This window comes from Streptomyces sp. NPDC058335 (genome assembly GCF_042723915.1).
In the GTDB taxonomy this organism is placed as follows: Bacteria; Actinomycetota; Actinomycetes; order Streptomycetales; family Streptomycetaceae; genus Streptomyces.
Window position 1 is genome coordinate 1 of sequence record NZ_JBHXHX010000003.1, and the last position, 56,419, is coordinate 56,419.

The 56,419-nt window shown below is 68.9% G+C and carries 55 protein-coding genes, 1 tRNA gene and 3 pseudogenes; 37 read left to right on the forward strand and 22 right to left on the reverse strand.

The window, feature by feature from the left end:
- Positions 1–125: 125 nt before the first annotated feature.
- The 4 genes from ACFWJX_RS05810 to ACFWJX_RS05825 form a co-directional block, all read right to left on the reverse strand.
- Positions 126–1,193, reverse strand: coding sequence for an NlpC/P60 family protein (locus tag ACFWJX_RS05810; protein ID WP_383237414.1), 1,068 nt, complete (start codon positions 1,191–1,193; stop codon positions 126–128).
- Positions 1,194–1,296: 103 nt separating this feature from the next.
- Entirely contained in the window at positions 1,297–1,611 is a 315-nt protein-coding gene (locus ACFWJX_RS05815) for a hypothetical protein (protein ID WP_383237417.1), read from the reverse strand.
- A 14-nt stretch (positions 1,612–1,625) separates the two neighbouring features.
- Positions 1,626–2,276, reverse strand: coding sequence for a TetR/AcrR family transcriptional regulator (locus ACFWJX_RS05820; RefSeq protein ID WP_383237420.1), 651 nt, complete (start codon positions 2,274–2,276; stop codon positions 1,626–1,628).
- A gap of 35 nt (positions 2,277–2,311) precedes the next feature.
- On the reverse strand, positions 2,312–3,250 hold the full coding sequence (locus ACFWJX_RS05825) for a diiron oxygenase (RefSeq protein WP_383237422.1): 939 nt from the start codon (positions 3,248–3,250) through the stop codon (positions 2,312–2,314).
- Positions 3,251–3,444: 194 nt separating this feature from the next.
- Between ACFWJX_RS05825 and ACFWJX_RS05830 the strand changes: the two are divergent.
- Positions 3,445–4,370: pseudogene (locus ACFWJX_RS05830) on the forward strand (ADP-ribosylglycohydrolase family protein).
- Positions 4,367–4,663 (forward strand): hypothetical protein, encoded by a 297-nt coding sequence (locus ACFWJX_RS05835; RefSeq protein ID WP_383237425.1) that lies wholly within the window; start codon positions 4,367–4,369, stop codon positions 4,661–4,663. Before ACFWJX_RS05830 ends, ACFWJX_RS05835 begins: the two are co-directional and overlap by 4 nt.
- A gap of 4 nt (positions 4,664–4,667) precedes the next feature.
- Here ACFWJX_RS05835 and ACFWJX_RS05840 read toward each other — a convergent pair whose 3' ends face one another.
- From ACFWJX_RS05840 to ACFWJX_RS05870, 7 genes are all read right to left on the reverse strand, one after another.
- Positions 4,668–5,186 (reverse strand): DUF3291 domain-containing protein, encoded by a 519-nt coding sequence (locus ACFWJX_RS05840; protein WP_383237428.1) that lies wholly within the window; start codon positions 5,184–5,186, stop codon positions 4,668–4,670.
- Between the two features lie 45 nt (positions 5,187–5,231).
- Positions 5,232–6,689 carry a peptidoglycan D,D-transpeptidase FtsI family protein gene (locus tag ACFWJX_RS05845; RefSeq protein WP_383237431.1) on the reverse strand — a complete coding sequence of 486 codons (1,458 nt, stop codon included), beginning with the start codon at positions 6,687–6,689 and terminating at the stop codon, positions 5,232–5,234.
- A gap of 282 nt (positions 6,690–6,971) precedes the next feature.
- Positions 6,972–8,339 (reverse strand): FtsW/RodA/SpoVE family cell cycle protein, encoded by a 1,368-nt coding sequence (locus ACFWJX_RS05850; protein ID WP_383237435.1) that lies wholly within the window; start codon positions 8,337–8,339, stop codon positions 6,972–6,974.
- A gap of 53 nt (positions 8,340–8,392) precedes the next feature.
- A complete protein-coding gene (locus ACFWJX_RS05855; RefSeq protein ID WP_383237438.1) occupies positions 8,393–8,755 on the reverse strand; it encodes an SH3 domain-containing protein in 363 nt (120 codons plus the stop codon).
- 69 nt (positions 8,756–8,824) lie between these two features.
- Entirely contained in the window at positions 8,825–10,252 is a 1,428-nt protein-coding gene (locus ACFWJX_RS05860) for an ATP-binding protein (protein ID WP_383237441.1), read from the reverse strand.
- The gene (locus ACFWJX_RS05865) at positions 10,249–11,001 is read right to left on the reverse strand and encodes a hypothetical protein (RefSeq protein ID WP_383237444.1); all 753 of its coding nucleotides are present in this window, start codon (positions 10,999–11,001) and stop codon (positions 10,249–10,251) included. The genes ACFWJX_RS05860 and ACFWJX_RS05865 overlap by 4 nt, the downstream gene beginning before the upstream one ends.
- Positions 11,002–11,208: 207 nt before the next feature.
- Positions 11,209–11,715, reverse strand: coding sequence for a dual specificity protein phosphatase family protein (locus ACFWJX_RS05870; protein ID WP_383237447.1), 507 nt, complete (start codon positions 11,713–11,715; stop codon positions 11,209–11,211).
- 109 nt (positions 11,716–11,824) lie between these two features.
- On the opposite strand from ACFWJX_RS05870, the gene ACFWJX_RS05875 reads away from it, so the two are divergent.
- A complete protein-coding gene (locus ACFWJX_RS05875; RefSeq protein WP_383237449.1) occupies positions 11,825–12,631 on the forward strand; it encodes a nuclease-related domain-containing protein in 807 nt (268 codons plus the stop codon).
- Between the two features lie 552 nt (positions 12,632–13,183).
- Here the strand turns inward: ACFWJX_RS05875 and ligD are convergent.
- A complete protein-coding gene (gene ligD / locus ACFWJX_RS05880) occupies positions 13,184–14,068 on the reverse strand; it encodes a non-homologous end-joining DNA ligase (protein WP_383237452.1) in 885 nt (294 codons plus the stop codon).
- Between the two features lie 77 nt (positions 14,069–14,145).
- On the opposite strand from ligD, the gene ACFWJX_RS05885 reads away from it, so the two are divergent.
- A complete protein-coding gene (locus ACFWJX_RS05885) occupies positions 14,146–15,192 on the forward strand; it encodes a Ku protein (RefSeq protein WP_383237455.1) in 1,047 nt (348 codons plus the stop codon).
- Positions 15,193–15,289: 97 nt separating this feature from the next.
- Here ACFWJX_RS05885 and ACFWJX_RS05890 read toward each other — a convergent pair whose 3' ends face one another.
- Positions 15,290–16,630 (reverse strand): acyltransferase, encoded by a 1,341-nt coding sequence (locus tag ACFWJX_RS05890; RefSeq protein WP_383237458.1) that lies wholly within the window; start codon positions 16,628–16,630, stop codon positions 15,290–15,292.
- 377 nt (positions 16,631–17,007) lie between these two features.
- Positions 17,008–17,472: a hypothetical protein gene (locus tag ACFWJX_RS05895; protein WP_383237461.1), complete on the reverse strand. Its 465-nt coding sequence runs from the start codon at positions 17,470–17,472 to the stop codon at positions 17,008–17,010.
- A 295-nt stretch (positions 17,473–17,767) separates the two neighbouring features.
- Between ACFWJX_RS05895 and ACFWJX_RS05900 the strand changes: the two genes are divergently transcribed.
- The 3 genes from ACFWJX_RS05900 to ACFWJX_RS05910 all read left to right on the forward strand — a co-directional run bounded on the left by ACFWJX_RS05900 (position 17,768) and on the right by ACFWJX_RS05910 (position 22,636).
- Positions 17,768–18,982, forward strand: coding sequence for an MFS transporter (locus ACFWJX_RS05900; protein WP_383237464.1), 1,215 nt, complete (start codon positions 17,768–17,770; stop codon positions 18,980–18,982).
- A gap of 539 nt (positions 18,983–19,521) precedes the next feature.
- Positions 19,522–21,315 carry a glycoside hydrolase family 35 protein gene (locus ACFWJX_RS05905; RefSeq protein ID WP_383237467.1) on the forward strand — a complete coding sequence of 598 codons (1,794 nt, stop codon included), beginning with the start codon at positions 19,522–19,524 and terminating at the stop codon, positions 21,313–21,315.
- 247 nt (positions 21,316–21,562) lie between these two features.
- Complete coding sequence (locus tag ACFWJX_RS05910; RefSeq protein WP_383237470.1) at positions 21,563–22,636, forward strand: LacI family DNA-binding transcriptional regulator; 1,074 nt, start codon at positions 21,563–21,565, stop codon at positions 22,634–22,636.
- A gap of 14 nt (positions 22,637–22,650) precedes the next feature.
- On the opposite strand, the gene ACFWJX_RS05915 is transcribed toward ACFWJX_RS05910, so the two are convergent.
- Complete coding sequence (locus tag ACFWJX_RS05915; protein WP_383237473.1) at positions 22,651–23,916, reverse strand: MFS transporter; 1,266 nt, start codon at positions 23,914–23,916, stop codon at positions 22,651–22,653.
- 284 nt (positions 23,917–24,200) lie between these two features.
- Between ACFWJX_RS05915 and ACFWJX_RS05920 the strand changes: the two genes are divergently transcribed.
- The 3 genes from ACFWJX_RS05920 to ACFWJX_RS05930 all read left to right on the forward strand — a co-directional run bounded on the left by ACFWJX_RS05920 (position 24,201) and on the right by ACFWJX_RS05930 (position 26,087).
- A complete protein-coding gene (locus ACFWJX_RS05920) occupies positions 24,201–24,743 on the forward strand; it encodes a hypothetical protein (protein ID WP_383237476.1) in 543 nt (180 codons plus the stop codon).
- Between the two features lie 414 nt (positions 24,744–25,157).
- Entirely contained in the window at positions 25,158–25,394 is a 237-nt protein-coding gene (locus ACFWJX_RS05925) for a hypothetical protein (RefSeq protein ID WP_383237479.1), read from the forward strand.
- A gap of 33 nt (positions 25,395–25,427) precedes the next feature.
- On the forward strand, positions 25,428–26,087 hold the full coding sequence (locus tag ACFWJX_RS05930) for a phosphotransferase family protein (protein ID WP_383237481.1): 660 nt from the start codon (positions 25,428–25,430) through the stop codon (positions 26,085–26,087).
- Here ACFWJX_RS05930 and ACFWJX_RS05935 read toward each other — a convergent pair.
- Positions 26,084–26,347, reverse strand: coding sequence for a hypothetical protein (locus ACFWJX_RS05935; protein ID WP_383237484.1), 264 nt, complete (start codon positions 26,345–26,347; stop codon positions 26,084–26,086). The two genes, ACFWJX_RS05930 and ACFWJX_RS05935, sit on opposite strands and share 4 nt — an antisense overlap.
- Before the next feature lie 574 nt (positions 26,348–26,921).
- Entirely contained in the window at positions 26,922–27,509 is a 588-nt protein-coding gene (locus ACFWJX_RS05940) for a hypothetical protein (RefSeq protein ID WP_383237486.1), read from the reverse strand.
- 238 nt (positions 27,510–27,747) lie between these two features.
- On the opposite strand from ACFWJX_RS05940, the gene ACFWJX_RS05945 reads away from it, so the two are divergent.
- On the forward strand, positions 27,748–27,948 hold the full coding sequence (locus ACFWJX_RS05945; RefSeq protein WP_383237489.1) for a hypothetical protein: 201 nt from the start codon (positions 27,748–27,750) through the stop codon (positions 27,946–27,948).
- Positions 27,948–28,718, forward strand: coding sequence for an integrase (locus tag ACFWJX_RS05950; RefSeq protein WP_383237492.1), 771 nt, complete (start codon positions 27,948–27,950; stop codon positions 28,716–28,718). Before ACFWJX_RS05945 ends, ACFWJX_RS05950 begins: the two co-directional genes overlap by 1 nt.
- An 84-nt stretch (positions 28,719–28,802) precedes the next feature.
- Here the strand turns inward: ACFWJX_RS05950 and ACFWJX_RS05955 are convergent, their stop codons facing one another.
- Entirely contained in the window at positions 28,803–29,090 is a 288-nt protein-coding gene (locus ACFWJX_RS05955) for a DUF4190 domain-containing protein (RefSeq protein WP_073492655.1), read from the reverse strand.
- A 182-nt stretch (positions 29,091–29,272) separates the two neighbouring features.
- On the opposite strand from ACFWJX_RS05955, the pseudogene ACFWJX_RS05960 reads away from it, so the two are divergent.
- The 4 genes and pseudogenes from ACFWJX_RS05960 to ACFWJX_RS05975 form a co-directional block, all read left to right on the forward strand.
- Positions 29,273–29,452, forward strand: a pseudogene (locus ACFWJX_RS05960) (hypothetical protein); the annotation flags it as partial.
- Between the two features lie 5 nt (positions 29,453–29,457).
- Positions 29,458–30,693, forward strand: coding sequence for an FtsK/SpoIIIE domain-containing protein (locus ACFWJX_RS05965; RefSeq protein WP_383237495.1), 1,236 nt, complete (start codon positions 29,458–29,460; stop codon positions 30,691–30,693).
- Between the two features lie 980 nt (positions 30,694–31,673).
- Positions 31,674–32,066 (forward strand): hypothetical protein, encoded by a 393-nt coding sequence (locus ACFWJX_RS05970; protein ID WP_383237498.1) that lies wholly within the window; start codon positions 31,674–31,676, stop codon positions 32,064–32,066.
- Positions 32,060–32,659 (forward strand): hypothetical protein, encoded by a 600-nt coding sequence (locus ACFWJX_RS05975; protein ID WP_383237501.1) that lies wholly within the window; start codon positions 32,060–32,062, stop codon positions 32,657–32,659. Before ACFWJX_RS05970 ends, ACFWJX_RS05975 begins: the two co-directional genes overlap by 7 nt.
- 448 nt (positions 32,660–33,107) lie before the next feature.
- Here the strand turns inward: ACFWJX_RS05975 and ACFWJX_RS05980 are convergent, their stop codons facing one another.
- On the reverse strand, positions 33,108–33,623 hold the full coding sequence (locus ACFWJX_RS05980) for a hypothetical protein (protein ID WP_383237504.1): 516 nt from the start codon (positions 33,621–33,623) through the stop codon (positions 33,108–33,110).
- Between the two features lie 685 nt (positions 33,624–34,308).
- On the opposite strand from ACFWJX_RS05980, the gene ACFWJX_RS05985 reads away from it, so the two are divergent.
- Complete coding sequence (locus tag ACFWJX_RS05985) at positions 34,309–35,517, forward strand: hypothetical protein (RefSeq protein ID WP_383237507.1); 1,209 nt, start codon at positions 34,309–34,311, stop codon at positions 35,515–35,517.
- Between the two features lie 7 nt (positions 35,518–35,524).
- Entirely contained in the window at positions 35,525–36,598 is a 1,074-nt protein-coding gene (locus ACFWJX_RS05990) for a hypothetical protein (protein WP_383237510.1), read from the forward strand.
- A gap of 437 nt (positions 36,599–37,035) precedes the next feature.
- On the opposite strand, the gene ACFWJX_RS05995 is transcribed toward ACFWJX_RS05990, so the two are convergent.
- On the reverse strand, positions 37,036–38,010 hold the full coding sequence (locus ACFWJX_RS05995; protein ID WP_383237513.1) for a hypothetical protein: 975 nt from the start codon (positions 38,008–38,010) through the stop codon (positions 37,036–37,038).
- Positions 38,011–38,360: 350 nt separating this feature from the next.
- Here ACFWJX_RS05995 and ACFWJX_RS06000 point away from each other — a divergent pair, with 350 nt between their 5' ends.
- The 4 genes from ACFWJX_RS06000 to ACFWJX_RS06015 all read left to right on the forward strand — a co-directional run bounded on the left by ACFWJX_RS06000 (position 38,361) and on the right by ACFWJX_RS06015 (position 41,551).
- Entirely contained in the window at positions 38,361–39,209 is an 849-nt protein-coding gene (locus ACFWJX_RS06000) for a helix-turn-helix domain-containing protein (RefSeq protein WP_383237515.1), read from the forward strand.
- 95 nt (positions 39,210–39,304) lie between these two features.
- A complete protein-coding gene (locus tag ACFWJX_RS06005; RefSeq protein WP_383237518.1) occupies positions 39,305–39,706 on the forward strand; it encodes an ATP-binding protein in 402 nt (133 codons plus the stop codon).
- 172 nt (positions 39,707–39,878) lie between these two features.
- Positions 39,879–40,730, forward strand: coding sequence for a sigma-70 family RNA polymerase sigma factor (locus tag ACFWJX_RS06010; protein ID WP_356567637.1), 852 nt, complete (start codon positions 39,879–39,881; stop codon positions 40,728–40,730).
- On the forward strand, positions 40,727–41,551 hold the full coding sequence (locus ACFWJX_RS06015) for an integrase (RefSeq protein WP_383237521.1): 825 nt from the start codon (positions 40,727–40,729) through the stop codon (positions 41,549–41,551). The genes ACFWJX_RS06010 and ACFWJX_RS06015 overlap by 4 nt, the downstream gene beginning before the upstream one ends.
- A 49-nt stretch (positions 41,552–41,600) precedes the next feature.
- On the opposite strand, the gene ACFWJX_RS06020 is transcribed toward ACFWJX_RS06015, so the two are convergent.
- A complete protein-coding gene (locus ACFWJX_RS06020; protein WP_383237523.1) occupies positions 41,601–42,347 on the reverse strand; it encodes a hypothetical protein in 747 nt (248 codons plus the stop codon).
- A 248-nt stretch (positions 42,348–42,595) separates the two neighbouring features.
- Between ACFWJX_RS06020 and ACFWJX_RS06025 the strand changes: the two genes are divergently transcribed.
- From ACFWJX_RS06025 to ACFWJX_RS06065, 9 genes are all read left to right on the forward strand, one after another.
- A complete protein-coding gene (locus tag ACFWJX_RS06025; RefSeq protein ID WP_383237525.1) occupies positions 42,596–42,943 on the forward strand; it encodes a hypothetical protein in 348 nt (115 codons plus the stop codon).
- Between the two features lie 5 nt (positions 42,944–42,948).
- The gene (locus tag ACFWJX_RS06030; RefSeq protein WP_383237527.1) at positions 42,949–44,313 is read left to right on the forward strand and encodes an FtsK/SpoIIIE domain-containing protein; all 1,365 of its coding nucleotides are present in this window, start codon (positions 42,949–42,951) and stop codon (positions 44,311–44,313) included.
- Between the two features lie 85 nt (positions 44,314–44,398).
- A complete protein-coding gene (locus ACFWJX_RS06035; RefSeq protein ID WP_383237530.1) occupies positions 44,399–45,070 on the forward strand; it encodes a DUF2637 domain-containing protein in 672 nt (223 codons plus the stop codon).
- Between the two features lie 13 nt (positions 45,071–45,083).
- The gene (locus ACFWJX_RS06040; RefSeq protein WP_142265456.1) at positions 45,084–45,263 is read left to right on the forward strand and encodes a mobile element transfer protein; all 180 of its coding nucleotides are present in this window, start codon (positions 45,084–45,086) and stop codon (positions 45,261–45,263) included.
- Positions 45,264–45,279: 16 nt separating this feature from the next.
- On the forward strand, positions 45,280–45,435 hold the full coding sequence (locus ACFWJX_RS06045) for a hypothetical protein (protein WP_167534943.1): 156 nt from the start codon (positions 45,280–45,282) through the stop codon (positions 45,433–45,435).
- Positions 45,436–45,456: 21 nt separating this feature from the next.
- Complete coding sequence (locus ACFWJX_RS06050) at positions 45,457–45,747, forward strand: SpdD protein (RefSeq protein ID WP_383237534.1); 291 nt, start codon at positions 45,457–45,459, stop codon at positions 45,745–45,747.
- A 100-nt stretch (positions 45,748–45,847) separates the two neighbouring features.
- Positions 45,848–47,212, forward strand: coding sequence for a replication initiator (locus ACFWJX_RS06055; RefSeq protein WP_383237537.1), 1,365 nt, complete (start codon positions 45,848–45,850; stop codon positions 47,210–47,212).
- Positions 47,212–47,382, forward strand: coding sequence for an excisionase (locus ACFWJX_RS06060; protein WP_356567736.1), 171 nt, complete (start codon positions 47,212–47,214; stop codon positions 47,380–47,382). The genes ACFWJX_RS06055 and ACFWJX_RS06060 overlap by 1 nt, the downstream gene beginning before the upstream one ends.
- On the forward strand, positions 47,379–48,785 hold the full coding sequence (locus tag ACFWJX_RS06065) for a tyrosine-type recombinase/integrase (RefSeq protein ID WP_383237540.1): 1,407 nt from the start codon (positions 47,379–47,381) through the stop codon (positions 48,783–48,785). The genes ACFWJX_RS06060 and ACFWJX_RS06065 overlap by 4 nt, the downstream gene beginning before the upstream one ends.
- A 221-nt stretch (positions 48,786–49,006) precedes the next feature.
- On the opposite strand, the gene ACFWJX_RS06070 is transcribed toward ACFWJX_RS06065, so the two are convergent.
- A tRNA-Arg gene (locus tag ACFWJX_RS06070) sits at positions 49,007–49,078 on the reverse strand.
- Positions 49,079–49,190: 112 nt separating this feature from the next.
- On the opposite strand from ACFWJX_RS06070, the pseudogene ACFWJX_RS06075 reads away from it, so the two are divergent.
- From ACFWJX_RS06075 to thrB, 6 genes and pseudogenes are all read left to right on the forward strand, one after another.
- Positions 49,191–49,643 (forward strand): annotated as a pseudogene (locus ACFWJX_RS06075) (response regulator); the annotation flags it as partial.
- Positions 49,644–50,008: 365 nt separating this feature from the next.
- Positions 50,009–51,010, forward strand: a complete 1,002-nt coding sequence (gene nrtL, locus ACFWJX_RS06080) for an ArgS-related anticodon-binding protein NrtL (protein ID WP_383237542.1) — start codon at positions 50,009–50,011, stop codon at positions 51,008–51,010.
- A gap of 15 nt (positions 51,011–51,025) precedes the next feature.
- Positions 51,026–52,417 (forward strand): diaminopimelate decarboxylase, encoded by a 1,392-nt coding sequence (gene lysA / locus ACFWJX_RS06085; protein WP_383237545.1) that lies wholly within the window; start codon positions 51,026–51,028, stop codon positions 52,415–52,417.
- 143 nt (positions 52,418–52,560) lie between these two features.
- Entirely contained in the window at positions 52,561–53,853 is a 1,293-nt protein-coding gene (locus tag ACFWJX_RS06090) for a homoserine dehydrogenase (protein ID WP_383237548.1), read from the forward strand.
- Between the two features lie 6 nt (positions 53,854–53,859).
- Positions 53,860–54,918, forward strand: coding sequence for a threonine synthase (gene thrC / locus ACFWJX_RS06095; protein ID WP_383237551.1), 1,059 nt, complete (start codon positions 53,860–53,862; stop codon positions 54,916–54,918).
- A 310-nt stretch (positions 54,919–55,228) separates the two neighbouring features.
- The gene (gene thrB, locus ACFWJX_RS06100; RefSeq protein WP_383237554.1) at positions 55,229–56,158 is read left to right on the forward strand and encodes a homoserine kinase; all 930 of its coding nucleotides are present in this window, start codon (positions 55,229–55,231) and stop codon (positions 56,156–56,158) included.
- The last annotated feature ends 261 nt before the right edge of the window (positions 56,159–56,419 follow it).

Sequence of the window (56,419 nt, forward strand, 5' to 3'; positions counted from 1 at the left end):
CGGCCCACGGCCCGCAGTGAGTACCCCTGTTGAGAAGAACTTGCAGGTGACCGGCTTGCAGGGCCGTGGGCGTACTTCTCCGAGCCGGAGAAGACTGAGGCGTATCTGGGATCGGTCGCCGGAGCCTAGAGCTTCGCCGGCGGTGACGCGTCCGGGCGTACGGCTCCGAGGATCGGGTTGGCGGCGATCGGGGAGACCTTGATCTCCTCGCCGGCTCTCGGCGCCTGGACCACCTTCCCCTCGCCCAGGTAGATCGCCACGTGGGTGGCCTCGGGGAAGTAGACGACCAGGTCGCCGGGGCGCAGTTCGGCCAGGGGGATGTGTTTCAGTTCGGCCCACTGTTCCTGGCTGGTGCGGGGGATGGGGGAGCCGGCGGCTCGCCAGGCCTCGGAGGTCAGGCCCGAGCAGTCGTAGGACTTCGGGCCCTCTGCGCCCCACTCGTACGGTTTTCCGAGCTGGCGTACGGCGTAGCGCACCGCGCGGTCGCCCTCCGTCGACGGGTTGCGGTCGTCGCTCAGCGCGCCCGAGGTCATGATCTTCTTCTGGGCCTCGGCGACGCCGTCGCGTTCGAGGCGGGCGAGGGCCGTGAGCTGGTCGGCGGTGAGGGAGGCGAGGAGTTCCTCCACGTCGTCCAGCCGGCGGCGTACGGCGTCGCGTTCCTTCTTCCTGCGTTCGGTGAGGGTGAGTTGCTCGTCGAGGGCGGCGCGGGCGCGGCGGGCCAGGCCGTCGGCCTTGCGTTCGCTGCCCTCCAGCCGCCCCACCGTCTCCACGCGCTCCCGCGCCAGCCGGCCGATCACATGGCCCTGGCCGAGGGCGTGCTGCGGGTCGCGGGCGAGCAGCAGCCGTACGTAGGGGGAGATGTCGGTGCTGGTCTGGTACTGCTGGCGGGCCAGCCGGCCGGCCGCGCCCCGGCTCTCCTCGAGGGACAGGCGGGTCCTGGCCAGGGCAGCGGTCAGGCGTTCGGCCTCGGCCCGGCGTTCCTTGAGTTTCTCCTCGGTGGCGTTGTAGGTCTCGGTGGCCTGTTCGGCCTCCCGGTACAGCTTCTGAAGATCCGTCAGCAGCTCGGCGACCGACCGCTCGCCGGGCGCCGGCGGTTCCGGTACGGCCGCGGCGACCCCGGGGATCAGCAGGACCTGCGCGGCCAGCGTCGTCGTGCAGACCATACCCAGCAAGCCCAGCAGCCTTCCTGACACGTCATCACCTCCGGCGCGGGGCGGCCCCTCCGCCCCGCACGGCGAGCATCAGGTGTGCGGGCGGACTCCGCGCGCCGGGTGTGAGCGGTTCGGCCCAACGGCGTCACCCGTCGGCGTCGTCCCGCTTGCCCTCCGGCGTGCCGCCGGGCCCGGCGGCCGGCTTCGACCACGGCCACTTCAGCCGGCCGTCCTTCTTGCCCTCGGGGTCGTACTCGTACTTCCAGCCCCGTTGCAGGCCGAGCTTCCCGCCGTGCCCGCGCGGGACGCGGCGGTAGACCAGGACGGACGGCGGGCCGCCGGCCGCGTCCGGCACCGGGATGCGGTACGTCTTCGGCGGGTGGCCGGTCGGGCCCAGCAGCACGGGGAGGACACGGCCGTCCATCGGGCCGCCCTCGAAGGGGGTGTCTTCGCTCTTCACGCCACCAGTGTCGATCAGGTCTCCGCCGCGAGCGCACCACGGACCAGCTCGGCCGTCTGGGCGTCCCGTGCCGCGGTCACCGAGAGGACGGCGAGGAACTGGTCCACCAGCCAGTCCCGCAGCTCGTCGGCGGGCGGCTGCTTGTCCTCGTCGAGCCAGATCAGCGAGGCCGCCTCGACCGCGGTGATCCACATCCGGACGGTCATCCGCAGCCGGGGTCCGGGCTCGGTCACGTCCAGATGGCTGTAGATGTGCTCGGCCGCGGCCCGCCGTACGCCGTCCACGATGGCCGTCGTACGCGAGGTCTCCACGACGCTGCCGCCCTGGAGGAGGGCGCTGAAGCCGGCGTCGTGCCGGCCGACGAAGGTGAGGTAGCGGTCCAGGGCGCGGGCCAGCCGGGGGAGTGCTGGGCCCTCGTGGGGCTCGTCGAAGCAGAGCCGGAGTTCGTCGGCGGCGGTGCGCAGCGCGGCCTCGTACAGCTGCTGCTTGCCGCCGGGGAAGTACCGGTACACGAGAGGCCGGGAGACCCCGGCGGCCTCGGCCACGTCGTCCAGCGAGACGTCCTCGGGGACGCGGTGCGCGAACAGCGACAGGGCGGCCTCCAGCAGCTGGCTGCGGCGCTCCTCGACACTGAGGCGACGGTAGGCGGGGGCGGCGGGGCTCATGACGTGCAGCGTAATCGCCCGCCCCCGCACCCCGCCTACGCCAGCAGGCCGGAAGACTTCCACAGCCGCCGGCCCACCCCGCGCAGCACGCCGATGTCGTCGAGGAAGTCCGTCAGGCGCTTCGAGCCGGTCTGCATGACCTCGCGGCGGTGGCCGCTGGCCTTGACCTGGGCGAGCGCCTCCCGCTTGTCCAGGCCGACGTTGGTGTAGACGTCCGGGTTCACGAAGGCCACCGAGAACACCCGGGCGAACTCGCCGGAGGTCACCCGCGTGAACTCCTGCGACCACTTCGGCGCGGTCACCATCTGCCGGCGCAGCTCCTCGCGGGCGTACCGCACGTGCCGGGCCTCCTCCACCACGTGGATGCGGGTGACGCCCCGGATCAGGGTCTGGACCCGCTCGTCGGGGAACGTCAGCCGCTGCATCCAGTCGAGGACCTCCTCGCCGAGGAGCGTGGCCGTGAAGGAACCGGGCGTGGTGGAGATCGTCTTGAACAGACGGCCGAGGTGCTGGTGCGCGCGGCTCACCGGGTACCAGGGGGTGCCGCCCTGCGCGATCAGCCGGGCGAACATCTTCGAGTGCCGGCACTCGTCCTCGATCTCGGTGAGCGCGTACCGCACGTGCGCGCTCGTCGCCGCCTTGTCGTAGATGTGCCGGCACAGGAGCTGCATCAGGATGATCTCGAACCAGATGCCGAGCGAGGCGAGCGCGGCGGCCTCGTGCTGGGACAGCAGGATCCGCTGGTCCTCGCCCATCTTCTTCCACAGCGGGGTGTCGTACAGCGACACCAGCTCCGGCGGCCAGAACCACTTGCCCTCCTCGAAGGGCGCGTCCCAGTCGAGTTCCTCGTCCGGGTCGAAGGAGTGCTTGGCGGAAGAGGCGAGCAGCCGCTCGGCCACCTGCTCCCGGTCCTTGAGCAGCCCGAGCGCGTCGCGCAGGCCGTCCAGCGCGTCGGCTTCCGTCAGGGTCGTCATGACTGATCCACCTCGTCGTACGGGGGCGTGTACGGGGTCGTGCGGGTGTTACCGGCGGTTCACTCGTCCAGTGCCTCTTATGAGACTGCTTGTCAGCAAGCTCGTCAATCCCTCGTGCGGGACTTGTTGGCCCCGCCTGCGCCCCGCACCCGCGTGGGACACTCGCCGGGTCGTGAACCGCAGGGGGCAACCACGTGGACACCGCACCGCACACCGAGCCGGACACCGACCCGGGCAGCGCCGCCGCGCGCCGCAGTCTGGAGGGCCTGGCACTCGGGGACGCCTTCGGCGAGCGCTGGTTCCCGCTGTTCAGGGACCGGCGACAGGCCTACGTCGAGGTCCGCGCCCGCCGGATGCCCGAGGAGCCCGACTGGCACTGGACCGACGACACCGCGATGGCCCTCGGCCTGCTCCGGGTGCTCGACCGGTACGGCGAGGTCCGGCAGCGCGAGCTGGCCCTCGCCTTCGCCCTCGGCTACGACGCCGACCCGGCCCGCGGGTACGGCTACGGGATGCACGAGCTGCTGCCCCGCGTGCTTCAGGAGCCCGACCGCTGGCCCGAGTTCGTCCGCGACCTCTTCGACGGCGAGGGCAGCCTCGGCAACGGCGCGGCGATGCGGGTGGCACCCCTGGGCGCCTGGTTCCACGCCGACCTCGCACAGGTCGTCGAGCAGGCCACCCGCTCGGCCGAGGTCACCCATGCCCACCTCGAGGGCATCGCGGGCGCGGTCGCCGTGGCGGTGGCGGCGGCCCTGTCGGCCCGGGCCGACTGAGCATCGCCGAGGTGGCGGCACTCACCCCGGACAGCGCCACCCGCGACGGACTCACCCGCGCCGCCGCCCTGCACTTCGCCACCGAGCCGTGGCGGGCCGCGGACCTCCTCGGCAACGGTCAGCGCATCCGCGCCGACGACACCGTCCCCTTCGCCGTCTGGACCGCCGCCCGCCATCCCGACGATCTCGTCTCCGCCCTGTGGGCCACGGCCGAGGGCTTTGGTGACGTGGACACGACCTGTGCGATCACCGGCGGCATCGTGGCCGCCCGCACCGGCGTCGACGCCGTACCGGAGCGGTGGCTCCGGCGGCGGGAGGCCCTGCCCGGGGGAGCGGGGCGCCGGTGACGGCCGACGGGACGCCGGTGCCGGTGCTGCGTGTGCCCAACACCGGCGGGGAACCGCTGGAGCTGACCCTCGAGCCGTACGGCAGCGACCACTGGCTGCGGCCCGGCGAGACCTTCGTGATCTGGACGCTCGGCCGGGCCGACGAGACCTTCCAGGTCGACCACGGGCCGGGCACGATCACCGTGCACGCGGAGAGCCTCCCGGCCTACGTCGGGGACGCCGAGGGCAACGAGATCGACTGCGGCCACCGGCGCCCCGCCCCACCCGGCCCGTTCCGGCTGGAGCTGCCGTAGCGCTCTAGACCGAGCACCCCAGATCATCGGGCACCTCGAAGGCGACCGGCTCCGCGCCCTGCGCGGGGAAGGATGTCCGCAGGGTGAAGGCGTACGGCGTCGGGCCGTGCGCGCGCAGGTGCAGCAGCCGGGCCTCGGCCTCCGCGACCGTCGGGCGGTGGCCCGCAGGAACCCACCACAGGGCCGTCATCGCCTCCTGGACCCGGTCGAACCACTCCCGCCGGCGGGCGAGCATCTCGCGGTGCCGGCCCTGGTACATGTACGCGGTCAGGGCGTTCGCGTCCCGCCACATCGTCAGGTTGATGATCAGCCACTCGTCGCCGAAGACCGGGACGTCGGTGGCGTTGCCCTCCTCGGACTGGAGCCGCCACACATAGCCGTCCGCGGCCTCCGCGTCGGCGTTGACGGGATCGAGGGCGTCCACGAAGTCCTTCAACTCCGGTGAGTCCAACGGGAACTTGAGGCGGGCGAGATTGACCTGGGCGAGTTCGAAGGCGGGCGGTGCGGCGGCTGCGTCAGTCATGGGCGCACGGTAGGACGCACCTGTCCGGTCCGGGAAGCCCCCGTCTCACGGGCTGAGCACCGCCTGCATCACCGACCGCGCGATCGGCGCCGCCAGCCCGCCCCCGGTGATGTCCCGCCGTTTCGCCGCCGAGTCCTCCACCACCACCGCGACCGCCACCTTCGGCTCCATGTCCCGGTCGCCCTGCGCCCAGGAGACGAACCAGGCGTACGGCGTCCCGGCGTTGCCGATGCCGTGCTGGGCGGTGCCCGTCTTGCCGCCGACGGTCGCGCCCGGGATCGCGGCGTTCCTGCCGGTCCCCTCGCGCACCACGTCCGCCATCAGCTCCCGCAGCCGCCGCGCGGTCGACGGCCGTACGACCTGCCGCACCGTACGCGCACCGGCCGAGGCGACGGTCGCCCCGCCGCTCCGCGTCGTCCGCTCCACCAGGTACGGCGTGCGCAACTGCCCGCCGTTGGCGACGGCCGCCGAGACCATCGCCATCTGGAGCGGCGTGGCCCGCGTGTTGTACTGCCCGATCGAGGAGAGGGCCAGCTGCGCCCGGTCCAGCGAGGTGTCGAAGGTGCTCTGCGCGACGGCGAACGGGATCCGTACGTCCGTCGCGTTGAACCCGAACGCCTCCGCCGTGCCCACCATGTCGGTGAGTCCCACATCGACGCCGAGCTTCGCGAACACCGTGTTGCACGACCACACGAACGCCTCCCGCAGCGGAGCGTCCTCACAACCCTCGCCCCCGTTCGTCAGAAGCGTCGTCGTGCCGGGCAGCCGGTACGGCGCGGGCGAGCCGGTCGGCGCGTCCAGATCCCTGACGACGCCCGCGTCCAGCGCCGCCGCCGCGGTGACCACCTTGAACGTCGACCCCGGCGGATACGTCTGCCGCACCGCCCGGTTCAGCATCGGCCGGTCCGGATCCGAGTTCAGCCGCGCCCACTCCCGCCCGACCCCCGGCCCGTTCCCCGACAGCGCGGCGGGGTCGTACGACGGTGCCGACACCAGCGCCAGGATCCGTCCCGTCGACGGCTCCACCGCCGCCACCGCGCCCTTGCGGCCGGCCAGCCCCTCGTACGCCGCCCGCTGGGCCCGCGGATTCAGGGTCGTCACCACGTTCCCGCCGGCGGGCAGGGACTGGGTGACGTCGTTCCACAGCGGCAGCGGCGACAGACGGGGATCCGTGCCCGAGAGGACGCCGTCGTGCGTGTGCTCCAGGAGCGTCGTCCCGTACACCTGCGAGGCGAAACCGGTCACCGGCGCGTACAACGGGCCGTTGAGGTACGTCCGTTCGTAGCGCAGCTGCTCCCTGGTGTCCCGGGAGCCGGTGACCGGCACGTCCTCGACCAGGATGTCCCCGCGGGGCTGGCCGTAGCGGGCGATGGCGGCGCGCCGGTTGGCCGGGTTGTCGTCGTAGGCCTCGGACCGGACGACCTGGACGCGGGCGGCGTTGACGAGCAGGGCCACCAGGAGCAGGGCGCAGAAGACGGCGGCTTGGCGGATGTGCCGGGTCATCACAGGGTCGTCACCTCGGGTCGCGGGGGTCGGCCGGCTCGCGCGCCGGTGCGGCCGGTGCGGGAGTCCCCGCGGAGCCGGGGCGTTCGTCCGCGTCGGGACTGCTCGCTGGGCGGGGACATGTGGCTGCTGCGTGGGGGCTCCGGGCCGCGCGAGGCCTCGGGCCGGGGCGGGGCTCCGTGCCGGGCCCGCACGGCTCGCCGCGCCGCGACTCCCTGCCGTGCCGGGGAACTCCGCCGCACCGGCAGTCCTCGCGCCCCGCGTCCGTCTCCTCGGGGTCGTTCACGGCGCCGCCTTCCCGTCGTACTGGCGTCGGGCCGAATTGCTGATCCGGATCAGCAGCGCCACGATCGCCCAGTTGGTGACGACCGACGAGCCGCCCTGCGCCAGGAACGGCATCGCCATGCCCGTCAGCGGGATCAGGCCGGTCACCCCGCCGGCGATCACGAACACCTGGAGCGCCCAGATGGAGGCGAGCCCGACCGCCAGCAGCCGGCCGAAGGGGTCGCGCAGGGCCAGCCCGGCCCGGTAGCCGCGCTCGACCAGAAGCCCGTACAGCAGGAACAGCGCGGACAGTCCCGCCAGGCCGAGTTCCTCGCCGGCCGTCGCCAGGATGAAGTCGGACTTGACGGCGAAGCCGATCAGGACGGAGTGGCCCAGCCCGAGACCGGTGCCGAAGGTGCCGCCGGCCGCGAAGGAGAACAGGGACTGCGCGAGCTGGTTGGGCCCCTCGCCCGCGTCGATCGACGCGAACGGGTGCAGCCAGGCCTCGACCCGGCTGTGGACGTGCGGCTCCAGCCGGCCGACGGCGACCGCGCCCAGCGAGGCCAGCAGCAGCCCGACCGCGGTCCAGCCGATGCGGCCGGTCGCCACGTACAGCATCACCACGAAGAGGCCGAAGAAGAGCAGCGAGGTGCCGAGGTCGCGTTCCAGGACCAGGACGCCGACGCTCAGCAGCCAGATCGCGACGACCGGCCCGAGGACCCGGCCGGTCGGCAGCTGCATGAACCAGATGCGGCGGCCCGCATGGGCGAGAGCGGTCCGGTTGGCCGCGAGGTACGCCGCGAAGAACACCGCGAGCAGCACCTTCGCGAACTCGCCCGGCTGGATGGAGAATCCGGCGACCCGGATCCAGATCCGGGCGCCGTTGACCGCCGGGAAGAAGATCGGCAGCGTCAGCAGGACCAGCGCGGCGGCCACGCTCACGTACGCGTACCGCTGGAGCACCCGGTGGTCGCGCAGCGCGGCCACCACGAAGACGAACATGGCCACGCCCAGCGTCGACCACACCAGTTGCGTGGGCGCCGCCCGGTCGCCGGGGGTCTCCAGGTCCAGCCGGTAGATCAGCACCAGCCCGATCCCGTTGAGCAGCACCCCGATGGGCAGCAGCAGCGGATCGGCGTACGGCGCGCGCAGCCGGACCGTCAGATGCGCCAGCAGCGCGAGCACGCCGAGCCCGGCACCGTAACCGGCGGCGCCGGGCGGGACGCTGCCGTTCCTGGCGAGCCCGACGGCGCAGTAGCCGAACACGGACAGCAGGACGGCCAGGACGATCAGGGAGAGCTCGACGCCACGGCGCCTGGGCAGGCGCGCCACGGGGGCCGGCGCGTCCGCCGTCGGTGCGATGACTTCGGCTCCGGCTTGCGTCATGTCCGGAACTTACCCAAATGGGGCTCCTTGTGAGCCTTGGTGGATCTTCGGTGTCAGCAGCGGCGTGGCGTGGGGCCGAGGTCGCGGATGTAGCGCGCCGAGCCGTAGGCCCACGCGCCGTCCGTGAGGAGGTGCCACTGCGCGTTGCCGTCGATCTGCTGGCCGGTGGTCCGGCAGTGGACGGTGACGACGTCGTCGCGGAAGGCGACGCGGACCACCTTGCTGTCGCGGTTCGGTGCGCTGCGCAGCAGCAGTTGGCTTGCCATGACGACGCCCTTGTACAGGCGCGGGGCCTGGTGGTCGGTGCCGCCCCGGCCGCTCTCGCTCGCGGTGGCGGGGGTGACGGCGGCCGCGGCGGCGAGGGTGCCGGCGGCGCCGGCTATGGCGAACCGGGTGAGGGCGGAGCACAGGGGCATGGGAGACCTCCGAGAAGGGGGCCGAACCGGCTTACCGCCACATTAGGAGGGCTCGCGGTCGGTCGCCCGTCACGCTGCGCCATCGGGGAGACCGTCCCCGGCGGAAGGCGTGGTCCCGTCGGGGGGAGCCATCCCGGCCGGCGGTGTGTGAGGGAGCGTCAGCGTGGCCACCGCGCCGCCGTCCGGCGCGTTGGTGAACGTCAGACGGGCGCCCAGCACCTCCGCCTGACCGGCCGCGATCGTCAGCCCGAGGCCGTGCCCCTTCGCGCCCCCCTCGGTACGGAACCGCTGCGGCCCGTGCGCCATCAGGTACTCCGGATAGCCGTCCCCGTGGTCCCGCACGGTCACCACCGGCCCGTTCACCGTCAGCACCACCGGCGCCCGCCCGTGCAGATGCGCGTTGGCGACGAGATTCCCGAGCACCCGCTCGAGCCGCCGCCGATCGGTCTCGACACGGGCGTCCCGTACGACCTTGACCTCGGTGTGGGCGCCGACTCCGGCACCTACTCCGGTACCCGTGGCGGCACCGACTCCGGCACCTACTCCGGTACCCGTGGCGGCACCGACTCCGACTCCGGCACCCGTGGCGGCACCCGACGGGGCCGCCGCCCCCCGCACCACCCGGCGGGCCACCGTCTCCAGGCCCTCGGTGTCCAGCTCCAGCCGCTCGCGGCCGGTGTCGAGGCGGGAGATCTCCAGCAGGTCCTCGGTGAGCGTGCGCAGGGCGGCCACCCGGTCGCGCACCAGCTCCGTCGGCCGGCCCGGCGGCAACAGCTCGGCCGCCGCGTGCAGCCCGGTCAGCGGGGTGCGCAGTTCGTGCGCCACGTCGGCGGTGAAGCGCTGCTCGCTCAGCAGCTTGCCCTGGAGCGAGGACGCCATCGAGTCCAGCGCGACGGCGACCGCGGCCACCTCGTCCTGCGGACGGCTCGGATCCTTGGTCCGCGGATCGTCCACGCGTGCGTCCAGATCGCCCGCGCTGATCCGCCGGGCCACCCGTGCGGTGGCGTGCAGCCGCCGGGTCACCCGGGTCACCGCGAACGCCCCGACCAGCAGGGTCGCCCCGATCGCCAGGACCGACGACCACAGGATCGCGTTGTCCAGGGCCTCGATGGTGCGGGCGCTCTGCTGGTAGTCGACGGCCACCGCCAGGGCCCTCTCGCCGTCGGCGGGACCGGCCGCCCACATCGTCGGCCGCCCCCGGTGCTCGGCGACCATCGTGCCGCGCTCCCCGGCCACCGCGAGCGTCCGCAGCGCGGCGGGCAGCCCCGGCGGGTCCACGCTCGCGCCGAAGCCGAGCGTGTCCCCCGCCTCGAACGCGGTCGTCGCGTCCTCCAGCCGGGACAGCGCGAGATCGCGGGCCTCGCCGACGGTCTGGCGCGTGACCGAGACGTGCACGAGGACGCCGAGCAGCGCGGCGAGCGCGCAGCACATCACCGCGATGAAGACGGCGGCCTTCACGGCGAGCGTGCCGGACCACCGAGGGCGCGCGAGCCTCATCGGCCGCTCGCGGAGGAGGAAGGAGTCGGCGTGGGCGAGGCGGTGGACGTGGGCCGGGGCGGGTGGATCCGCCCCCCGGTCCGCACCATCTCGTCGTGGGTGAGCAGCATCGCCTTCTGGTCCCCGTCCCAGGTCCACTGGAGGCGGTACTCGTACCCGGCGACCTCGGAGGGCGAGCGGATGATCACCGACCGCCCGGCCAGCTCGACCGCACTCACGGCGTCCTCCCACCCCATGACCTGCACCAGCCGGTGCTTCTGCACCGTGTAGACGCGGACGGCCGTCAGATCGCCGGGCAGCTGCCGGAAGCCCAGGGTCAGCTCGTCCCGCCCGTCACCGGTCAGATCGCGGTAGTACGACCGCAGGACTGGGCACGCTTTCCGTGCGGCGCCGCTCTCGTCACAGTCGGCCATCCGGCGGGACGTCTCGCGGTACGGCGCCTCGGAACCGTCGTAGTCGTCCGGATGCGCGGCGATCTCCCGGCGTACGACCTCGACCGGGTCCACCCGGTGAATGTCGTCGCCGGGAACGGCGACACCCTTGACGACCTGGATGTTCACCTCGTCGATGTCGAACGCCGGACTCGACGCCGCGGGCAGGTCCGGCCACAGTTTCTCCGGGCTCACCGCGGTCGGGGTCGCCCCGGCACCCTTCAGCCCGCCGGCGTCGCCGCAGGCCGCGGTCGCCGACGCCAGCAGGGCGACGGCGGCCAGCGCGAGGGCGGTACGGGTCGGGCGGGGGTGCGGCACGGGGCTCCTGTGATCACGGTGACGGTCGGCCCCGTACACCTTATTCGTAGGGAAGTCCTTTTTGCGTACCGGGCGGGCGCCGGTCAGGGCCGGTCCGGGGGTTGGCCCGGGGGTTGGTCAGGCCGGCTCGAGGGCCCGGTCAGGCCGGTTCGAGGGTGCTTCAGGGGCGGTCGGGGGCGGCGGCCGGGGGAGCGGCGGGGGAAACGATTACTCGGCCAGTTCCTCCAGCAGCCGGGCCGTCGACAGGCCCGCCCGCAGGTACTCGACGAACAGCTCGTTGTGCAGGGCCCAGGGCGAGCGCCGCGACCGTATCAGCCCGATCGCCTCGTCGGGCGAGTGGCCCCGGCGCACCAGGGCGTGGGCGACGACCAGGCCCGAGCGGTTGTATCCGTGCCAGCAGCGGACCAGCACCGAACGTCCCTCGTCCAGCGCCTCACCGACCGCCTGCGCCAGCCGCATCACCCCGGCGAGCTGGGTGCCGTCCAGCGGCCCGTCGGGGATCGGCCACACATGGTGCTGGACACCCCGGTCCGGCCCGTGTCCGGGCAGCCGCAGCAAGGTCTGGACGAGATCGAACTCGCCCCGCACCACCGCGAACTCCCGCTGCCCGCTCCGCCCACGGAATTCGTGCCCGCCCATCCACAGGCCGGGCACGATCTCGCTCCACGGACTGTCCGGAGCCGGTACGTCGGGTTGCTTCCTGCGGGTCCGCAACGGCGCCTCCCCAACCGCGTCCCTGGGGCATGCCCAACTCCCTCCGAAGGTAACCGCCTTCTTGCCCCTGGAGCACCCGCCTGTTCCCATGGTCATGGGGTGATGGTGCATGAACGGACTGCGCGTCGTACCGACCTGGCGCCACGGTCAGGAGCGGCTGTACGTCTGCCTGAAGGACGGCAGGAACATTGCCTGGTACGACAGGGAGACCGGCCGGGTCAACATCCTCAGGGACGACCGCCGAGCCGACGTCCTGGAGACGCTCGGTCCCTTCCTGACCGGCCCCGTCACCGTCGGCCCGCCCCCTGTCCCCACCCCCGCCGAGCTGGCCCGCCTCACCCTCCACCCCGACGACGACCTCGCCCCCAACCGCCCCGGCGAGGCCCTGCTCATCGCCCTGGAACGCGACCCCGGCCCCGCCCGCCGGCTGCGGCCCGACCCGCGCCGCCGCGCCCTCGAAGCGGAGCAGACGACCGGCGAGATCCTGGACCGGCTGGACGGCGCCGGCTGGCACACCCTGCACTCCCTCCCGCTGCCCGGCGGCGACCGCGTCCACCACCTGGCGATCGGCCCGGCCGGACTGTTCGCCGTGCACACCCTGTACGCCCGTAAGCGGCGGGTCCTCGTCGCCGACCCGACGGTCACCGTGGGCCGTCGCGACCCCCACCCCCTCCTGCGCCGCGTCCGCGCCGACGCCGACCGCGCCTCCCACGCGCTGACCGCCGAGGTCCGCCCGGTCCTCGCCCTGGTCGGCCCGGCCGACGTGCGCTTCACCGCCACCCCGCGCGAGGTACGGGTCCTGCGGGACACGGAACTGGCGGGGCTGGCCCGGCAGGGCGGCGTACTGAAGCCGGCGGACGTGGAGGCACTGCACGCGATGGCGCGGGACAGGAGAACGTGGGCCTCCGGCGGTTGAGCCGGATCGCGTCGCGCTGGGTGGGATCGGATTGCGTCGGTGCAGGTCGGTGCAGGTCGGTGCAGGTCGGTGCGGGTCGGATCGGTGCGGGTCGGATCGGTGCGGGTCGGCTTCGGTGACCGTGACTGGGGGCGGTGCCCCCAGACCCCCCTTCGGCCTGAACGGCCTCGTCCTCAATCGCCGGAGGGGCTGTGGGGGTGGGCGTCGGCTGGGGAGGTGGCCGGTACTGGGGGTGTTTCCGGAGGGGCTGTGGGGGTGGGCGTCGGCTGGGGAGGTGGCCGGTACTGGGGGTGTTTCCGGAGGGGCTGTGGGGGTCGGCGTCGGCTGGGGAGGTGGCCGGTACTGGGGGTGTTTTCGGAGGGGCTGTGGGGGTGGGCGTCGAGCCGGGGAGGTGGCCGGTGCTGCGGGTGTTGCCGGAAGGGCTGTGGGGCGGACGTCGGCCCGGCGGGTGACCCGGTGCTGCCGCTGTCGCCGGACGGGCTGTGGAGGGGCGTCAGCCGGGAGGCCGCCCGGCGGTGCGCGGGGGCGTCGAGCGGGCTGTGGAGCCGGGCGTCAGTCGGGAAGCGGCCCGGCGCTGCCCGGCTCGCACAGTGCGGCGAGCAGATCGCCGTGCTCCTGTACCCGCCCCGCGACGGTCTCCGCCCCGAACGCCAGCTCCTCCGGTGCGGCGCACGCCTCCACCTCCTCCCAGGTGACGGGCGCGGACACGGTCGGTTCGGGGCGGGCCCGAAGGGTGTAGGGCGTGGCGGTGGTCTTGCGGGCGGCGTTCTGGCTCCAGTCGACGAACACCTTGCCCGGCCGCAGGCTCCGGGTCATCCGGTGCAGGGCCAGCTTCGGCATGGTCCGCTCCACCTCCACGGCGAGCCGCTTGGCGTACTCGGTGACCCGTTCGGAGGACGATCCGCGCACCGCCGCCAGCAGATGCAGCCCCTTCGAGCCTGAGGTCTTCGCGTACGCCTCGATCCCGTCCGCCGCCAGCCGCTCCCGTAGCCAGAGCGCGACCTCGCAGCACTCGACGACGGTCGCGGGCGCGCCGGGATCGAGGTCGAAGACGAGCCGGTCGGCCTCCTCGGGGTCCTGGATCACCCACTGGGGCGTATGGAACTCGGTGACGAGGTTCGCCGCCCACATCAGGCTCGGCAGGTCCTGCACGAGCACCATCCGGGCCGGCCCCTCCGCGCGCGGCACCTCGGCGGTGGTGACCCAGTCGGGGGTGCCCGGCGGCACGTTCTTGGCGAAGAAGACCTGTCCGCCGGGTCCGTCCGGGTAGCGCAGGAAGGAGAGCGGCCGGTCACGCAGATGCGGCAGCAGGGCCCCGGCGACGGTCGCGTAGTAGTGCAGCACCTCGCCTTTCGTGAAGCCGGTGGCCGGATACAGCACCTTCTCCAGATTGCTGAGCGCGAGCCGCCGCCCCTCCACCTCGGTGATGGGCGTCATACGATGAGAATCACACGATTAGTACGTGTATGTCCGCTATATAACTTTTCTCGGCAGAGTCAGGAGGGTGGCTGCACGTGCGATCCATCTGGAACGGCGCCATCTCGTTCGGCCTCGTCAGCATCCCGATCAAGCTGGTGAACGCCACCGAGAACCACTCGATCTCCTTCCGCCAGATCCACACCGAGGACGGCGGCCGCATCCGCTACCGCAAGGTGTGCGAGCTGGAGGACCGCGAGGTGAGCCAGTCGGAGATCGGCAAGGGCTACGAGGACGCCGACGGCACGATCATCCCGATCACCGACGAGGACCTGTCCCACCTGCCGCTCCCCACGGCGAAGACGATCGAGATCGTGGCCTTCGTGCCGGCCGACCGGATCGACCCGCTCCAGATGGACGCCGCGTACTACCTCCAGGCGGGGGGCGCCCCCGCGGCCAAGCCGTACACGCTGCTGCGGGAGGCGCTGAAGCGCAGCAACAAGGTCGCCATCACCAAGTACGCGCTGCGCGGCCGCGAGCGCCTGGGCATGCTCCGCGTGGTCGGCGAGGCGATCGCCATGCACGGCCTGCTCTGGCCCGACGAGGTCCGCGCCCCCGAGGGCGTGGCCCCCGACACCGACGTCACGGTCCGCGACAAGGAACTCGACCTCGCGGACGCCCTGATGGACACCCTCGGCGAGGTCGACCTGGAGGACCTCCACGACGAGTACCGCGAGGCCGTCGAGGAGGTCGTCGCAGCGAAGGCGGCCGGCGAGACACCCCCCGAGGCGCCCAGCGCCGCCCCCAGCGGCAAGGTCCTGGACCTGATGGCCGCCCTGGAGAACAGCGTCCGCGCCGCGAAGGAGTCCCGCGGCGAGCCGACCGGGCAGGATGAGGCCGAGGTCAGACAGCTTCCCGACCGCAAGACGGCCCGCACGGCCCCGAAACAGACCGGCGGCAAGAAGTCCACGTCGACGGCGAAGAAGACGGCGGCGTCGGCGAAGAAGGCGACGAAGTCCGTTCAGCCGACGAAGAAGACGGCATCGACGAGCAAGAGCACGACGAAGAAGACGGCGGCGACGTCCAAGAGCACGGCGAAGAAGACGCCGGCGAAGAAGACGGCGGCAAGGAAACGGTCGGCGTGAGGGGCCCGACGGTTTCCTCGGTGCTCGGTGCTCGGTGCTCGGTGCTCGGTGCTCGGTGCTCGGTGCTCGATGCTGGGCCGGGATGGCGGGCGTGGCCTCAAGCGGCTTCTTCCAGCGTCCGTCGGTCCGTGGGCGCGCTGCCCCCACCCTCGCCCCTCCCGCCGGCCCCGCGGTTGAGGACGACGAGCACGGTGCCCACCCCGAGCCCCGCCGAGGGCCACACCGGGACGGTCCCTCCGTGCGCGAATCCGTGACCCGCGAAATACGTCAACGCCCAGACGCTCAGGCCGAGTCCGGCCCACATCCGCCAGGCCCATCGCACCTCGGGGTCGGGCCGCAGCCGTACGGACAGCGAGGCGAGCCCCCGCTCCAGCGGCCGTAGCGCCCACACGACGCCCGCGAGGACGAGCCCCAACACCACCAGCCAGGGCACCCGCAGGACCCACCAGCCGACAGAGCCGTAGCCGGGCTGGGGAGCGAGCCCGGTCAGATAGAAGGCGGCGGCGACGACCAGGACGGGCAGCATGTGCCACAGATAGAGAGCCATGCTGCCGCTGCCCACCACGCGCACGGCGGCCCACACCCTGACCCCCGCCAACAGCCGCCGCACACCGGGTGCGAGCAGCAGAGCCGCCCCCACCTGAGCCACCGCCCACGCGAGCATGGCGGCGGAAGGCGGATCGGTGTTGCTGAGCTCCGGCCCCGTCACCAGAATCAGGCTGACGGGAAACGGTCCGGGTACCACGAGCCCCGCGAAGGCCACCACGCCCCCCACCGCCATGCCGCCTGGCAGGACCCGCCGCCGACTCAGCAGCCCGTCCCTCCAGCAGAACCCCAGCTGGTAGGCGACACCCCACACGAGCAGGTAGTTGACCGACCCGACAGCCCCGGCCATCGACGAGTCGCCGATCACACCCAGCATCCCGACACCGCCTCCGACCAGGCCCATCCCCAGCGGGACGTAGAGCCCCCACCGCAGGTGAAGGCCGTACAGCACAGGAGTCAGAGCGGTGATCGCCAGGTAGACGGGCAGGAACCAGAACTGCATGGCCATCGCCCACCCCACCAGCGCAAGGGTGTCCCGGTCGACACCGAGTGCGCCGCACACCCCGACGGCCAGCAGCACCAGCCCGCTGTACGCCACCGTCGGCAGCAACAGCCGCAACGCCCGCTGCCCCACCCACCCGCCGACGGTCCCACCGGCGTCACGCGCCCGAACCCAGGACCCGCCGGCCGCGTACCCGCCCGCCAGGAAGAACAGCGGCATGACCTGAAAACCGAGGGTCAGCCACCGGGTCCATGGCACGGTCGCCAACAACTCCGGCGCCCCGATCCCCCCATCGGGATGCCGCTCCAGCCCGGTGATCAGCCAGTGCCCGAGCACCACCAGCACAATCGCCCAAGCCCGCAGAAAATCGACGTACCGATCTCGCCCCATGCCCCGCATGCTCCCCGGCCCTCACCCCCCACACCCGGAAAACACCATGTCGCGACCAACCCGTGCCCGCCCCGACACCGAGGCCCGCACTCAACCGGCCGTAAGGCCGCGCATGTCCGCCCCCCGTCCTTCCCCTCACCCCCTCCCCGTCCGCCGCTCCCACCAGACCAGGCAACCCCACCGCGCCAGGACCCCCACCACGAGGGAAACGACGACCGCGCCCGCGTCGATGACATGCGGCAGTCCGGGAAAGAAGGCGAAGAAGGCGAGCGACGCCAGGAGTCCGCAGAGAAATCCGACGACCCCGATCCGCCTCCGACGCGCTTCCTGAGACGCACCAGGCCCTCGCTGATGCTGCTGCTCGACCATGGAGGAACTCACTTCGTGATGTGGTGACACTGGCTGGCGCGCTGGACCCCGCTGACGAAGAGCCGGGCACACGCCTTGCCATAACGCGGCAGTGTCTGCGGAGAGTTGTTCCGCATCGGGTCGATCTTGCACTCGCTGTGCGTCCTGCCGCGTGAGGTGCGGTAGGTCCGGTTGCCCGTGTCGGCGTAGGTGAAGTCGATGCGCCAGTTGCAGAACCCGCTGCTGAGAGCACCCACGAAGGCACAGTCGACACCGGCGTTCTGGTAACTGATCTTCTTGCCGCTGCCACGGATGATGTGCGTGAACATGCAGCCCGTAGGAATCTTCATCGTCATGCCGCCCACGCTGTACTCGAAGGTCTGGACGGGCGTGGAACCTGCTGCTCCGGCATGAGCGGTCGGAGAACCGGATAAGAGCAGGGCGGCGACCGTCGCGAGAGCCGTGGCAAGGCGCACTGCAAACCTGATGGTCAAGGTGAACTCCTCCTGCTGATCTTCGGATGACTCCGGATCAACAGGTAGGCCTGTAATCGGGTTTGCCTGATTCGCCGGTCTTCACCGCCACGAGTGATCAAGCAGTGCCGTGATGACCAGCAGAAACGTTCACGGTTGCGGCCGGAGTCATACAAGAGGTCTGCACCGGCCGGTATCTCGCTTCCCGACCCACCCCCACAAACACCTTGACCACTCCACTTATGTTACCGGTAACATCCACGCTCGTAGGAGCCACATCACACCGCACCAAGCCACCGCCGCCCCGGGAGTCCGCGTGACCGATCAGCCCACGGTGCGTCACCCGCCCCGGCCGACCCCCGCGCCCGGCCCGGTCTTCACGCCCGCGGCCACAGTCGCCTCCTGCGTCGGCTTCGTCCTGATCGGCGCCCTCCAGGCCCTCTACGGCCCCGCGATCCCGGCCCTCCGCCAGGACTTCGGGCTGTCGCCCTCCGCCGCCGGACTGGCACTGAGCGCCCACTTCGTAGGCGGCGTAGCAGGGGTACTCCTCTTCGACCGCCTCTACGGCAGGATCGGCAACAGGCGGATCCTGGCAGCCTCGTACCTCCTCATGGCCACCGGCGCCGCAGGCTTCGCGCTGGCGCCGAACTGGCCGACGGCCCTCACCGCCGCCCTCCTGGCAGGACTCGGCTTCGGCGGCATCGACTACGGCCTCAACCAACTCTTCGCCGTCGGCTTCGGCCACCGCTCCGCCGCGATGCTGAACATCCTCAACGCCCACTTCGGCATCGGCGCGATCCTCGGCCCGGCCCTGATCGGCGCGGCAGGCGCCGACCGCTACCCCACGATCTTCCTGGCCTTCGCCCTGGCCAACCTCCCCCTCCTCCTCTGCCTGAAGGGCGTAAGGGACAAGGCGGCAAGCCCCACCGACGCCACCGCCACGGTCACCGCAACCGGCCCGACCCCCCTCACCCGCAGCCTGACCTCCATCCTCACCGTCTTCGTGGCCCTCTACGTCCTGCACGTCGGCATCGAGGCGGGCGTAGGCGGCTGGGAACCCACCCACCTGGAGACCGTCGGCTACGGCGCGGGGATCGCCGCAACGGCCACCTCCGTCTACTGGCTGATGATGACGATCGGCCGCTTCCTGGTGGCCCCCCTCGCCCTGCGCTTCTCGGCCCCGGCCATCATCACCGTCTCCTGCGCCGGCATGACCGCCTGCCTGCTCCTGGCAGCCGTACCGAACCTGGCACCGTACGCCTACGCCGGCGTGGGCCTCTTCATCGCGCCGATCTTCCCCACCGGCCTGCCCTGGCTGCACCGGGCCGCCCCGGGCGCCGCCCGAGCGGGCGCCCTCGTCATCGCCGCCTCCATGGTCGGCGGAGTGGCAGCCGGCCCCTCCCTGGGCAAGGTCATCGAGTGGTCCGGCATCAGAGCCGTCCCCCTCCTCCTGGCCGCAATCTCCGCAGCCTGCCTGACAGCAACCCTCTGGCTGATCCGGGCAACCCGCACACCGAACACCACCCCATGACAACCCCGGACGCGCCCGCAGCCGCCGTACCGGGGGAGCGGGTGGTGCCAGCACGGCGCCGACCGATCGAGCCGACGGCCGCCGTACCGGGGGAGTGGGCCGCGGCGGTACGGCGCCGACCGATCGAGCCGACGGCCGCCGTACCAGGGGAGCGGGTCGTGGCGGTGCGGCGCAGCCCGTCGCGTAGCCCGTCACTGCCACGTCCGACTGTGGCAGCGGGCAGCAGTACGCCCAACTTGCGACGGGCTGGCCGCACCGCCACGACCCCGACCCACCCACGGCCCCCAGGCGCACGACGGACACCCACAACCACCTGCACCTGAACCACCGGCACCCACAAACACCGGCACCCACAAACACCGGCACCCACAAACACCGGCACCCACAACCACCGGCACCCACAACCACCGGCACCCACAACCACCCGCACCCACAACCACCGGCACCCACAACCACCGGCACCCACAACCACCCGCACCCGCAACACCCGCACAGGCACCCATAACCCGCCCCACCCCATCCCCTCGAAGGGACCCCGCATGTCCGCCCTGACCACCACCCCCGACGGCTTCCTCCTCAACGGCGCCCCCCTGAGGATCATCTCCGGCGCCCTCCACTACTTCCGGGTCCACCCCGACCACTGGCCCGACCGCCTCCACAAGGCCCGCCTGATGGGCCTGAACACGGTGGAGACGTACATCCCCTGGAACCTCCACCAGCCCGAACCAGGCACCCTCGTCCTGGACGGCCTCCTCGACCTCCCCCGCTTCCTGCGCCTAGCCGCCGCAGAGGGCCTGCACGTCCTGCTCCGCCCAGGCCCGTACATCTGCGCGGAGTGGGACGGCGGCGGCCTGCCCCACTGGCTCACCGCGGACCCCGACATCCGCCTCCGCAGCAGCGACCCCCGCTTCACGGACGCCGTGGACCGCTACCTCGACCTCCTCCTCCCCCCACTCCTCCCGCACATGGCCGCGTCCGGCGGCCCGGTCATCGCCGTACAGGTGGAGAACGAGTACGGCGCCTACGGCGACGACACGGCGTACCTCAAGCACCTGGAAGCCGCCCTGCGCACCCGCGGTGTGGAGGAACTCCTCTTCACCTGCGACCAGGCCGATCCCGAACACCTCGCCAAGGGCAGCCTCCCCGGCGTCCTCGCGACGGGCACGTTCGGCGGCCGCATCGACCGCTCGCTGGAGCGCCTGCGCGAGCACCAGCCCCAAGGCCCGCTGATGTGCGCGGAGTTCTGGATCGGCTGGTTCGACCACTGGGGCGGCCCGCACCACGGCAGGGACGCGGAGGACGCCGCCGCCGACCTGGACCGCCTGCTCTCGGCGGGCGCCTCCGTCAACATCTACATGTTCCACGGCGGCACCAACTTCGGCTTCACCAACGGCGCCAACCATCACCACACGTACGCCCCCACCGTCACCTCGTACGACTACGACGCCCCCCTCACCGAGCACGGTGACCCCGGCCCGAAGTACCACGCCTTCCGCGAGGTCATCGCCCGCCACGCCCCGGTCCCCGACGAACCGATCCCGTCCCCGGCACGCAAACTCATCCCCACCACAGTCGAGTTGACGCACCGCACGCCACTCCTGCCCCTGGCTACCACCAAGGCCATCCCCGCCCCCACGGACCCGCTCTCCGCAGACACCCTCGGCCACCGGGCCGGATACGTCCTGTACCGCACCACGCTCCCCACCGAGGGCCTGGGCCTCCTCCACTTCACCGGCGGAGTGGGCGACCGCGCCCAGATCTTCGTGGACGGCGCCCCCGTCGGCGTACTGGAACGAGAGCGCCACGACGAAACCCTGGCCGTCCGGGTGCCGCGCCCCGGCGCCGAGCTCCACGTCCTGGTGGAGAACATGGGGCGGGTCAACTACGGCCCCCGCATCGGCACGCCCAAGGGCCTCCTGGGACCGGTCACCTACGACGGCACACCCCTGCGCGCCTGGGACTGCCAGCCCCTCCCGCTGGACGCCCCACCCCCGCTGCCTTTCGAACAGACCGCCGCCTCCACACCCGCCTCCACAACGGCATCCACATCCGCCTCCGGCTCCGCCGAACCGGCCTTCCACCACGGCACGTTCGAGGTGAGGACCCCGGCGGACACGTTCCTCTCGCTGCCCGGCTGGACCAAGGGCCAGGCGTGGATCAACGGCTTCCACCTCGGCCGCTACTGGAACCGAGGCCCGCAGCGGACCCTGTACGTCCCGGCCCCCGTCCTGCGCCCCGGCACCAACGACCTGATCCTCCTGGAACTCCAGGCCACCACCGCGACGCGAGCCCACCTCACCGACACACCGGACCTCGGCCCGGCGGCCCACTGACGCACCGGACCCGCTCCCGCCTCTCCCCACCCCCACCCTCGCCCCACAGCCCTCACCCCCCGCACCACAGCCCTCCACCACGGACCGGCCTATCCTGTGGACCCGGCGGGAGCGGCACCGGATTCACCACCACCGTCACCACCGTCACCACCGTCTCCACCACCACCGTCTCCACCACCCCCACCACGGTCGGGGTCCCCCCGGACCCCCCGACCACCCGGCCGAAGGACAGAAGAGGGCACCCAAGATGACCCCAAGCGCCGCCGACGGCCCGGCGACCAAGGGAGGCCGCAGCCGCCGCAACTTCGCGGGCGCGCGCCCCGTGATGGCCGACGTGGCGCAACTGGCCGGCGTCTCCAAGCAGACGGTCTCGCGGGTGCTGAACGACCACCCGGCGGTACGCCCGGAGACCCGCGAGGCGGTCCTCGCGGCCATGCGCACGCTCGGCTACCGCCCCAGCCGCAGCGCCCGCTCGCTGGCCAGCGGCCGGACCAGGATGCTCGGGGTGATCTCGTTCGACGCGGCGCGCTACGGCCCGGCCTCCACCCTGACCGCGATCAACACGGCGGCGCAGGAGGCCGGTTACCTGGTCAGCTCGATCGCCCTGGACATCGCCGACCGCGACACGGTGGTCCGGGCTGCGGACCGTCTGTCGGCGGAGGGCGCGGACGGTGTGATCGCGATCGCCCCGCAGCTGCGGGTGGCGAAGGCGCTGGCGGAGGCCCACCTGGAAACCCCGCTGGTGGTCCTGGACAACGACCTCGGCGACGGCACCCCGGTGGTCACCTCGGACGCCCGCACCGGCGCCCGTACGGCCACGGAGCACCTCCTGTCCCTCGGCCACGCCACGGTCTGGCATGTGGCGGGCCCGAGGGGCTGGGCGTCGGCGGACCGCAGGTCGGACAGCTGGCGGGCCACTTTGAAGACGGCCGGCATCCCGGTCCCGGCCCCCCTCCTGGGCGACTGGAGCGCCGACTCCGGCTACGACCTCGGCCGCGAGCTGGCACGAAACCCGGAGATCACGGCGGTTTTCGTGTCCAACGACCAGATGGCCCTGGGCGTCCTGCGCGCCCTGCACGAGGCGGGCCGCCGGGTCCCGGACGACGTCAGCGTGGTCGGCTACGACGACATCCCGGAGGCGGCCCACTTCCTCCCCCCGCTGACCACGATCCGGACGGACTTCACGGACATCGGCACCCGAGCCCTCCACGTCCTCCTGGACCGAATCGACGCCCCCACGACCCCCCCGCCGCCCCTGACGGTCGTACCCGTGGACCTGAGGATCCGCGACAGCACGTCGCCACCCGCACGGAACCGCTGACCTGACGGCAGCGGTCACCACCGACTCCCCGCTCCCGTCTCCCCGCCCGCACCCTCCCCCTCCACGGCGGTCAGCTCCGGCCGCCGCTGCCGTACGGGCGTGAAGGCGGCGAGGCCGACCACGGCGAGGAAGACGACGGCGACCCCGGTCAGCGGCCCCCGCGTGCCCAGCCGGCCGACCAGGGCCGTCAGCAGGGCGGCGCCGAGGGGAGCCAGGCTCCCGTGGATGGTCCAGAAGGCGGAGGTCACCCGGCCGAGCAGATGGTCCGGCGTGACCTGCTGCCGCAGGGACATGGAGAGGACGCCCGCGAGCGCCATGCCGAAGGAGTACAGGCAGATCGTCACGGCCGCCACGGACACCCGCCCGGTACCGCCGAGCACGAGCAACGAGACCGAGGACAGGCTCATGGCGGCGAACCAACAGGGCCCGAAGCCCCAGGAGTTGCGCAACCCAGCGGTGGCGGCAGCGGCCAAGAAGGTTCCGATCCCGGCCAGCGCGAGGACGTATCCGACGGTGCGTTCGTCCTGCCCCAGCCCGTGGCGCAGCTGGTAGATGAACACGTCGGTCATGCCCAGGCTGAGAAAGGTGGTGAGGGTCAGCAGCAGGGTCAGCGCCCGCAGCACGGGCGTACGCCACAGGAACGCGGCCCCGACCCGGAACCCGGACCGCAGATCCTGCCCCGCTGCGGCCGGCGGCCGGGCGGCGGGCCGAAGCCGGACGAAGGCCAGCCCGACCAGCGAGATTCCGAAGCTGCTCGCGTTGATCGCGACTGCGGCGGTCGGCCCGAAGAACCCGGACACCACACCGGCCAAGGCCGGACCCGCGATGTAGGCGATGGCGTTGGTCGCCTCCAGCCGCCCGTTCGCCGCGACGATCTGATCCTTGTCGACAAGATTCGCCACAGCGGTGACGTAGGTGATCTGGAAGAGCATCTCGAACACCGAGGCCACCGCCATGACCACGTACAACACCCACACCTGAGGGCTGACCGCCCAGCAAACCGGAACGAGGCCGTACACCACCAGCCGGACGGCGTCGCACAACATCATCAACCGCCGCCGGTCGAACCGATCGACCCACCCCCCACCCACCAGCCCGGTAAGCAACGAGGCACCACCCGCCACAGCCGTCAGCAACCCCATCTGCGCCGCGGACCCGGTCGTATGCAGCACCAACAACGGAAGCGCCACCAACGAAAACGCGTTCCCGACCTCGGACAAGGCCTGAACAGCCCAGAACACAGAAAAATCCCGATTGCCCCGCAACGAACGCCCACCCATACGAGGCCCTTCCGACGCGAACCCGAGGCACACAGACCAGGCCAGCCCCTCCGTGACAGCGAAACGGCCCAGCCGCGCACCACACGGAGACCATCACGCCCAACGCTAGGCCCCGACTCCCCACTGACCGCAGCGAGTTGCCGACCGACCACGCCCACTCGGAGCCGCCACCGGCGACGTGGCCGGCCATTCCTCGGGGAGCGACGTGCCTGCCATCTGGACCGAAGACCCCGGATACGACACCGTGTCCACTACTGAAGCGCCAGGCATAGGGGGAATTGGCGTTGTGGGAGCAGTTGCCAGCTCTGCTGGGTGTTGTGGTGGGAGCAGCGAGTTCCTACGTAGCGACGAACATCGCGGAGCGGAACCGTTGGCGACGAGGCAGAGCCGAGCGGTGGGACGAAAAGAGACTGGACGCGTATGCGTCCTACGCCAACACCTTTAAACAGCAGCTGAGCGTTGCGCAGCGCATGGGTGCTGCACGAGGGTTTCCGCACGCAGTGGACCCGCTGGATCCCGAACTGGGCATGACGCAGCTCGCGGAGAACGAAGTGCGGCGTGCAGCCGAGTGGGAATCCGTGCTGCTGATCGGAGACGCGGAAACGATCGGGGCGGCTCGTAAGTGGCACGAAGCGGTCTGGAACGTTGAGCTGTACGCACGCGGCATGAAGGACGATCACGCGGGCTGGACCAGAGCCGTGCAGCAGGTGAGCCGAGCGCGTGACGCCTTCTATGCCCTGGCGCGACGTGACCTGGACATTGCGGGGCCGCCTCCTCCGTCGGGCAACTGGCCCCGTGCCTGGCAGCAGGAGGACGAGCCGAACTGAGTGAGGATGGTCGACGCGCTCTGAGGTCCGTGGTGGACCTCCGACATGCAGGTGCAAGCGTCGGCGCCAGGACGCTGGTGAGAGGCCGACCTGCGAATCCCTGCCCCGCGGCCAGTCCACAGAGTCCACAACACCCGACCGACAGCCACTCCGAGCGGCCCCCGCCCGCACATACGCGAAGACCCCACCCTCAGCGTTTCCGCTGATGACGGGGTCTTTGGGTACCTAATCCAAGGTGCCCCCGGCAGGATTCGAACCTGCGCACACGGCTCCGGAGGCCAGGTGAGAGCGAAGGCTGCCGGGGCTCTGACCTGCGGGGGAGCGGTGCCGAAGGTGGGACCCAGCCAAGATCATCACGCCCCTATTACGTGGGTGCCCTGTCCGGGCCTGGGGCCGCGCCGTATCGTCGAAGGCATGATCTCGGGCACCGGCGGCGAAGCGCACGACGGCGGCACGGAGTTCACGGCGGAGGGCGTGGAAGCCGTCATGCGTGAGGCGTGCGAGGCGGCCGGCCTCGACTCCACCGGGGCGGAACTGCTGCGACTGGGCTCCAACGCGGTGTACCGGCTGGCTTCCTTACCGATCATCGTCCGCATCGCACCTGATCCTGCGGTCCTGACGGAGATGGAACGCGCCGTGGGTGTCGCCTGATGGCTGGGGACGATCGACTTCCCGGCCACACGAGTGCCGACCGCCATCACACAACCCGGCCTCGTCCGCGGCCTGGTGGTGACCTTCTGGGAGAGCGTCCAGGAGCGGGAAGAGTACGCGACGGTCGGCGAGCTGGCCGACCTGCTCCGTCGCCTGCATTGGCAAGAAGAACCCGAGTCGCTGGGATTGCCCTACTTCGATCCCCTGGCCAAGCTGTCGGCCTCGCTGGACGGCTTGCACGCTGTCTCTCCGGAGGACCGGTCCTTCCTTGAGGAACGAGCGGCCAAGCTCGCCAAGGAGTACGACCGGCTGGACTTGGTGTTGCCCTTCGGCCTGATCCACGGTGACGCCGACATCGGGAACATCCTCCGCCACCGCGATGGTCATGCGGTCCTCATCGACCTCGACGGATTCGCCCTCGCCCCGCGCGAGCGGGACCTGATCCTGACCGCGCTCTACTACGACCGGTACGGCTGGCACACCAAGGCGGAGTACGCGGAGTTCGTCCACCGGTACGGCTTCGACCTCATGAACTGGCCCGGATACGAGCCCTTGGCCGACCTGCGGGAACTGATGATGGTGGCGTGGCTCGGTCACCAAGTCGACGTGAGTGAGCGCTCTGCGACCGAGTTCGCCCGGCGGGTCCGGTCTCTGCGCACAGGTGAGGGACGCGACCTATGGAGTCCGTTCTAGCGCTGCCCCGCCTCGACGGTCAGCGCATAGTCGACGCTGACCCGGAAACTGTCAGACCCACCGCGAATTTTCAGAACGTGTGGGCCCGTCTCCAGAGGCGGCAACTGGATCCACAATCCGCACCCAATGGTATGGAAACCACTGTCCCCACCGGTGGCACGACTGCCGGCGAAACGGCCGATCTGAATCGGCTCCCCGCGATAGGTATCCGCATCCAGGCGCTTGCCGTCGAGGGCGGCCGACCCGGTGGCACTCGCCATGAAGTCCGAGCATTCTTGAGAAGTGCCGTACCTGTTCACGAGGGGGAAGGCGACAGGCCGGCCGTAAGGAATGGTGCAGGTTCGTCGGACGGATTCCCCGTACGTGCCGGCAAGGAACCACACGTCGTCCGGTTGTGACCGAGCACATGAGCTTCCGTCCTGGTCCGCGACGGGATCGGATTCGTCAGGCCCGGCGGACACCCATGACCACCATCGACCCTGCAGCTCCGCGGATGAGAGGACGGGTGCCTCGCTGCTTCCCCTTCCGCACCCCACCGCGGCTGTCAACACCGCGACGGCAAGCACTATCCAGCCTGACCGCATTCTCATCCGCTCCCCCGTGTCACGCAGGCACCGCCGTTTCACGACGGCGCGACATCCAGCGGCACACTATCCGTGCTTCCTGGGCCGGGAGAAACAGTTTGATCGCGGATCAATCTGCCTGGCCGACAGCTAGTGCAGCACGGCCATACTGGTGGTCTACCAATCGGTAGCAAATCGCCAGGGGGAACCGCATACCTCGATCACGACGCGAGGCAGCCCGAGGGTCGGCGGCGCACGTTCAGCGTCATACCTAGACCGCAGAAGCGATCCACAGCCTGTGCTCACGTGCTTCTTCGGCAAGGTCACGTGTTGCGACACCGTGGCCAGAGGCGCTGAGGTTCCGGCGGAACTCGGCGAGGTAGCTGACGCACCGCGCTGACTTGTGCTGTTCGCCGAGATCCAGAGCATCGAGGGCTACGCGGCATGCCTCCTCGACGTCGCCCGCGCGCAAGTGGGCGTGGGCCAGGACCATCGTCGCGAAGAAGTCGCTTCGTACATGGCTGCCGCTCATGGCGTTCTCGGCGTGGGATACGGCCCGGCGGGCGCTGTTGACGTCACGGAAGCAGTGGGCGGCTTCCGCGGCAAGCTCGGCCTCGTCGAAGTAGCTGATCCATTCCGGCTCGTCGTCGCTGTTTCGACCTTCGAGCGCCTTGGTCGCCGCGCTGAGAGCCGCCTCGCAGGCGGCGACGTCTCCCGTGCGAGCAAGTGCACGTGCCTCCATCGCATGGGACTGAGCGCGCAGCGTCGGCGTGGCCACCGGGGAGATACGCATGAGCGCCGCACGGGCAAGAGTCGCGGCCTGGGCGTACCGCCCCAAGAAGGTCGCCTGATGGCTCATCGCTGACAGGACGCTGTCCGCGAGCCGGCGGTCGTTGGCGTCCTGGGCGAGGCGGAGGGGCCTGGAGGAAGTACCTCTGGGCGAGTCCGTGGTGGCAGGCGTCGTAGGACATCCAACCGGCAAGGAGCGTCGCTTCCGCCACGGTCGAAAACAGGGCCCGGCCTACCTGCTCGGTGTACCGGCCTTGCAGGAGTGGAGTCACATCGTTGTTGAGGTACTGGATGACGGAGTGGCGTGCGTGGTCACCGCCGAACTGATCGTCAAGCTGGGCGAACATGTCTGCTGCGGTCTTGATCGCTGCCACGTCGCCGAGACCGACTCGCACCCCGTCGACACGCGGCCGGGGAATGCCCGGCTCGGGGGCGACGCGACCAGCCACCGGAGTGACGCTTCGTTCCACGCCGGCTCGGACGCCTCCGCGGTGACTAGCGGGTCGTAGTGGTTGAGATCCGCGCGCCACAACTGGCTGACTGTCTGAATGGCGTCATCAGGGCTGGAGGGATAGGAGACGTCGAGGACAGGAGCGTCGTTTGCCTCTCCGTGGTCCAGGGGCTGCTGCTGAGCACCATCACCGCGCATCCCGCCCGGCCGCTGGCCGAATGCCTGGCCGACGCGATCGGCGTCGTCAGGTCGCTGCACGAGGACGTTTGCGACCTGGTCCATCGAGCCAGTCCGAGCAGTACGGTCGTCGCCGTCAGGGCCGGTGTGGATGTGCTGGAATACCTAGTCCTCGGTGATTCCTCGCTCCTCCTCGCAGGCAAGGACGCCGGGGCCACCGTCGTTAGCGACCGGCGCCTGGACGACGTCGGCAAGCGGCTGCGCGGACCGGTCGACGCGCTGCCCACCGGCTCGCCTCAGCATGCCGCCGCCCTGGCCGAGTACCGGGACGCGCTTACGGGGCTGCGTAACCGGCCGGGCGGCTTCTGGATCGCCGGACCCGATCCTCACGCGGCCGAACACGCTCTTACGGGAGCGGTCCCGCTGGGTTCCCTGTCCTTCGTGACGCTGCTGAGCGACGGTGCGACACGCCTCGTCGACCGCTTCGAACTCGCCACGTGGGAAGAGGCTTTGGCGTTCATTTCATCGACCGATGCCGATGAGCTGATCCGTCGAGTGCGTCAAGCCGAAGCCGACGACCTCGAAGGCCGGCGCTGGCCACGGGGAAAGGTTCATGACGACGCCACCGTCCTCCACTGGGTGCTGACGTAGCGCGTGCTCGTCTCGGTGGACATACGGGTGGGCACCCAACGCCCGGTCAGGTGCCCACCCGTAAGTTGCGCTTGACTGTGGCGGTCAGCCACCTACGTACCAGCTGAACCCGCCATTGCTGGCGGCGACGGCCAGGAGCACGAGCCACAGCACCACGTCGACGATGCCGAGGATGATTCCGGCCTTTGCCATGCCGGCCCCGTTCTTGACCGCTGCCTGGCGTCGGGCCACGGCGCCGAAGATGATGGCCAGGGGTCCCAGAACGATGTTCAAGATGAACAGGCCGATGATGCCGCAGGAAAGACTTGCGATCGCCAGACCGTTGGTGCGCGAGCTGGAGGACGCGGCAGAAGAGCTGCCATAACTCGACATTGCACACTCCCTGTTGTCGGTTGCACGGACCGAAGGGGCCTCGCACTCGTTGCATTTGGCTTGACTGTTCGAATGCCCCTCCCTGCTGTTCCCATGTCGACGGTCCCTCAGATCGACTGAACTCGAGCCGACTTCTCGTATACCCTCCTAGACAGTCAGGGTGCGTTGCTCCCCGCGCTGAGCTCAAGGTCACCGTCCCCGAGCAGGGCCTCGGTGAGGGCCTGATGATGGGTGCTCCGGTCGTCCTGTCCGGACTCTTCGCCCGGCCCTGGGAGAGGGAGTTCGGCGGCCGGATGCGCCACGGCATCGCCTACCGGGCGGACGCCGTCATGGTCAATGCACCGGCGCCGGTCAAGGGCTGACCGGCATGACTGACTCCGTGTGCGTGGTCGGGCTGCTGGTGCTGCGTCGTCATGTGCCGGCCGTGTTCTGGTGGCTCGTGGGGTATCCGTTCGTCGCGTTGCGGGTGCTCACCACGTACCGGGCCACGATGGACGCCTGCGGCCTGACGGTCCCGGCTTCGGCTGTCCGTCGGGCCACGGCCCGGATGATCGGCCGGGAGGCGGCGCCCGTACCGCCTCGCCGGTCGTTCCCGCGGCCGACCGGGTCCGGGCTCGTGATGCGGCTGCGCATGGCGACCGGGCAGGTGCCGGAAGACTTCATGGCCTCCGCAGACCGCCTGCGGCATGCCTGGGCCGCGCACGCCGTGCACATCCGCCCGACCAAGCCGGGCTGGCTCGAACTGCGGCTGATCGGCTGGGACGTCCTCGCGAACGTGCGGCGCCCTCGGCAGCAGAGCGGCGGCCTTCTCTCCCTGCCGCTGGCGCTGCGCGATGACGGGCGCTGGCACGTACGGCACTTCCGTGCCGTGCCGCACGGACTCATCCTCGGAGCCACGCAGTCCGGCAAGTCCGTCTACCTGCGCAACCTGCTGTGCGGTCTGGCCCGGCAACCGGTCGTCCTCGTCGGGATCGACTGCAAGTGGGGCGTCGAACTCGCGCCGTTCGCACCGCGGTTGTCGGCCCTCCCCGATACCCCGGACCGGGCGAACGAACTCCTCGATGCCCTGCTGGAAGAGATGGAGGCACGGTTCCGCCTGATCGGTCTGGCCTCCGTCGGTCCGGACACCGTCCTCACCTCGGACGTGTGGGGGCTGCCGGACAAGGTGCGGCCGGTGCCGGTCGTGGTCGTCGTCGACGAGGTCGCGGAACTCTTCCTCGCTGCAAGCCGTGACGACGAGAAGCGCCGCGACGCGATGGTCACCAAGCTCATCCGCATCGCCCAGCTCGGCCGCGCGGCCGGCATCTACCTGGAGGTGTGCGGGCAGCGCTTCGGCTCCGAACTCGGCAAAGCTGCCACCATGCTCCGGGCCCAGCTCACCGGCCGCGTCTGCCACCGTGTCAACGACGAATCGTCGGCGAAACATGGCGCTGGCAGCGTGGACCCCACCGAGGTTGCGGAGCGAGCGGGCAACAGCGTTGAGGTGCTCCTGAGCCGGTACGCGAAGTGCCTCGACGGCCGCCAAGACGTCGCCAATCGCCGGATCGCCGAACTCCTCGGCGAGGGCGACGGCCAGGAGGACGAGCCCGGCAACGGGCTCTGATCGCGACACACCTCCGACACCCGCACTGCGGCATGATGGCCCCTGGACCACGGTCCGGGGGCCTCGTCGTTTTGGCGGGGTTGACCTGCTGATTCCTGGGCGGCGGCCAGTCCACGCATAGTCCACAGCACCCGACATAGGCCGCTCCGAGCGGCACATGGCTGCACATACGCCAAGACCCCGTCCTCAGCGAAAGCGCTGGTGGCGGGGCCTTTGGGCACCTGATCCAAGGTGCCCCCGGCAGGATTCGAACCTGCGCACACGGCTCCGGAGGCCCCTTGCGTCCTGGGAAAAGCAGCAGGTCACGCCCCTGCGCGTGGCACATCAAGCGGGCCGAGTCCGCGGATAGGCCGCGGCTGGCTGAGCACCGCTTCAGGAGTTCGATCTACGCCCGCCCTTGGTGCCTTCGTCGGCCGGTCCGACAGTCGTCCAAGGCTGCTGTTGTATGCCGTCGTCCGGCCTCGTTGATGTCAGCGTTGGATGTCAACGGAACAGATGGGGAGCTGGACAGACTTCCAACGGTTCCTCTGGCCGATCCACCCACCGCCACCAGGTGTGCCGACCAGCGCAGCGCCATAGAGAGCGGCAGGTCCTCCGGCCGTCGTCGGTAATGCGGCGCACTTTAGCGGAGCGACCTCTTCGTCCCGAACTCTCGGCTGAGGGGTCATTGAGGCCGTGTGAGCTGTTCAGATGGCCGTTGAAGGGCGCTGGCGGCCAGCTCCGGCCGCGGTGGTTTCGGTACTTCCGTGCTGTACAGCAGAAGGTGTCGGGCCCGGTTGCAGAGCAGTAGGTTGTGGCCGGCGGGCGAGAGGCGATACGCCCAGCACACCGGGCAGCCCTCCCACGCCGACCGTTCTACACAGGACATGCGGCATGCGAGTGAACCACGCGAGGTCCGCCCACCGTGTGCTTGACTCCTAAAGCTCAGAGGTGATCTTTGAATTGGCAGGGCATCGCCAGATCAGATCGGGGATTGCAGGGTGGACAACGCCGCAGAAGAACTCGGACGATTGCGCGAAAAGCTTCAGAGTGCGTTTGAACTCTTCAGTGCCGATGATGTTAAATCAGCTTCTGAAACGCTGGAGAGCGTAGTACGTCATGCAGATGAGGTTATCGCTGCCCTTAGAGAAGCGGGTGCAACCGACGCAGTTACCCTTCCCTGGGACCTTGATAGGGCCTTTGCTTTGATCTCTCAGGCATCCCTGGAATTTAGTGAGGGAAATTCAAGAGGTGTGGCCTCCTCGCTGAGATCCGTTACTGAGGCTATCTCTCAAATCGATTTGGATGCAGTTGCGGATATGGCCTTCGGTCGCTGCGTACATAACCGGATTACGTCGGACGACAGTAGATGCCAAGCGTCTCCGCCATGCTGAACGATATTTCTCAGCGTTTACACGTTTCGTTAGGCTTCGACCTAATGGACGTGTGGCTGCTATTCGCGTTGGCCGCCGTCGTCGTTTGCCGACTTACGTGGCTGATCGCCTACTTTCGCAAAATGGGCAAGCGATCCTTTAAGGCCTTGCATGTTGAAGTGTTCCCCCGTGCCGGGGAGACGGCGGAGCAAAAAGCCAGACGTAACGAAGACTTCTTCGCGGTTACTGTCCGTCAGGAAAGCACGCTGCTGGTCGTCGGCTCTATTGTGCTAGCAACATGGGCAGTATTGTTTACGACGCTCAAATCAGCTCCAAGCAGCGATGTTTCTTCACTTAGCCGAAATCTTCTTCTCGCCAGCTCGGTCACTTTTATGATTGCGCGCACATTTTTCCGTTCGGCGGGAAGAGAAATGTCTTTTATTGGCACAGAGGGGGCCACAGCCATCGGCTACAGTGCGTTCGCCCTAGCGCTCGCTTCGATTCTTGCAGATCTATTCAATATCGGCGGCGCTATCTTGGCGTTGATCATTGCGACCTGCCTTGTGGTCCGTGAGCTTATGGAGGTCAGGGAACTGGTTCGCTCCTACCAGTAAGCCATTAAGGCGCTCTTGTGCCCCGCTTGTGCCCCACGTCGGCGATCCAAACCCGGTGGGTGACGAGTCACGTATGCCCGTGCCTTGTGCACGGTTTCTCTTGTCTTACCGTGCAACCGCGAGGTCCCGTTCAACTTCACTCCCTGCTCACGCGTGACTTGTGCCGAGCAACGACAAAGTGTGGGTGCCAATAAGTATGGTTCCCGCGCTTCCTGCGCGGCTTCTGCGCTCGTCGGGCGCATCATCGTGCTGGCTCAGGTGATGTGCCGCAGCAAGATTCAAACCTGCGCACACGGCCCCGGAGGCTCCTTGGGGTCTTGGCACCACAAGGGGCCACGGCCCTGCACATGACAGACCCGGCGGGACGCGTCCACAGATAGTCCACGCCTGGCTGAGCGCCGTGTCATGAGGCGCGCGCTGCCTGCCACTGGAGTTCCTGGCCTGTACCTCAGCTCTCCACCCCGCGGGCCGTTCGCCGCTTCCGGAACAGGCTTTCCCGTCGCTTGGCGAGCATGGAATACCACTTCGGGTCATAGTCGAGATCGTGGCGGGCGGCCTCCAAAAACGCCGCTTGGGTCCGGACGAACTCCTTGTTTGCTTTGCCGAAATCCTGCTTGTCCAAGGCCAGATCAGGGATGGCTTCTGCGACTGCCTCTGCCGCTTCGATCACGAAGGCCGGCGCGCACAGCCGCACTCCTTGAACAGCGCATGCGAGCTCGTTTCCAGACTGCGTAAGACGCGGTAGCAAGTCGAGCAGGAAGGGCTCGGCCGACTTTCCCCCATCGTTCTTTATTCCATGGAACCATGTCGCGTTCAGGCCCACTTGTGTTGTGGCATCGAGGAACCGACGGTATGACTGAGCGCGGTCTTCTGCACTTCCCGTCCTGACCACGCCCACGGGACGGTACCGGTTGACGACCGCACTGGTGACGTTGCCCGTAGCTCGAATGAGGGAGGAGCTCACTGTTGGATCCATGCCGTGGTCCTACCACGCGTGGGGCCATTCGTCAGCGCTTTAAGGCTCTCCAGTGGCAGGTGCACTTGGGCGCCCCCGAGCTAGCTTCAGTGGAGCGAGACTTGAAGCCCGGACCTCTTCGTCCGAAGCAACTTGGGCGGGGGCGCTGCCGTGAGGTGGTGTGGCTCTCGCCTGCGCGGATCGTCCGTGCTTGTTCGCCGCTGTTGTCGCGCAGCTAGACACTCACCCACTGCCGCTCCTCTGCGTGGGATCGCCGGCGCAGGGACGCTGACCGCTGTCCTTCGCTCATCTTGCCTGGGTCGGCCGGCCCGCTGTAGACGAGCAGCACCAGCCCGTTGCGGGGTTCGTCTATGCCTGAGCCGACGACAGCCAGTCACGGTGGTCGGTGCCCCGACCGACCAAGCTCGCGTGTGCCTCGCTGCACCCTCGCCGAACCTTGGTCACGCTGTCCCGGTAGTCGCCCAGAGCAAGCTGTGCCAGCGGGACCGCCAAGATACTTCAGCGCCCTTCGGTTGGGATCTTGCAGGTCACCTGGTCAAGCAGGTAGAAGCAACCTCTACCTCCCGCAGATGCAGGGTGGGAAAGGATCATGGAGAGCACGGGATGGGGCCCCTCACACGTGGTATAGATCTGTTGGCGTTGGTTTACAACGGGTATGGTTGAGTGTTGGCATATGGCGAAGGCGGGACTAGGGGGGAAAATGAAAGTACCGCAGAACGCCCTGTTGCCGAAATTCGATCGAAAATCTGATTACTTTGACTATTTCTCTGGCGACGGTTCGGCGGTTCAACAGCTCGAAGACAAAAAGCTTACTGCGGGGCTCCAGAAGAGCTACATCTTGGAAACCGTCGATGGCGGCAATCCGAGTGCGCGCCTCTCTGTTGAAGATTTGTTTTCACGAAGCAGCTTGAGGGCAACACCTCTTTCACGGGAAAATACGGCTTTCGATATTTCTACCGAGAGCGGTGAACGTGTCGCTCTGGTCGAACAGGTTGACTCAAGGTATCTAACGCTTTATACCCTCTTGCCGTCAAACCAGTCGGACAAGCTTGTGCGTTCTGCTGTCGCGACCAACCCATTTCTTGATCATCTCTGGCTATCGTCGCAAAGTTTCATGGCATTGTGGTCGAACGTATTGGCAGGAAACAGCGGCCGTCGCTATGGGAAAATCACCTTCGAGCATGAATCGATCTACGAAGTCTCCGAGGAAGATGCCGGGGAGTACCTTCCAGACGAGCGACGTACCTCACGTTTCACCATGGTCGACAAGCTTGAAGTAATGGCGCAAAAGATGAATCCGCTGCAGCAGGAGTATGCGCCACTGGCCTCGATTACGCAGATGCGTCTACCTGCCCAGGGCCGCGGTGGCCACGACCTTTACTATGACGGCAAGGTCACTAATCGGAGCGGCTCCTTTGTAGACCACCGCACTACGCTGCACGGGGTGGTGGACATGTATAGGTCATTGACGCGAAGTGTAGAGCGGCAACTCTGGACTTCCGTAGAAACTCCCAGCTCTCTCGGCGGTACCAGCATCGGTTCTGTGGCTGAAATCGTATTCAGCAAGCCTCTCACAGAAGACTTGTTCCGGCGCTGGGTTATGAGCATGTTTAACAATAGGCGCAATAGGTTCAGGCTTACTGGCTACGCCAAGTGGCTGAATGAAACTAAGGTGCATGCAAACGCCATTGACCAACACCTTTGGCAGCCGCTAGTGATGGAGTTTACGCCTGCGCGCGTCGTGGCCGTCCTGCCGTACGGTACGTGTGGAAATTCGGTTAACCGTCTAGTGTCGAACATTCAGCGGTTCATTGATCCGAAGGTGACGGCTTACATTGGCGATAGGGAATACGGCACCCTGATTCCAACTGTTGCCGCGTAGTGCCTCTGTGCTGAAAAAAGGGGGGGAATTGCTCACTCGTGATCCTGTTTTTCAGGTCAATTCCTGTTTGTGGCTGGTCTCGGATCAGGCGAAGGGTGTAAGCCCGACACGCCCTTACTTTGAGGCCGGTTATCGACTACGGGCGCTGGGCCCCCGCTTTCCTTTCTCTGCGTCCATTAAGCCCAAGTTGATATCCATTGGATGGAACCCGGCGCCGCCGGAGCCGGATATTGTGGTTCATCACCACGAATCTGGCGATCATTTGGTCTTGGAGTGTAAGGCATCGGGGTTCGGCTCCGAGTCCAGTACGGCTGGCCAGGCGCGCAAGTTGCTGGTAGCCGGTGCGGATGCTGAATCGGCGCTCAGTGTGTCGGGCGACGCTTTTATTCTCTACACGCTTCCGGTTGAAGACGCTGAATTGCAGATGCAGTGTCTGGAGGAGATCCGTGCTGAGCTTGAAGAAGCGGGGTTCGACGCGGCGGCGCATGGGACGCTCGGTCTCGAAATAGACGAGAGTGGCCTATGGGTAGAGTTGAGACTTAGTCAGCCCTGCAATAAGTCCCACATCGTAAAGGTGTTGGGACGAGTACTCGTATCACCTGCTGTGGGTGGAGACTCGCGCCCTCTTTACCTGATCCCCTACGACCCCACTACAGCAGAGAATCAGGACGCCGCTGAGAAAGCCTACTGCTATCGGCAATTGTTGGAGCGTGTCTATCTCGCTGCCATACGTGTGCTTGGTACAGCGCAGGTTCCGGATTCTGTGGTTCTCCTCGGCGACGACTTGTTGCGCGAAGCTACTTTCGGCATATCGAATAAATGGCAAGCCAAAGAGTTGAATTCCTTGAAGATCACCCTTCTTCGAGGAATGGCTACGCTTCTCGGGAAGAGGGAACTTAAAGGGAAGGTCCACTTCCATACCTCTCGATTGGAAGTGATTTTGAATGGAGATGTAGACAGGCAAGCTGCAATAAATATGCTTCTCAAGGCTAATTCGGAGCAGCTAGCCGTGGAGGGCCTGACTGGTCAGCTTGATGTAGAAGATGGGCTCGACGAGTCCTCGTCTGCTAGTGAGACGTGAGAGCTGATACGGCGGGTTCTGTCATTTCTTTGGTGCCGTAGGACCCCGGTAGCGACGATCGCCTTTAGCAGCGAAGAATACCTAGCCTCTGGTATTAACGGCGTTCGTTTGCACCTCAACCGACGACAGTCAGCCACGATGGCGGGTGCGTCGACCGATTAGGCGCGCGTGTGCCTCGCTGCACCCCTACTGGCCTCAGCCACGCTGTCACGCCGTCGACCAGAGCAAGCTGCGCCGGCCGGGCCGTGGCACGTGCAGATCCACCTCCGCGAGGCCCGTAGCTTGGGGTACTCAGGGGCAGCACTGCTGACTTACGGCGTATCAGTGCCGACGCGCGCTCAGGTGTCGTGGCGACACGGGCAGGCCTGCTCTTGACGACAGAGCAACCAGTCCGGGCCTTGAAGCCCCACTCGCTGCCTCCGGCGTAGCGGCACTTCTCAGATACCTAGGCGAAAGTCTTCGATCTTCTGACGAATCAACTCACTTGGGTCGTTTCCGAATGATTTATCGACCAGCATTTGCTCTACCTCTCGATCATTCAACGTCACAATCAATTTGCCGTGCTGTATCCATTGATCTCGAATGGTGTACAAGCCCGATTCTCGCGGATCCGCTCGTGTCATTATTAGGGCGAATAGGCCAGTCCCGTGCCGTGACAGGTAGTTAGCTATCTGTAGTACCTCCTTCTTCTCGATGCCATTCTGGTAGTTTTTTGCGTCGACAACAACATAGTCGGCATAGTATTTCTCGCGGAGAAATCGCCAGAATCCGTCGGTCGCATAGTTCGGAAGGATGAAATCCCTCTTGTTTACTTCCGCTTCATTCGAACTTTCCCAAATCGGGGAACGCAATGGTGGACAGAAGAGGAACTCGGCTATGTCTCGGCAAAGCTTCTGGTAAGGTGACCAGCTTCCCTTTCCTCTAGGGAGCTGAAGGAGTCTCTCTGCGAATGCGGGAGGAGTCGCCGGTCCAAAGGCCTGCTCGCCGAGGAAGCGGGAGGCTTCTTCCTTAGCCCCGGCACTTATGGCCATCTGGGCAATTCTGGAGCCATCCCAGACTTCAACGCCCTCTCTTTCTAGATGGGCGATCTTTTCGCCTGACAGGCTATTCGGGATGGCGAGTATTAGTCGCAGAGTTCGGCCGGCAAAGGGCCCGTCGGTCGCAGCGGTCAAGTAACCCTTGAGTTGCCCAATGGCATCGTCGATTCGGAGACGCGTCTGTGGTGAATTTCGCTTCGTCTCAATGATGGACACCTGGTGCCCTGAATCGACGACCAAATCGACGACTTTCCCAGGGGCCAAACGAACTTCGGATAGTACGGTGTGGCCGCCTGTCTTTCGGAGAAGTGTTGCCAAGAATTCGACGAATTCGACTTCACGGAACGAGAACGGGTTCGAATGGGCACTGGCCACTGCAGTCTCCAGTTTCATCTCGTGCCTGGGCTGGGATTGTCGCACTCGTCGGCGGAGACCGCTTCCTGTTCAAGCAAAGTGGGCTCACGGTGCATGAGGCAGGCGAGACTGCCCGACTCGTCATCTGCTCTGGCATCAGGTGGCCGTCGCGTTGAGCGCGGCACGGGCGCCGGCCGGGCTGGAGCGGGACGGAGGCAGGAGCGCAGGCCCGGCCGGGGGCCGGGCCGCGCGCGGGGAGCGGAGCGAGCCGCCTTGAACCAGTAGAGAAAGTTTGAATCATGGTTGGGCTGCTGGTGATGGTCCGGCTTCCCCGGCCGAGTGCTGGCCTCCCCGTGGTGTAGAACCCTGGCATGGGGAGTGAGCGGCGAGAGCTGATGAATGCGCTTGGGGCCCGTCTTCGTGGGCTGCGTACCGGGGCCGGCCTGACGGGTGCCGTCTTGGCGGAGCGGGCCGGTGTGGGTCAACCGACCGTGTCCAAGGTCGAGAACGGGCGGATGGTCCCGAGCGCGGACGTCCTGGATCGTCTGTCGAACGCTCTCGGCCTGGACGAGTCGACGGCTCGGGAGGTGCGTGACCTCCTGGTCGCGGTGATGGCCGCACCGGAGACCGTCAAGGCTCCCGGCGAGGTTCCTGCCGGAGCGACCCTTGATGAAGCGGTGCGATCCGCTCGGCTGGTCCGTTCGTTCCAATGTGTCGTCCTGCCGGCCATGCTCCAGAGTGCCGAGTACGCCCGGCAGGTCTTCGACAGTGCGCCCCACGCGACTCCGGAAGCTGTGGGCCGCACTGTGGCCGCACGTGTGGAGCGGCAGAGCCTCTTGTACGAGCCGGGGCGGGAGTCGGTGTTCGTGCTGACGGAAGGCGTGTTGAGGACGTGGCCGGGGAGTCCCGCGCTGATGCTCGCCCAGTTCGACCGGCTGTTGGCAGTCGAGAGTCTGAGTACGGTCCGCCTCGGTGTCATCCCGTGGCGTCGGCCTGTGCCGGTGATGCCTCGGCACGGCTTCACCTTGTGCGACTCGCATGCCGTGGTGGTCGAGACCTTCCGCAGTGAACGGGTCGTGGACGACTCCGCTGAAGTGACCGCATACGAGGAGACGTTCCGCCGCTTCGAGGGAGCAGCGATCTTCGGGGCTGACGTGCGGGAACTGCTGCTCGGAGTGATGAAGGACTTCCGGGACTTGGAGACCTCCACCACCCGTTAGAGGAATAATTCCTCAAGATGCCTAGCTACACGCTGGAGCGTGGGAATACTCTGCCGCTGTGCCGTCTAGCCCCCTAGACGAAGAGGAGTGTCCCCATGCCCAAAAAGTGGTCCCGCATGTTCCCCGGCCAAGCCTGGCAGGTGGCCGAAGCGCGTCACTTCGTCGCCGCCCTGCTTGAGGGCGAGGACACAAGACTCGTCGACGACGCCGTTCTGATCGTCGGCGAGCTGGCCGCCAACGCCGTCCGGCACACCCGAAGCGGCTGGTACCGCGGATGGTTCCTCGTGGTTATCGGCTTCACCGACGACCTGTTGCGCATCCAGGTGACCGACCAGGGCAGCGACGGCGAGCCGATGGTGCGCAGCGTGAACACCCCGGTGAATGAAGGCGGCCGAGGGCTCCTGCTCGTCGACGCGTGCGCCAAGGGCTGGGGTGTGAAGGATCGACCCGACGGTGCGCGCTGCATCTGGGTCGACCTGGCACGGGTGAGCGGCTGATGGCTCCCTGTGTGACGGTGGCCCGCCGCTCGTCCGGTATTGGAGGGTGAGCCCTCGCGGGGTACCACGCCGCAGAGCCGGGTTCTACGTGATCGGCGTTCCTTCCGGACGGCGGCTCGCGCCCTTTCTGTCTAGGGCCCTAGACTCCTGGGTAGTCATAGGAGGTGAAGCCATGTCGGACGAGTTGCGGCGCATTATGGCGATCGATGACCCGTATCTACTTCTGCGAGAGGTCACGACCCGTTTGGCCGACGCGCAGCAGGAGGTGACCGAACTCGCCCGGCTTCGCCGCCGCGTGGTCCAGGACCTCCATGCGCAAGGACTGTCGTACGCGCAGATCGCCACGAAAGCCGGCCTGAGCCGTGGCCGCATCCATCAGATTCGCCATACTGGCCCGGCGCCGGAAGGCGCCTTCCTCGGACGCGGTTCCGTCATCGTCGCTACCCCCCTGCGGCGCGACGACGAACGCGGGCGCACGGTTGTCGCGGTGGACGACGTCAGCTCGGGCAAGCGTCTCGAAGACCTCGCGCGGTCGTACGGCCTCGACGTCACCTCCGAACACGTGCCGGTGACCGGTGAGATCGATCTCAACCGTGACGGCCTGGTCGTCGTCTGCGGCCCTCGAATGTCTCAGCAGATGTGGGACACGTACGCCCAGGATCCGGTACTGCACTGGGAGCGCGCGGAAGACGGACCCTGGACGCTCGTCGACCGGCAGACCGGCTCGGCGCACCGGTCCGGACAGGACAGTGATCCGGCTCGCCCGTACGACGTCGGATACGTCGGTCGGCTGTCACGCCCCGACGGCAAGGGCTCGCTGCTCGCGATCGCCGGCATCCACACGCAAGGCTCCCTCGGCGTCGTCCAGCTGCTCGCCTCCGACCTGAACACGGTATGGGGGCAGGTGGGTGAGCATCGCTTCTCCACCCTGGTCGGCGTCGAGTACGACCCCGAGACCAGCGAACCGCGATCCGTCGAGCTGCTCACGCCCCTCTACCGGCACGACGAGGAGACCTCGACGTGAGGGCCACCCTCGCCTCGCAGCCCGCTGAACCGGGCCGGGAGAACGAGGACTTCGCCGCCGCCGCTCCCGGAGCCGCTGTGCTCCTGGATGGTGCAGGCGTCGCCAAGGCGGAGACCGGGTGCACGCATGGCGTCGCCTGGTTCTCCGCGACGCTGGGCGGGCTGCTGCTGAGTACCATCACCGCGCATCCCGCCCGGCCGCTGGCTGAATGCTTGGCCGACGCGATTAGCGCCGTCAGGACCCTGCACGAGGACGTCTGCGACTTGGTCCACCGAGCGAGTCCGACCAGTACGGTCGTCGCCGTCAGGGCCGGCGCGGGAACTCTGGAATACCTCGTGCTCGGCGACTCGACGCTCCTCCTCGCCGATCGGGACGGAAAAGCGACCGCCATCACCGACAAACGGCTGGACGAGGTCGGTCGGCGACTTCGCGGGCCGGTCGACGAACTGCCCACCGGCTCACACGAACACGCTGCCGCCCTGGCCGAATACCGCGACACTCTGGCGGGGTACCGCAACCGGTCAGGCGGCTTCTGGATTGCCGGGCCGGATGCGCACGCGGCCGAACACGCCCTTACTGGGGTGGTACCGCTGGAGCTGCTGGCATCCGTGACATTGCTGAGCGACGGCGCTACGCGACTCGTCGAGCGCTTCGAAATTGCCACCTGGCAAGAGACGTTGGCCGTACTCAGCTCGTCCGGACCCGGTGAGTTGATCCGACGTGTGCGGGATGCCGAGGCGGGCGACCCCGAGGGCCGGCGCTGGCCGAGGGGCAAGGCGTGTGACGACGCAACTGCCCTGCACTGGGTGCTGCCGTTGTGACCGCTCTTGGGAGCTGACCTGCCTGCATTGTGCGTCTGTCCTTGGACCGTCAGGAAAACTGGACCAGAGCGCACGTCGGGCCGTGCGGCGATCGACTCTCACAGTCCTCGTTCCCGCCGGCGGTCGAGGCATAGATCTCGACCCCCCAGGCATTCTGCGGAGCTGAGAGCGACATGCTGGCCCGATGGTCGATATCGCCCTTGTCGTCGGGTCTGAGGCTGACGTTGTAGAAGTCGGGCATGTTGGGGAGATCAACCATCTTTGCGTCTATGACGGTCACGTACACGTTGACACTCGCCCACCGGTCAACACCGTCCGCGTGGACATCGAAGCTCAGTCTTCGATCGGATGCAGGACCTTCGAGCTTGACGTTGAGCAGCGTCGGACGACCGTTCCCACTCGCTGCCTGGGCTGCGCCGACGACGGCCACGCTCAAGGCCGTCATGTAGAAGATGACGCCGAGCCCTAGGACAACCGTCTCCCACACGTTGCCTCGCCGTGTCGGGTGGATGAGCAAGGCGACGATGCTGCAAACGATGGCGAGGATGGCGCTGAGCGCAGCCACAAAGATGGGCCATGAATCGTTGTTGAGTGCGACAAACACGACATCGCTCGTCAACCCCAGTGCAGTCATGACGCCAGCCACTGTGACCAGGGCGCCAGCAAGGATCTTGGCGACATCATCGAGACGCTTGCCGACTTTGGCCTGGACGTCGTCGAGGGTGCGAGGTTCCTGGTCACCACCTGGCGGCATCATCCGTTCATAGTGGTGAAGGTCGAGCGCATTCCGGTGCATCCACGCAGGCGGTTGGTCCCAATAGCGGACTTGACTCCCGGTGGGCTCGCGACCGAAGCGCTGTCTTGAGCGACTGTGCACATCGAGTCCCGCACGTATACCCCCCTAGACAGTTGACGGGTCGTCGGTCTACTGTTGTCGTCAACCCCCCTAGACAGTTAGGGCGGTTGCTCCCTGTGCTGTCTAGGGGGGTATCCAGTCGGAGCGGTGCCGGCCAACGGACGCCGTCAACCAGTGAGGTTCAAGAAATGCGTGTCATCCCCGTAGATGTCTCGGCCGCGACGCTGCTCGTCACCAAGCTGCCCGAGGTCAAGGTGAAGGACCGTCAGACCGGTGAGATCGCCGTGGACGCGGTCACCAACCAGCGGCTCATGGTGCTGGAGCTGGTGTTCATCGCGCAGGGCGGTTCGGACATGATCAAGGTCACCGTCCCCGAGCAGGGCATCGGCGAGGGCCTGGTGATGGGCGCTCCGGTCATCCTGTCCGGACTCATCGCCCGCCCCTGGGAGAGCGAGTTCGGCGGCCGGATGCGCCACGGCATCGCCTACCGGGCGGATGCCGTCATGGTCAACGCCCCGGCGCCGGTCAAGGGCTGATCGCCATGACCGATTCCGTGTGGATGCTGGCGCTGTGCCTGCTGGCCGTGGTCGCGCTGGTGGTGCTGCGTCGTCGTATGCCGGCCGTGTTCTGGTGGCTGGTGGGTTATCCGTTCGTCGCGTTGCGGGTGCTCACCACGTACCGGGCCACGATGGACGCCTGCGGCCTGACGGTCCCGGCTTCGGCCGTCCGTCGGGCCACGGCCCGGATGATCGGCCGGGAGGCGGCACCCGTACCGCCTCGCCGTTCGTTCCCGAGGCCGACCGGGTCCGGGCTCGTGATGCGGCTTCGCATGGCGACCGGGCAGGCGCCGGAAGACTTCATGGCCTCCGCAGACCGCCTGCGGCATGCCTGGGCCGCGCACGCCGTGCACATCCGCCCGACCAAGCCGGGCTGGCTCGAACTGCGGCTGATCGGCTGGGACGTGCTTGAGGACGTGCAGCCTGCCCGGCGACGGCAGAAGAGTGGTCCGCTCTGCGTGCCGCTGGCGCTGCGCGATGACGGGCGCTGGCACGTACGGCACTTCCGCGCCGTGCCGCACGAACTCATCCTCGGCGCCACGCAGTCCGGCAAGTCCGTCTACCTGCGCAACCTGCTGTGCGGCCTGGCCCGGCAACCGGTCGTCCTCGTCGGGATCGACTGCAAGTGGGGCGTTGAACTCGCACCGTTCGCACCGCGGTTGTCGGCCCTCGCCGACACCCCGGACCGGGCGAACGAACTCCTCGATGCCCTGCTGGAAGAGATGGAGGCACGGTTCCGCCTGATCGGTCTGGCCTCCGTCGGTCCGGACACCGTCCTGACGTCGGACGTGTGGGGGCTGCCGGACAAGGTGCGGCCGGTGCCGGTCGTGGTCGTCGTCGACGAGGTGGCGGAACTCTTCCTCGCGGCAAGCCGGGACGACGAGAAGCGACGCGACGCGATGGTCACGAAGCTCATCCGTATCGCCCAGCTCGGCCGGGCGGCCGGCATCTACCTGGAGGTGTGCGGGCAGCGCTTCGGCTCCGAACTCGGCAAGGGCGCCACCATGCTCCGGGCCCACCTCACCGGCCGTGTCTGCCACCGGGTCAACGACGAGTCGTCGGCGAACATGGCGCTGGCCGACATCTCCCCTGAGGCGGCGCTGGCCGCCACCTCCATCCCGGCCGAACGGCCCGGCGTCGTGATCCTCGGCGACTCCTCCGGCGGCTGGTCCCGCGCCCGCTCCCCGCACCTCACCCTCGACGAAGCAGCGGCCGTATGCCGCGCAACCACCGCCCTCGTGCCGGAACTGCCCCGCCTCGACTCCTTCCGGCCGGTCGTCGCCGTCGAGCCCGCCGGGGTGGCCACTCCCGCCGCTCCCGTGCCCACCGCTCGCCCGGTGACCGAGTAACCACACCCCTCCCCACGGTCGGCGTGACCGCTGCGCGCCAAGTCCCTACCCCTCCCATGCCTCGAACCGGAAGGAAGACGAGCCGATGCGTGCCCACCTCGCCCGCGTGGACGCGGTGATCATCCAAGCCGTCATCGCGGGCGCCCTGTCCTTCTCCCACCTGCACGACCTGGCCGAGGCGGCCGGACAGGGCGGCTGGAAGGCATGGGCCTACCCGATCAGCGTCGACCTGCTCCTGGTCGCCGCCTGGCGCCGTATGCGCGAAGCACAGCGCGCCGGACTCCCGGCCGGGGGACCGCGGCTGTGGTTCCTGGTCGCCCTGGCCGCCTCCCTCGGCGCCAACATCGCCACCGCCGGACTCCTCGACCTGGACGACGTACCCGCATCACTCCGAGTCGTCGTGGCCGGCTGGCCCGCCGTCGCCTTCTTCGGCGGAACCCTCCTGGCGCACACACCTCGCACCCCGAAGGAACCTGCGGTCTCGGCGCCCGCGGAGACGGTCGTCACGGTCGACGCACCCGACCGTGACGTGCTCCCACCGTCCACGGAACCGGTCACCGAGGAGTCGGCTACCGGCCTCGTCGCCGCACCTACGCCCGTTCCCACCGTCGCCCTGCCGCCCGCCCTCGTCGACCGCGCCCAGGCACTCGCCGAGGAACACCGCGCCGCCACCGGACAGGCGGCTGACCCCGACGCCGTACGCGCCCGGCTCGGCCTCCCCGCCTCCATGACGCCGTCCGTCGCCGCTCACCTCTGAGAAAGGACCGCCCGTGAACCCGCGCTTCCGCAACGTCCGCCGCATCGGCCCCGTCCAGGTCGCCTCGTACCTCGCCCGCGGCCGTAACCGCCACCTCGCCGCCTGCACGGCGCCGAACTGCGACTTCTCCGCCGAGTACGACAGCCGCGCCGCCGCCGAACTCGCCGCCCGCACCCACCGCTGCAAGGCCTGAGAAGGAGATCACCGCCATGGACGTCCCGCTCTGGTTCGCCGTCCTCGTCGTCGCCGTCCTCGGCATCCAGCTCGCCCGCCCGCCGTGGTGGCTGGTCGCCCTGCTCCTCCTCGGCGGCTACCTGGTCGCCAACAGCTTCCTCGCCCCCACCGTCGCCACACTCCTCGACTGACCCGCAGAAGGGATCACCCACGTGTTCACCCCCAAGTACCCGCCGCAGGACACCGCACCGATCCCCACCGCCCCGGCGCCGACCACCTACAGCCCGGCGGCGTACTTCCCCGCCCCGGCCCCGGTGTCCAACCGGCCGACGGTCCGGCTCACGGCGGGCAGCACACTCGCCCTCGTCGCCGGTGGCACCGCCGCTGTCCTGATCGTCGGCACGGTGCTCGTCTCCATGTTCCTCGCGGTCGCGATCACCGCCGCCTCCGTCGCCGTCTGCGCGGTCACCGTCCGCTCGATCCTCAAGAGCGACCGCCGCTGACCTCATCTCCGCAGTGCCCCGGCTTACCCACACTGTCTAGCCCCCTGGACAAGCCGGGGCGTGCCATCCCAGCTCCGTCACTCCCTGGAGGAACCCCCACATGCGCCCCGAGGCTCCGACCAGAGTCATCCGTCAGGTGGCGGCCCTCGCCCAGTTCGGCGACCTCAGCAGCTACGCCCGGCAGATCCAGCGTCTCGGCGGCTGCGAGCGGCCCGTGCGGATGGAGGGTCACCGCCTGGACGTCCACGCCGCAACCGGCGAGATCGTCCGCGAAGTCGTCGACCGCGACCTTCCCGCCGGACAGCTCCTCATCCGCTGCAACAACCGCCGCGCCACCAGGTGCGCCGCCTGCGCCGAGGTCTACCGAAAGGACACCTTCCACCTCGTCACGGCCGGCCTGAGCGGCGGCAAGGGCATCGGCCCGGCAGTCGCCCAACACCCCCGCGTCTTCGCCACCTTCACCGCCCCCTCCTTCGGCCCCGTCCACAACCGCCCCGGCGGCGAACGCTGCCGCTGCGGCCGCACCCACACCGACGACGACCCGGCCCTCGGCACACCCCTGGACCCGGAGCGCTACGACTACCGCGCCGCCGTTCTGTGGAACGCACACGCCGGTGCCCTCTGGGCCCGCTTCACCACCTACCTCCGCCAACAACTGGCCTCCCGCGCAGGCATCGCACGCTCCGAACTGCGCCACTGCCTCAAGGTGTCCTATGCCAAGGTCGCCGAGTACCAGCGACGCGGCGCAGTCCACTTCCACGCCGTGATCCGCCTCGACGGCCCCGAAGGTGCCGAAGACACCCCGCCGCACTGGGCCACCACAGAACTCCTCACCGACGCGATCCGCTCAGCCGCCCGGCTCGCCGAGACACCCGGTCCACTCCTCGACGGCCGCGCCTACACCTTCCGCTTCGGCACACAGCTCGACATCCGCCCCATCCGCTCAGCCGACTTCACGGGCACCTCCGACCTGTCCAGCCGTGCCGTCGCCGCGTACATCGCCAAGTACGCCACCAAGGGCGCCGAGACCGCGGGCACCCTCGACCACCCGATCCGCAACCCGATCACCGACCTCATCGGCACCGACGTCACCGACCACCCCCGCCAGATGATCCTCACCTGCTGGCACCTCGGTGCACGGCCCGAACTCGAAGACCTCCGCCTGCGCAAGTGGGCCCACATGCTCGGCTTCCGCGGCCACTTCTCCACCAAGTCCCGTGCCTACTCCGTCACCCTCGGCGCCCTCCGCCAGGAACGCGCCGACCACAACGAAGCCCTCACCCGCGAACGCGCGGCCGAGGCGGGCCACCCGTTGCCCGACCCGGACACCGTCCTCGTCATCTCCCACTGGCGCTTCGCCGGCACCGGCCTGACCGCCGCAGAAACCTGGCTCGCCACCTCGCGGCGACCCGACATCCCAGACACGGAAGGAGACTCGGCGTGGACCGCCGACGAGACGAACTGATGACTGTCCCGCAGATCCTCACCGAGCTGGGCGGGGTCTCCCGCCGCACCTTCTATCGCTGGCGGGAGCTGGGGCAGGCGCCCGAGGCGATCAAGCTTCCGAATGGCGAACTCCGCGTCTGGCGCAGCGACTTCACTTCCTGGCTGCACGGCCTTGGGGAGGCGGCGTGAAGTCCTACGACGTGCGGATCTGGAGCATTCGCAAGAGGCCGACAAAGAAGGCCTCGTATGAGGTGCGCTGGAGGGTGGCCAGCACGCTGCCGTTCTCCGAGACCTTCCGGACCAAGGCACTCGCCGACAACTTCCGGGCGCAATTACTCAGGGCCGTTCAGAACGGGGAGGCATTCGATTCGGAAACCGGTCTTCCGGACTCGATGGCAACGGTTAAACCGTCACTCACCTGGTACGACTTCGCGCGGGCGTACATCGCCATGAAGTGGCCGCACGCCGCGCCGAACTCCCGAGACAGCGCCAACGAGACGATGACGCTCGTCACGACACAGCTCCTCGACGACAGGCCGGGTCGGCCGGCTGATGATGTGCTCCGACGTGCCCTGCGTGGCTGGGCCTTCGTCGTCCAGGGCGTGACCGAGGAGCCGCCGCCCGTCGACATCGCGAATGCCCTGCACTGGGTGGCCAAGGCGTCGCTGCCGCTGGTGACGCTCAAGAATCCGGCGGACATCCGGCGTGTCCTCGATTCCCTCAAGCTCACGCTGTCCGGGGCTACGGCTGCGGCCGAAACGGTACGACGCAAGCGGGCCGTCCTCTTCAACGCCCTCGCCTACGCGGTAGAGCTGGGGGAACTCCCCGAGAACCCGGTCACGCTCGTGAAGTGGAAACCGCCCACGGTGACCAAGGAAGTGGACCGCCGTGTCGTCGTGAACCCTCGGCAGGCCGGGGAACTCCTGGCCGCGGTCTCGTACGTCGGCGGGTACCGCAGGGCTCGCGGGCGTCGGCTTGTCGCGCTGTTCGCGTGCATGTACTTCGGTGGTCTCCGCCCAGCTGAAGCGGTGGCACTGCGCCGTCAGGACTGCACGCTGCCAGACAGCGGGTGGGGCTCGCTGATCCTGGAGAAGAGCCGTCCGACCGTCGGTAAGCGCTGGACCGGCACCGGCGCCGTGCACGACGACCGAGGCTTGAAGAACCGACCCGCGAACCAGACACGCGTCGTCCCGATCCCGCCTCGCCTGGTGCAGATGCTCCGTGCGCACATCGAGAAGTTCGGCACAGCCAAGGACGGCCGGCTGTTCGCCAACGAGCGCGGGGGAGTGGTCGCCTCGACGACGTACTGGCGCGTCTGGGACGAGGCGCGGCATCTGGCGCTCACGCCGGAGCAGGCGGCATCACCGTTGGCCGCTCGCCCGTACGACCTGCGGCACGCTGCGCTGTCGTCGTGGCTCAACGCAGGCGTGGACCCCACCGAGGTCGCGGAGCGCGCGGGCAACAGTGTTGAAGTCCTCCTGAGCCGGTACGCCAAGTGCCTCGACGGCCGGCAGGACGTCGCCAATCGACGGATCGCCCAACTCCTCGAAGGGCATGGCGACCAGGAGGACGGGCACGGCGACGGGCCCTGATTCCGACGCACGCCCTGCGGCATGATGGCCCCCGGACTTCGGTCCGGGGGCCTCGTCGTTTCCGGGGGTCTACCTGCGGTTTTACGTCCTGCGGCTTGGCCGCGAATAGGCCGCGGACTCCGACATACGGCCGCTCTCAGCGGCATCTGCCTGCACATACGCCAAGACCCCGTCCTCAGCCAAAGCGCTGGTGGCGGGGTCTTTGGGCACCTAATCCAAGGTGCCCCCGGCAGGATTCGAACCTGCGCACACGGCTCCGGAGGCCGTTGCTCTATCCCCTGAGCTACGGGGGCGTGTCGGTCGCGTTGCTCGCGGCGACGGACAGAACACTACCAGCTCGCTCGGGGTGATCAGGAACGGGTTTCCGGGGGCCACGGAGGGGCGGGTTCCCCGCAGGGGGTGGAAGTGGGGAAAACCCGGACGCGGTGGCCGGTCCGGACCTACTCTCGAGTTGTGTCAGGCGCTTCGGGCCGGGTGCTTGTTGTGGACGACAACAAGGTCATCAGGCAGTTGATCAGGGTCAATCTCGAGCTGGAGGGCCTCGAGGTCGTGACCGCGTCCGATGGTGCCGAGTGTCTGGAAGTCGTGCATCAGGTGCGGCCCGATCTCGTGACCCTCGATGTCGTCATGCCTCGTCTGGACGGCCTCCGGACCGCCGCGCGGTTGCGTGCCGACCCTCGCACCCATGACCTTCCCCTCGCCATCATCAGCGCCTGTACGCGGTACGAGGTCGAAGCCGGCCTCGAAGCGGGCGTCGACGCCTTCCTTTCCAAGCCCTTCGATCCCGCCGAGCTCGTCAGTCTCGTACGCAGGCTGATCGAGGGCAGGCGGGGGGAGGGGAGTGAGGGCCCGGCGAGCCCTGACGGGCCAACCGGGCCAATCGGGCTCAAGGCTCCCCTCAGTGTCAGCCCCGGTCGCGCTCCCGCCGCCACCGCCGGCCACGACCTCGCCCTCAGCAGCTGCGGCTGTGGCTGCGGCTGCGGCTGCGGAGACGATGTCGTCAGCTTGCGCGACGAATGCGGGAGCGGACATGGGCCCGGCGGCAACGGTCAGGGACACGGGCACGGACACCCGAGTGGATCCAGTCCCGCGCACGGGACCGCCGGCGGTTCCCTCGTCGAGCCCATCGCCGACTGAGGCGTCGACCGTCCCGCCCCGTCCACATCGCGGACAGCCCCAAACCGGCTCGCATACCCACCCCCCTCCTCCCCTACGCTTGTCCCGTGACCCCCGTCGAGTTGTCCCGCACCGTGCTGCATGCAGTGCGGTGTGCTGTCGACGACGGGGAGCTGAGTGTGGTCGTTCCCTCGCGGGTGGTTGTCGGGCCCCCCGGGCCGGGTGGTTGTGGGGACTACGCCACCAACGTCGCCCTTCAGCTGGCCCGGCCCGCCGGGCAGCCCCCGTTGCGCGTCGCCGCGCTGCTCCGGACGTACCTCGCGCGCGAGGCCGGCGTCACCGATGTCGAGATCACCGGTCCGGGGTTCCTCAATATCAGTCTCGACCGGGCCGCCACGTCCGCCGCCCTGGTCCGGCGGATCCTGCGCGAGGGGCCGCGCTACGGCCATACCGACGCCCTCGCCGGTCAGGTCTTCGTGCTGTGCGTGCCGTACGAGGTCCGTGCCGAGGTTCTCGCCGACGCGCTCGCGCGGATCGTCCGCTCGCAGGGCGGGCGCGTCGAGATCGAGCACGGTGGGGCGGTGAATCTGCGGCCCGTTCCGGCGCCGGAGGACCCCGCTCCGCTCGGGCCGGACGCCGCCCGCTGGGCCCTGCTGCACGCCGCCCCGCACGACCGGCCCCGCATCACCGCCGATCATCTGGTCCAGCGCGAGAGCAACCCCCTCTTCCGGATCCGCTACGCCCACGCCCGCACCCGCGCCGTCAGCCGCAATGCCGCGCACCTGGGGTTCACCAGCACCGGGCCCGAGACAGACGTAGAGCCGGCGGACGCCCCGGACCTCTCGGCCCTTCTCGCGGACCACCCCCGCATCCTCACCACGGCCGCCGCCCTCCCTCACGCCGATGGCCAGGCCGCGCCCTCCCGCCTCACCCGGCACCTCCTCGCGCTCGCCGATGCCACCCTCACTCACCTGCCCGCCGTTCTCCCCCGCGGGGACGAGAAACCCTCGGCCGCCCACCGGTCCCGGCTGGCGCTCGCCGAAGCCGCCGGGACGGTGCTGGCCGGTGGCCTGTCCCTGCTCGGCATCGACGCACCCGATCACCTCTGAGAGAGCACGCCCAAGATGAGCCGTTCCGCACACCCCGCCGGGCCCCGTCACGCCGATGTCCTGCCGGAGGGGCACTATTCGGCGCCACCCGCCGACCTCAACTCCCTCGACCCCAAGGTGTGGTCGCGGACCGTCACCCGGGACGCCCTCGGGGTCGTCACCGTCGGCGGAATCGATGTGAAGACGCTTGCCGAGGACTACGGCACCCCGGCCTACGTCCTCGACGAGGCCGACTTCCGGGACCGGGCCCGCGCCTGGCGTACCGCCTTCGGTGCCGACGCCGACGTCTTCTATGCCGGAAAGGCGTTTCTGTCGCGCGCGGTCGTGCGGTGGCTGCACGAGGAGGGGCTCAACCTCGACGTCTGCTCCGGCGGCGAGCTGGCCACCGCGCTCTCCGCCGGCATGCCCGCCGACCGCATCGCCTTCCACGGAAACAACAAGTCGGTGGAGGAGATCGAGAGGGCCGTCCGCGCCGGTGTCGGGCGGATCGTCCTCGACTCCTTCCAGGAGATCGTCCGCGTCGCGCACATCGCGCAGTCCCTCGGCAAGCGGCAGCGCGTGCAGATCCGTATCACCGTCGGCGTCGAGGCGCACACGCACGAGTTCATCGCCACCGCCCACGAGGACCAGAAGTTCGGGATTCCGCTGGCCGGGGGACAGGCGGCGGAGGCCGTGCGGCGGGCCCTCCAGCTCGACGGTCTGGAGCTGATCGGGATCCACTCGCACATCGGATCGCAGATCTTCGACATGTCCGGCTTCGAGGTCGCCGCCCACCGGGTCGTCGGGCTGCTCAAGGACATCCGTGACGAGCACGGCGTCGAGCTGCCCGAGATCGACCTCGGCGGCGGACTCGGCATCGCGTACACGAGCGACGACGATCCCCGCGAGCCGCACGAGATCGCCAAGTCGTTGACCGAGATCGTCACCCGCGAGTGCGAGTCCGCCAGGCTCCGCACGCCCCGCATCTCGGTCGAGCCCGGCCGTGCCATCGTCGGTCCGACCGCCTTCACGCTGTACGAGGTCGGCACCGTCAAGCCGCTCGACGGGCTGCGGACGTACGTCTCCGTCGACGGCGGCATGTCGGACAACATCCGCACCGCGCTGTACGACGCCGAGTACAGCGTGGCGCTCGTCTCCCGCGTCTCCGACGCCGAGCCGATGCTGGCGCGCGTCGTGGGCAAGCACTGCGAGAGTGGGGACATCGTGGTCAAGGACGCGTTCCTGCCGTCCGACCTGGCACCGGGTGACCTGATCGCCGTCCCCGCGACGGGGGCGTACTGCCGGTCCATGGCCAGCAACTACAACCACGTGCTGCGGCCGCCGGTCGTCGCCGTGCACGAGGGCGAGGCCCGCGTCATCGTCCGACGCGAGACGGAGGAGGACCTTCTTCGGCTCGACGTCGGATAGGCGCAGCTCAGCGGGGTGGAAGATCTCCTGTCCGCCACCCCGTGAAAATGAAATAGATGTCTCACGATCCGGACCAGGGATAGAAACTACGGTCCGGTGAGTGAGACTGGTGCAACCGTGACGGTATGAGGAAACGAGGTCGGATGATGCGTACGCGTCCGCTGAAGGTGGCGCTGCTGGGCTGTGGAGTGGTCGGCTCAGAGGTGGCGCGCATCATGACGACGCACGCCGACGACCTCGCCGCCAGGATCGGGGCCCCGGTGGAGCTGGCGGGGGTGGCCGTCCGGCGGCCCTCCAAGGTGCGCGAGGGCATCGACCCCGCGCTCGTCACCACCGACGCCACCGCGCTGGTCAAACGGGGTGACATCGACGTGGTCGTCGAGGTCATCGGCGGTATCGAGCCGGCCCGCACCCTCATCACCACCGCCTTCGAGTACGGCGCGTCCGTCGTCTCGGCGAACAAGGCGCTGCTCGCCCAGGACGGCGCCGCCCTGCACGCCGTCGCGAACGAACACGGTGAGGACCTCTACTACGAGGCCGCCGTCGCCGGCGCCATCCCGCTGATCCGCCCGCTGCGCGAGTCCCTCGCCGGCGACAAGATCAACCGGGTCATGGGCATCGTCAACGGGACGACCAACTTCATCCTCGACAAGATGGACTCCACCGGGGCCGGCTACCAGGAGGCCCTCGACGAGGCCACCGCCCTGGGGTACGCCGAGGCCGACCCGACCGCCGACGTGGAGGGCTTCGACGCCGCCGCCAAGGCCGCCATCCTCGCCGGGATCGCCTTCCACACGCGCGTGCGCCTCGACGACGTCTACCGCGAGGGCATGGCCGAGGTGACCGCGTCCGACTTCGCCTCCGCCAAGGCGATGGGCTGCACCATCAAGCTGCTCGCCATCTGTGAGCGGGCCGCCGACGGGGGATCCGTCACCGCGCGCGTCCACCCCGCCATGATCCCGCTGACCCACCCGCTCGCCTCCGTGCGCGGCGCCTACAACGCCGTGTTCGTCGAGTCGGACGCGTCCGGTCAGCTCATGTTCTACGGCCCCGGCGCCGGCGGTGCTCCCACCGCCTCCGCCGTGCTCGGCGACCTCGTCGCCGTCTGCCGCAACCGGCTCAGCGGGGCGACGGGGCCCGGCGAGTCGGCGTACGCCGCCCTGCCGGTGTCGCCGATGGGCGACGTCGTCACGCGGTACCACATCAGCCTGGACGTCGCCGACAAACCGGGCGTTCTGGCGCAGGTAGCCACCGTGTTCGCCGAGCACGGGGTGTCCATCGATACGGTGCGGCAGCAGGGTAAGGACGGCGAGGCCTCCCTCGTCGTCGTCACCCACCGCGCGTCCGACGCCTCCCTGACCGGGACCGTCGAGGCGCTGCGCAAGCTCGACACCGTGCGGGGTGTCGCCAGCATCATGCGGGTTGAAGGAGAGTAACCAGCAATGACCCACCAGTGGCGCGGAATCATCGAGGAGTACCGGGACCGGCTACCGGTTTCCGACAGCACGCCGGTCGTGACGCTCCGCGAGGGCGGCACGCCCCTCGTGCCCGCGCAGGTGCTCTCCGAGCGCACCGGCTGCGAGGTCCACCTCAAGGTCGAGGGCGCGAATCCCACCGGGTCCTTCAAGGACCGCGGGATGACCATGGCCATCACCCGGGCCAAGGAGGAGGGCGCCAAGGCGGTCATCTGCGCCTCCACCGGCAACACGTCGGCGAGTGCCGCCGCCTACGCCGTGCGCGCGGGCATGGTCTGCGCCGTCCTCGTCCCCCAGGGCAAGATCGCGCTCGGCAAGATGGGGCAGGCCCTCGTCCACGGGGCGAAGATCCTCCAGGTCGACGGCAACTTCGACGACTGCCTCACGCTGGCCCGCTCACTGAGCGACAACTACCCCGTGGCGTTGGTCAATTCGGTCAACCCGGTGCGCATCGAGGGGCAGAAGACGGCCGCCTTCGAGATCGTGGACATGCTCGGGGACGCCCCCGACATCCACGTCCTGCCGGTCGGCAACGCGGGCAACATCACGGCGTACTGGAAGGGCTACAAGGAGTACGCCGCCGACGGGATCGCCGGGCGGACTCCGCGCATGTGGGGCTTCCAGGCCTCCGGCAGTGCCCCGATCGTGCGCGGCGAGATCGTCAAGGACCCGTCGACGATCGCCACCGCGATCCGCATCGGCAACCCGGCGTCCTGGCAGTACGCGCTGGCGGCGCGGGACGAGTCCGGCGGCTTCATCGACGAGGTGACGGACCGTGAGATCCTGCGCGCCTACCGGCTGTTGGCCGCGCAGGAGGGCGTCTTCGTGGAGCCCGCGTCCGCCGCGTCGGTGGCCGGTCTGCTGAAGGCCGCCGAGCAGGGCAAGGTCGACCCGGGCCAGACGATCGTGTGCACCGTCACGGGCAACGGTCTGAAGGACCCCGACTGGGCCGTGGCCGGTGCTCCGCAGCCGGTGACCGTCCCCGTCGACGCGGTGACCGCGGCCGAGCGCCTCGGCCTCGTGTGAGCGACCCCCGCCGGGGGCAGGGGCGTCTCCCGGAGGCATAGGGGATCTCACCTGGGGGAAGTTCCCCGACAGGGGACTTTCCCTACCGGGGGTGCACAGGGGGCTTGCGACACGCATCGTGCGCCTCCTGTGCGCCCTATGTCGCCACAGAACCTTCCTTCGATAGGCTGTACCGAACCCGCCTTCCGCATATGCCTCCGCATCCCGCGCGGCCGGCACCGGCGCCGCGCCGTCCACAGCGGCCCGAGGGTCTTCGTACGTCATCGAATGTCATTCGACCATCACGCAGCTCAAGGAGAGTCAACGAGCGATGGCCGGTCCAGCGTTCCGCGCCGCCGCCGTCCGGGTGCGCGTCCCCGCCACCAGCGCCAATCTCGGTCCGGGCTTCGACGCCCTGGGCCTCGCGCTGGGGCTCTACGACGACGTCGTCGTCCGGGTGGCCGACTCAGGGCTGCACATCGACATCGCGGGTGAGGGCAGCGAAACGCTGCCGCGCGACGAGAAGCACCTCCTCGTCCGCTCCCTGCGCACCGCCTTCGACGTCCTGGGCGGCCAGCCGCGCGGCCTGGAGATCGTCTGCGCCAACCGCATCCCGCACGGCCGCGGCCTCGGCTCCTCCTCCGCCGCCATCTGCGCCGGGATCGTCGCCGCCCGCGCGGTGACCATAGGCGGCGAGGCCCGCCTCGACGACGCCGCCCTGCTCGAGCTGGCGACCGAGATCGAGGGCCACCCCGACAACGTCGCGGCCTGCCTGCTCGGCGGGTTCACGCTCTCCTGGATGGAGGCCGGCGCCGCACGGGCGATCAGGATGGAACCTTCCGATTCCATCGTTCCGGTGGTTTTCGTGCCCGGGAAGCCGGTCCTGACCGAGACCGCGCGCGGTCTGCTCCCGCGCACCGTGCCGCATGTCGACGCCGCCACCAACGCGGGCCGTGCCGCCCTGCTCGTCGAGGCCCTGACCAGGCGTCCCGAGCTGCTGCTGCCCGCCACCGAGGACCGTCTCCACCAGGAATACCGGGCTCCCGCCATGCCGGAGAGCGCCGCACTGGTGGAGCGGCTGCGCGCCGACGGGGTCCCCGCGGTGATCTCCGGCGCCGGACCCACCGTGATGGCCCTGGCCGACGCGGAAACGGCGGACAAGGTCGAGCAACTGGCCGGTGCGGAATGGGCCGCCAACCGGCTGAGCCTCGACCTCAAGGGGGCGAGCGTGCTGCCGCTCGCGCCCTCCGGCGACCTGTGAAAGCACACGGTTGCCGGATTTCGAGAGGGGGAATGTTTGTTGGATCCGGTAGTGTTAACCTCAAGTCTGCACCCGACCTCACCATGGCGAGGTGCTTCATGTCCCCCTCCGGGACAGACATTCTTCCGGGAGCTCCCCACGCCGCACTGCGTTCCGTACGTCGTACTTGGGCAGTACGCCGTGCAGCGACGCTGAGCGGTCCGACGGGCACGCTCCGGAATCGGTGCGACCACGCCACGTGACACTGGATGTCACGGATCG

Bases quoted from the DNA above. Each gene is read 5' to 3' on its own strand.
- ACFWJX_RS05820 (WP_383237420.1), bottom strand. From the start codon at position 2,276: ATGAGCCCCGCCGCCCCCGCCTACCGTCGCCTCAGTGTCGAGGAGCGC.
- ACFWJX_RS05825 (WP_383237422.1), bottom strand. From the start codon at position 3,250: ATGACGACCCTGACGGAAGCCGACGCGCTGGACGGCCTGCGCGACGCG.
- ACFWJX_RS05840 (WP_383237428.1), bottom strand. From the start codon at position 5,186: ATGACTGACGCAGCCGCCGCACCGCCCGCCTTCGAACTCGCCCAGGTC.
- ACFWJX_RS05845 (WP_383237431.1), bottom strand. From the start codon at position 6,689: ATGACCCGGCACATCCGCCAAGCCGCCGTCTTCTGCGCCCTGCTCCTG.
- ACFWJX_RS05850 (WP_383237435.1), bottom strand. From the start codon at position 8,339: ATGACGCAAGCCGGAGCCGAAGTCATCGCACCGACGGCGGACGCGCCG.
- ACFWJX_RS05855 (WP_383237438.1), bottom strand. From the start codon at position 8,755: ATGCCCCTGTGCTCCGCCCTCACCCGGTTCGCCATAGCCGGCGCCGCC.
- ACFWJX_RS05860 (WP_383237441.1), bottom strand. From the start codon at position 10,252: ATGAGGCTCGCGCGCCCTCGGTGGTCCGGCACGCTCGCCGTGAAGGCC.
- ACFWJX_RS05875 (WP_383237449.1), top strand. From the start codon at position 11,825: ATGAACGGACTGCGCGTCGTACCGACCTGGCGCCACGGTCAGGAGCGG.
- ligD (WP_383237452.1), bottom strand. From the start codon at position 14,068: ATGACGCCCATCACCGAGGTGGAGGGGCGGCGGCTCGCGCTCAGCAAT.
- ACFWJX_RS05890 (WP_383237458.1), bottom strand. From the start codon at position 16,630: ATGGGGCGAGATCGGTACGTCGATTTTCTGCGGGCTTGGGCGATTGTG.
- ACFWJX_RS05905 (WP_383237467.1), top strand. From the start codon at position 19,522: ATGTCCGCCCTGACCACCACCCCCGACGGCTTCCTCCTCAACGGCGCC.
- ACFWJX_RS05910 (WP_383237470.1), top strand. From the start codon at position 21,563: ATGACCCCAAGCGCCGCCGACGGCCCGGCGACCAAGGGAGGCCGCAGC.
- ACFWJX_RS05915 (WP_383237473.1), bottom strand. From the start codon at position 23,916: ATGGGTGGGCGTTCGTTGCGGGGCAATCGGGATTTTTCTGTGTTCTGG.
- ACFWJX_RS05925 (WP_383237479.1), top strand. From the start codon at position 25,158: ATGATCTCGGGCACCGGCGGCGAAGCGCACGACGGCGGCACGGAGTTC.
- ACFWJX_RS05935 (WP_383237484.1), bottom strand. From the start codon at position 26,347: ATGGCGAGTGCCACCGGGTCGGCCGCCCTCGACGGCAAGCGCCTGGAT.
- ACFWJX_RS05940 (WP_383237486.1), bottom strand. From the start codon at position 27,509: ATGAGCCATCAGGCGACCTTCTTGGGGCGGTACGCCCAGGCCGCGACT.
- ACFWJX_RS05955 (WP_073492655.1), bottom strand. From the start codon at position 29,090: ATGTCGAGTTATGGCAGCTCTTCTGCCGCGTCCTCCAGCTCGCGCACC.
- ACFWJX_RS05965 (WP_383237495.1), top strand. From the start codon at position 29,458: ATGACTGACTCCGTGTGCGTGGTCGGGCTGCTGGTGCTGCGTCGTCAT.
- ACFWJX_RS05975 (WP_383237501.1), top strand. From the start codon at position 32,060: ATGCTGAACGATATTTCTCAGCGTTTACACGTTTCGTTAGGCTTCGAC.
- ACFWJX_RS05985 (WP_383237507.1), top strand. From the start codon at position 34,309: ATGGCGAAGGCGGGACTAGGGGGGAAAATGAAAGTACCGCAGAACGCC.
- ACFWJX_RS06000 (WP_383237515.1), top strand. From the start codon at position 38,361: ATGGGGAGTGAGCGGCGAGAGCTGATGAATGCGCTTGGGGCCCGTCTT.
- ACFWJX_RS06005 (WP_383237518.1), top strand. From the start codon at position 39,305: ATGCCCAAAAAGTGGTCCCGCATGTTCCCCGGCCAAGCCTGGCAGGTG.
- ACFWJX_RS06010 (WP_356567637.1), top strand. From the start codon at position 39,879: ATGTCGGACGAGTTGCGGCGCATTATGGCGATCGATGACCCGTATCTA.
- ACFWJX_RS06020 (WP_383237523.1), bottom strand. From the start codon at position 42,347: ATGCACCGGAATGCGCTCGACCTTCACCACTATGAACGGATGATGCCG.
- ACFWJX_RS06025 (WP_383237525.1), top strand. From the start codon at position 42,596: ATGCGTGTCATCCCCGTAGATGTCTCGGCCGCGACGCTGCTCGTCACC.
- ACFWJX_RS06030 (WP_383237527.1), top strand. From the start codon at position 42,949: ATGACCGATTCCGTGTGGATGCTGGCGCTGTGCCTGCTGGCCGTGGTC.
- ACFWJX_RS06035 (WP_383237530.1), top strand. From the start codon at position 44,399: ATGCGTGCCCACCTCGCCCGCGTGGACGCGGTGATCATCCAAGCCGTC.
- ACFWJX_RS06045 (WP_167534943.1), top strand. From the start codon at position 45,280: ATGGACGTCCCGCTCTGGTTCGCCGTCCTCGTCGTCGCCGTCCTCGGC.
- ACFWJX_RS06055 (WP_383237537.1), top strand. From the start codon at position 45,848: ATGCGCCCCGAGGCTCCGACCAGAGTCATCCGTCAGGTGGCGGCCCTC.
- ACFWJX_RS06060 (WP_356567736.1), top strand. From the start codon at position 47,212: ATGACTGTCCCGCAGATCCTCACCGAGCTGGGCGGGGTCTCCCGCCGC.
- lysA (WP_383237545.1), top strand. From the start codon at position 51,026: ATGAGCCGTTCCGCACACCCCGCCGGGCCCCGTCACGCCGATGTCCTG.
- ACFWJX_RS06090 (WP_383237548.1), top strand. From the start codon at position 52,561: ATGATGCGTACGCGTCCGCTGAAGGTGGCGCTGCTGGGCTGTGGAGTG.
- thrC (WP_383237551.1), top strand. From the start codon at position 53,860: ATGACCCACCAGTGGCGCGGAATCATCGAGGAGTACCGGGACCGGCTA.
- thrB (WP_383237554.1), top strand. From the start codon at position 55,229: ATGGCCGGTCCAGCGTTCCGCGCCGCCGCCGTCCGGGTGCGCGTCCCC.